The 57671-nt window shown below is 43.9% G+C and carries 56 protein-coding genes and 6 pseudogenes (1 of these 62 running past the window's edge); 26 read left to right on the top strand and 36 right to left on the bottom strand.

Annotation, left to right across the window (positions count from 1 at the left end):
* The 4 genes from MiSe_RS12970 to MiSe_RS12955 all read left to right on the top strand — a co-directional run.
* Positions 1–881: the 3' portion of a hypothetical protein gene (locus tag MiSe_RS12970; protein ID WP_226579786.1), read on the top strand. The gene continues 772 nt to the left of window position 1, outside the view; 881 of the gene's 1653 nt are visible here — the last part of the coding sequence; its start codon lies beyond the left edge, outside the window; its stop codon occupies positions 879–881.
* Positions 882–967: 86 nt separating this feature from the next.
* Complete coding sequence (locus MiSe_RS12965; RefSeq protein ID WP_226579782.1) at positions 968–1297, top strand: XisI protein; 330 nt, start codon at positions 968–970, stop codon at positions 1295–1297.
* A 59-nt stretch (positions 1298–1356) separates the two neighbouring features.
* Positions 1357–1545 (top strand): hypothetical protein, encoded by a 189-nt coding sequence (locus MiSe_RS12960; protein ID WP_226579779.1) that lies wholly within the window; start codon positions 1357–1359, stop codon positions 1543–1545.
* Positions 1546–1608: 63 nt separating this feature from the next.
* Positions 1609–2361 (top strand): DUF4058 family protein, encoded by a 753-nt coding sequence (locus MiSe_RS12955; protein WP_226579776.1) that lies wholly within the window; start codon positions 1609–1611, stop codon positions 2359–2361.
* A gap of 44 nt (positions 2362–2405) precedes the next feature.
* On the opposite strand, the gene MiSe_RS12950 is transcribed toward MiSe_RS12955, so the two are convergent.
* Positions 2406–5675, bottom strand: a complete 3270-nt coding sequence (locus tag MiSe_RS12950; protein WP_226579773.1) for a HEAT repeat domain-containing protein — start codon at positions 5673–5675, stop codon at positions 2406–2408.
* Between the two features lie 248 nt (positions 5676–5923).
* Here MiSe_RS12950 and MiSe_RS12945 point away from each other — a divergent pair, with 248 nt between their 5' ends.
* Positions 5924–6304, top strand: a complete 381-nt coding sequence (locus MiSe_RS12945; RefSeq protein ID WP_226579770.1) for a hypothetical protein — start codon at positions 5924–5926, stop codon at positions 6302–6304.
* On the opposite strand, the gene MiSe_RS12940 is transcribed toward MiSe_RS12945, so the two are convergent.
* From MiSe_RS12940 to MiSe_RS12920, 5 genes and pseudogenes are all read right to left on the bottom strand, one after another.
* Positions 6283–8163, bottom strand: coding sequence for a hypothetical protein (locus MiSe_RS12940; protein ID WP_226579767.1), 1881 nt, complete (start codon positions 8161–8163; stop codon positions 6283–6285). The genes MiSe_RS12945 and MiSe_RS12940 overlap by 22 nt on opposite strands.
* Complete coding sequence (locus MiSe_RS12935) at positions 8160–8855, bottom strand: hypothetical protein (RefSeq protein WP_226579764.1); 696 nt, start codon at positions 8853–8855, stop codon at positions 8160–8162. Before MiSe_RS12935 ends, MiSe_RS12940 begins: the two co-directional genes overlap by 4 nt.
* Before the next feature lie 7 nt (positions 8856–8862).
* Positions 8863–9429, bottom strand: a pseudogene (locus tag MiSe_RS12930) (hypothetical protein); the annotation flags it as partial.
* On the bottom strand, positions 9426–9725 hold the full coding sequence (locus MiSe_RS12925) for a hypothetical protein (RefSeq protein WP_226579758.1): 300 nt from the start codon (positions 9723–9725) through the stop codon (positions 9426–9428). The pseudogene MiSe_RS12930 and the gene MiSe_RS12925, both read right to left, overlap by 4 nt.
* 7 nt (positions 9726–9732) lie before the next feature.
* Positions 9733–10347: a hypothetical protein gene (locus tag MiSe_RS12920; RefSeq protein ID WP_226579756.1), complete on the bottom strand. Its 615-nt coding sequence runs from the start codon at positions 10345–10347 to the stop codon at positions 9733–9735.
* A 322-nt stretch (positions 10348–10669) separates the two neighbouring features.
* On the opposite strand from MiSe_RS12920, the gene MiSe_RS12915 reads away from it, so the two are divergent.
* The 3 genes from MiSe_RS12915 to MiSe_RS12905 all read left to right on the top strand — a co-directional run bounded on the left by MiSe_RS12915 (position 10670) and on the right by MiSe_RS12905 (position 12693).
* Complete coding sequence (locus MiSe_RS12915) at positions 10670–11890, top strand: FliH/SctL family protein (RefSeq protein WP_226579754.1); 1221 nt, start codon at positions 10670–10672, stop codon at positions 11888–11890.
* 237 nt (positions 11891–12127) lie between these two features.
* Positions 12128–12361, top strand: coding sequence for a DUF433 domain-containing protein (locus MiSe_RS12910; protein ID WP_226579751.1), 234 nt, complete (start codon positions 12128–12130; stop codon positions 12359–12361).
* Positions 12358–12693, top strand: coding sequence for a DUF5615 family PIN-like protein (locus MiSe_RS12905; protein ID WP_226579748.1), 336 nt, complete (start codon positions 12358–12360; stop codon positions 12691–12693). The genes MiSe_RS12910 and MiSe_RS12905 overlap by 4 nt, the downstream gene beginning before the upstream one ends.
* A 100-nt stretch (positions 12694–12793) precedes the next feature.
* Here the strand turns inward: MiSe_RS12905 and MiSe_RS12900 are convergent, their stop codons facing one another.
* Positions 12794–14644, bottom strand: coding sequence for a tetratricopeptide repeat protein (locus MiSe_RS12900; protein WP_226579745.1), 1851 nt, complete (start codon positions 14642–14644; stop codon positions 12794–12796).
* A gap of 26 nt (positions 14645–14670) precedes the next feature.
* The gene (locus MiSe_RS12895) at positions 14671–16074 is read right to left on the bottom strand and encodes an ATP-binding protein (RefSeq protein ID WP_226579743.1); all 1404 of its coding nucleotides are present in this window, start codon (positions 16072–16074) and stop codon (positions 14671–14673) included.
* A gap of 180 nt (positions 16075–16254) precedes the next feature.
* Here MiSe_RS12895 and MiSe_RS12890 point away from each other — a divergent pair, with 180 nt between their 5' ends.
* On the top strand, positions 16255–16464 hold the full coding sequence (locus MiSe_RS12890) for a hypothetical protein (RefSeq protein ID WP_226579740.1): 210 nt from the start codon (positions 16255–16257) through the stop codon (positions 16462–16464).
* Here MiSe_RS12890 and MiSe_RS12885 read toward each other — a convergent pair.
* Together MiSe_RS12885 and MiSe_RS12880 are read right to left on the bottom strand one after the other, a co-directional pair.
* The gene (locus MiSe_RS12885) at positions 16454–16603 is read right to left on the bottom strand and encodes a hypothetical protein (RefSeq protein WP_226579737.1); all 150 of its coding nucleotides are present in this window, start codon (positions 16601–16603) and stop codon (positions 16454–16456) included. The two genes, MiSe_RS12890 and MiSe_RS12885, sit on opposite strands and share 11 nt — an antisense overlap.
* A 40-nt stretch (positions 16604–16643) precedes the next feature.
* Entirely contained in the window at positions 16644–18305 is a 1662-nt protein-coding gene (locus MiSe_RS12880; RefSeq protein ID WP_226579734.1) for an ATP-binding protein, read from the bottom strand.
* Positions 18306–18535: 230 nt separating this feature from the next.
* Between MiSe_RS12880 and MiSe_RS12875 the strand changes: the two genes are divergently transcribed.
* From MiSe_RS12875 to MiSe_RS12845, 6 genes and pseudogenes are all read left to right on the top strand, one after another.
* Entirely contained in the window at positions 18536–19129 is a 594-nt protein-coding gene (locus MiSe_RS12875; RefSeq protein WP_226579731.1) for a putative endonuclease domain-containing protein, read from the top strand.
* A gap of 124 nt (positions 19130–19253) precedes the next feature.
* Positions 19254–19508 (top strand): UPF0175 family protein, encoded by a 255-nt coding sequence (locus MiSe_RS12870; RefSeq protein WP_226579728.1) that lies wholly within the window; start codon positions 19254–19256, stop codon positions 19506–19508.
* A pseudogene (locus tag MiSe_RS54455) lies at positions 19498–19984 on the top strand (PIN domain-containing protein). Before MiSe_RS12870 ends, MiSe_RS54455 begins: the two are co-directional and overlap by 11 nt.
* 445 nt (positions 19985–20429) lie before the next feature.
* Positions 20430–27461 (top strand): S8 family serine peptidase, encoded by a 7032-nt coding sequence (locus MiSe_RS12855; RefSeq protein ID WP_226579722.1) that lies wholly within the window; start codon positions 20430–20432, stop codon positions 27459–27461.
* Positions 27462–27738: 277 nt separating this feature from the next.
* Positions 27739–28107, top strand: a complete 369-nt coding sequence (locus MiSe_RS12850) for a GIY-YIG nuclease family protein (protein ID WP_226579720.1) — start codon at positions 27739–27741, stop codon at positions 28105–28107.
* Positions 28104–28331 (top strand): hypothetical protein, encoded by a 228-nt coding sequence (locus tag MiSe_RS12845; protein WP_226579717.1) that lies wholly within the window; start codon positions 28104–28106, stop codon positions 28329–28331. Before MiSe_RS12850 ends, MiSe_RS12845 begins: the two co-directional genes overlap by 4 nt.
* Positions 28332–28489: 158 nt before the next feature.
* Here MiSe_RS12845 and MiSe_RS12840 read toward each other — a convergent pair whose 3' ends face one another.
* On the bottom strand, positions 28490–28786 hold the full coding sequence (locus MiSe_RS12840) for a DUF2442 domain-containing protein (protein ID WP_226579715.1): 297 nt from the start codon (positions 28784–28786) through the stop codon (positions 28490–28492).
* Between the two features lie 13 nt (positions 28787–28799).
* Positions 28800–29048, bottom strand: coding sequence for a DUF4160 domain-containing protein (locus tag MiSe_RS12835; RefSeq protein ID WP_226579713.1), 249 nt, complete (start codon positions 29046–29048; stop codon positions 28800–28802).
* A gap of 78 nt (positions 29049–29126) precedes the next feature.
* On the opposite strand from MiSe_RS12835, the gene MiSe_RS12830 reads away from it, so the two are divergent.
* Both MiSe_RS12830 and MiSe_RS12825 read left to right on the top strand, forming a co-directional pair.
* Positions 29127–29324 (top strand): hypothetical protein, encoded by a 198-nt coding sequence (locus MiSe_RS12830; protein ID WP_226579711.1) that lies wholly within the window; start codon positions 29127–29129, stop codon positions 29322–29324.
* 93 nt (positions 29325–29417) lie between these two features.
* On the top strand, positions 29418–30026 hold the full coding sequence (locus MiSe_RS12825; RefSeq protein WP_226579709.1) for a hypothetical protein: 609 nt from the start codon (positions 29418–29420) through the stop codon (positions 30024–30026).
* Positions 30027–30188: 162 nt separating this feature from the next.
* Here MiSe_RS12825 and MiSe_RS12820 read toward each other — a convergent pair whose 3' ends face one another.
* Positions 30189–32285 carry a hypothetical protein gene (locus MiSe_RS12820; protein WP_226579707.1) on the bottom strand — a complete coding sequence of 699 codons (2097 nt, stop codon included), beginning with the start codon at positions 32283–32285 and terminating at the stop codon, positions 30189–30191.
* A 161-nt stretch (positions 32286–32446) separates the two neighbouring features.
* On the opposite strand from MiSe_RS12820, the gene MiSe_RS12815 reads away from it, so the two are divergent.
* The 4 genes and pseudogenes from MiSe_RS12815 (at position 32447) to MiSe_RS50885 (ending at position 33598) form a co-directional block, all read left to right on the top strand.
* Positions 32447–32626, top strand: a complete 180-nt coding sequence (locus tag MiSe_RS12815; RefSeq protein ID WP_226579705.1) for a hypothetical protein — start codon at positions 32447–32449, stop codon at positions 32624–32626.
* 24 nt (positions 32627–32650) lie between these two features.
* Positions 32651–33202, top strand: a pseudogene (locus MiSe_RS50895) (transposase); the annotation flags it as partial.
* A 46-nt stretch (positions 33203–33248) separates the two neighbouring features.
* A pseudogene (locus tag MiSe_RS50890) lies at positions 33249–33350 on the top strand (hypothetical protein); the annotation flags it as partial.
* 41 nt (positions 33351–33391) lie between these two features.
* The gene (locus MiSe_RS50885) at positions 33392–33598 is read left to right on the top strand and encodes a transposase (protein ID WP_264196472.1); all 207 of its coding nucleotides are present in this window, start codon (positions 33392–33394) and stop codon (positions 33596–33598) included.
* Between the two features lie 184 nt (positions 33599–33782).
* Here MiSe_RS50885 and MiSe_RS12805 read toward each other — a convergent pair whose 3' ends face one another.
* Complete coding sequence (locus MiSe_RS12805) at positions 33783–33941, bottom strand: hypothetical protein (RefSeq protein WP_226579703.1); 159 nt, start codon at positions 33939–33941, stop codon at positions 33783–33785.
* A gap of 36 nt (positions 33942–33977) precedes the next feature.
* On the bottom strand, positions 33978–34298 hold the full coding sequence (locus MiSe_RS12800) for a hypothetical protein (RefSeq protein ID WP_226579701.1): 321 nt from the start codon (positions 34296–34298) through the stop codon (positions 33978–33980).
* 265 nt (positions 34299–34563) lie between these two features.
* Here MiSe_RS12800 and MiSe_RS12795 point away from each other — a divergent pair.
* Positions 34564–35415: pseudogene (locus MiSe_RS12795) on the top strand (FAD-dependent monooxygenase); the annotation flags it as partial.
* A gap of 148 nt (positions 35416–35563) precedes the next feature.
* A complete protein-coding gene (locus MiSe_RS12790) occupies positions 35564–36754 on the top strand; it encodes an RNA-guided endonuclease InsQ/TnpB family protein (protein WP_226579697.1) in 1191 nt (396 codons plus the stop codon).
* A 208-nt stretch (positions 36755–36962) separates the two neighbouring features.
* On the opposite strand, the gene MiSe_RS12785 is transcribed toward MiSe_RS12790, so the two are convergent.
* The 4 genes from MiSe_RS12785 to MiSe_RS12770 all read right to left on the bottom strand — a co-directional run bounded on the left by MiSe_RS12785 (position 36963) and on the right by MiSe_RS12770 (position 39696).
* Positions 36963–37355, bottom strand: coding sequence for an HNH endonuclease (locus tag MiSe_RS12785; RefSeq protein ID WP_226579821.1), 393 nt, complete (start codon positions 37353–37355; stop codon positions 36963–36965).
* 181 nt (positions 37356–37536) lie between these two features.
* Positions 37537–37881 carry a hypothetical protein gene (locus tag MiSe_RS12780; protein WP_226579695.1) on the bottom strand — a complete coding sequence of 115 codons (345 nt, stop codon included), beginning with the start codon at positions 37879–37881 and terminating at the stop codon, positions 37537–37539.
* A 210-nt stretch (positions 37882–38091) separates the two neighbouring features.
* Positions 38092–38898, bottom strand: coding sequence for an aldo/keto reductase (locus tag MiSe_RS12775; RefSeq protein ID WP_226579693.1), 807 nt, complete (start codon positions 38896–38898; stop codon positions 38092–38094).
* 147 nt (positions 38899–39045) lie between these two features.
* Positions 39046–39696 carry an RNA ligase family protein gene (locus MiSe_RS12770; RefSeq protein ID WP_226579690.1) on the bottom strand — a complete coding sequence of 217 codons (651 nt, stop codon included), beginning with the start codon at positions 39694–39696 and terminating at the stop codon, positions 39046–39048.
* A 392-nt stretch (positions 39697–40088) separates the two neighbouring features.
* Between MiSe_RS12770 and MiSe_RS12765 the strand changes: the two genes are divergently transcribed.
* Positions 40089–40913 carry a M90 family metallopeptidase gene (locus tag MiSe_RS12765; RefSeq protein ID WP_226579687.1) on the top strand — a complete coding sequence of 275 codons (825 nt, stop codon included), beginning with the start codon at positions 40089–40091 and terminating at the stop codon, positions 40911–40913.
* A gap of 245 nt (positions 40914–41158) precedes the next feature.
* Positions 41159–42514, top strand: a complete 1356-nt coding sequence (locus MiSe_RS12760; protein WP_226579684.1) for a TrpB-like pyridoxal phosphate-dependent enzyme — start codon at positions 41159–41161, stop codon at positions 42512–42514.
* Here the strand turns inward: MiSe_RS12760 and MiSe_RS12755 are convergent.
* From MiSe_RS12755 to MiSe_RS12680, 16 genes and pseudogenes are all read right to left on the bottom strand, one after another.
* Positions 42511–44712, bottom strand: coding sequence for a DNA methyltransferase (locus MiSe_RS12755; RefSeq protein ID WP_226579681.1), 2202 nt, complete (start codon positions 44710–44712; stop codon positions 42511–42513). The two genes, MiSe_RS12760 and MiSe_RS12755, sit on opposite strands and share 4 nt — an antisense overlap.
* Positions 44713–44728: 16 nt before the next feature.
* The gene (locus tag MiSe_RS12750) at positions 44729–45547 is read right to left on the bottom strand and encodes a hypothetical protein (RefSeq protein WP_226579678.1); all 819 of its coding nucleotides are present in this window, start codon (positions 45545–45547) and stop codon (positions 44729–44731) included.
* 281 nt (positions 45548–45828) lie between these two features.
* Positions 45829–46245: a hypothetical protein gene (locus MiSe_RS12745; RefSeq protein WP_226579675.1), complete on the bottom strand. Its 417-nt coding sequence runs from the start codon at positions 46243–46245 to the stop codon at positions 45829–45831.
* A gap of 6 nt (positions 46246–46251) precedes the next feature.
* Positions 46252–46467 (bottom strand): hypothetical protein, encoded by a 216-nt coding sequence (locus MiSe_RS12740; protein ID WP_226579672.1) that lies wholly within the window; start codon positions 46465–46467, stop codon positions 46252–46254.
* Between the two features lie 94 nt (positions 46468–46561).
* Positions 46562–46891, bottom strand: a complete 330-nt coding sequence (locus MiSe_RS12735) for a helix-turn-helix domain-containing protein (RefSeq protein WP_226579669.1) — start codon at positions 46889–46891, stop codon at positions 46562–46564.
* Positions 46892–47222: 331 nt separating this feature from the next.
* Positions 47223–49178: a DNA polymerase gene (locus MiSe_RS12730; RefSeq protein ID WP_226579667.1), complete on the bottom strand. Its 1956-nt coding sequence runs from the start codon at positions 49176–49178 to the stop codon at positions 47223–47225.
* Positions 49151–49318 (bottom strand): hypothetical protein, encoded by a 168-nt coding sequence (locus tag MiSe_RS12725; RefSeq protein ID WP_226579665.1) that lies wholly within the window; start codon positions 49316–49318, stop codon positions 49151–49153. The genes MiSe_RS12730 and MiSe_RS12725 overlap by 28 nt, the downstream gene beginning before the upstream one ends.
* Positions 49319–49410: 92 nt before the next feature.
* On the bottom strand, positions 49411–49608 hold the full coding sequence (locus MiSe_RS12720) for a DUF2997 domain-containing protein (RefSeq protein ID WP_226579663.1): 198 nt from the start codon (positions 49606–49608) through the stop codon (positions 49411–49413).
* 3 nt (positions 49609–49611) lie between these two features.
* Positions 49612–50094 (bottom strand): DUF1257 domain-containing protein, encoded by a 483-nt coding sequence (locus tag MiSe_RS12715; RefSeq protein ID WP_226579661.1) that lies wholly within the window; start codon positions 50092–50094, stop codon positions 49612–49614.
* A gap of 61 nt (positions 50095–50155) precedes the next feature.
* Positions 50156–51025 carry a ThiF family adenylyltransferase gene (locus MiSe_RS12710; protein WP_226579660.1) on the bottom strand — a complete coding sequence of 290 codons (870 nt, stop codon included), beginning with the start codon at positions 51023–51025 and terminating at the stop codon, positions 50156–50158.
* Entirely contained in the window at positions 51003–51233 is a 231-nt protein-coding gene (locus MiSe_RS12705; RefSeq protein ID WP_226579657.1) for a hypothetical protein, read from the bottom strand. The genes MiSe_RS12710 and MiSe_RS12705 overlap by 23 nt, the downstream gene beginning before the upstream one ends.
* A 123-nt stretch (positions 51234–51356) precedes the next feature.
* Positions 51357–51974 (bottom strand): GIY-YIG nuclease family protein, encoded by a 618-nt coding sequence (locus MiSe_RS12700; protein ID WP_226579654.1) that lies wholly within the window; start codon positions 51972–51974, stop codon positions 51357–51359.
* A gap of 45 nt (positions 51975–52019) precedes the next feature.
* Positions 52020–52715 (bottom strand): hypothetical protein, encoded by a 696-nt coding sequence (locus MiSe_RS12695; RefSeq protein WP_226579652.1) that lies wholly within the window; start codon positions 52713–52715, stop codon positions 52020–52022.
* A gap of 114 nt (positions 52716–52829) precedes the next feature.
* On the bottom strand, positions 52830–53285 hold the full coding sequence (locus MiSe_RS12690) for a hypothetical protein (RefSeq protein WP_226579649.1): 456 nt from the start codon (positions 53283–53285) through the stop codon (positions 52830–52832).
* A gap of 3 nt (positions 53286–53288) precedes the next feature.
* Entirely contained in the window at positions 53289–54197 is a 909-nt protein-coding gene (locus MiSe_RS12685) for a bifunctional DNA primase/polymerase (protein WP_226579646.1), read from the bottom strand.
* A 120-nt stretch (positions 54198–54317) separates the two neighbouring features.
* A pseudogene (locus tag MiSe_RS12680) lies at positions 54318–55611 on the bottom strand (RNA-guided endonuclease InsQ/TnpB family protein).
* 25 nt (positions 55612–55636) lie between these two features.
* Between MiSe_RS12680 and tnpA the strand changes: the two are divergent.
* Positions 55637–56044, top strand: a complete 408-nt coding sequence (gene tnpA / locus MiSe_RS12675) for an IS200/IS605 family transposase (RefSeq protein WP_373872785.1) — start codon at positions 55637–55639, stop codon at positions 56042–56044.
* A 115-nt stretch (positions 56045–56159) separates the two neighbouring features.
* Here the strand turns inward: tnpA and MiSe_RS12670 are convergent, their stop codons facing one another.
* Positions 56160–57512, bottom strand: coding sequence for a molybdopterin dinucleotide binding domain-containing protein (locus MiSe_RS12670; protein WP_226579643.1), 1353 nt, complete (start codon positions 57510–57512; stop codon positions 56160–56162).
* Positions 57513–57671: the final 159 nt, after the last annotated feature.

The raw sequence follows: 57671 nt of genomic DNA, 5'->3' as shown, positions 1-57671 counted from the left end.
CAATTTATGCCTTGTATCAAGGTAACTTAGAGCAAGGGAAACAAGATGTTCATTTTTTAATTGCTAGCGATACAGCAATATCTACGGTAATAGCTAATATTATTCAGGATTTTCTTGTCGGTCGAGGACTTAATGTTCAGATATATCAACCAACAGGATTTTCAACAGCTAGCTCTGAAGCATTTAATCACGGTGCTGACGATCTGTTGTTGTGGTTGGACAATTTAGCTCCTAGCTACAGAGAGTCGGGATACAGAATCTCTTTTAACCTAGTGGCAAGTTCTAGAGCATTACAAGGATATATGGACACAATTGGGATGTTATATGCTGACGAGATGATTTATATTCTTGAAGGAGCAAATCCCACACTTATCAATATTCCTAAAATACCTATGAAATTCGATATTTCAATTATTAATCCTATGAAATTTGCACTAATGGAAGCAGGTTATATTGATTTATCTAACGCTCGAGATATTCCCAAACAATTTATATTTGTCCTAGACAATGAAGTAATACTATCAAATTTAGGTACAATTTGGAAAAGCTGCAAAAATGAGCTTTTGTCAAGGGATTTATTATATTTTCCTGGTTTAGCTTATGAAGAATCTTTTAGGTATGATTACGAGCGAGTTAAAAACTGGCGAGACAGAGTTAGACTACAAGAAACTCTTGCCAAGGTATCTTACTTGCTAACAAAAGCTGATGGCGATCCAAAAGCACTCAAGCAAGATGGAGGTTTAGCGTATGAAAAATTTTCAAATATAGACCTATTTCATTTTCGAGTAAGTCTAGATTTGCGTGTTAGCTGTAGTTTTTCAAATGGAACTTTGCGGTTACGAAGATGTGGTTATCATGAGTATGTTAATAGGAAACCTTAATAGAAACGCCAATTTATTTAGAATAACGTAGAGTAATATCACCTTAAATTACTCGTATTTGATGCTATTAAACAGGAGATTGTTTTATGGAAAAATTAAATTATCCCGAACTGGTGCAAAAAATCATCAAGGCGCACTTTGCCAACCTTAAAGATGACGAGACACAAGTGCAGTTAATTCTAGATCGCGAACGCAATCATTACTTATTAATGCTCGTGGGTTGGCACGACCAACGACGAGAATATGGGAGCCTAATTCACATTGATATCAAGGATGAAAAAATTTGGATTCAGAGTGATGGAACAGAAGTGGGAGTAGCCAATGAATTAGTTGAGGCTGGAGTCCCGCAGAAGGATATAGTTTTAGGATTTAAGTCTCCCTTCAAGCGGCAATTTACCGAATATGCTGTTTGCTAACTGCAATTAACGCACCGAAACGCCTGCTAAAATATAGCATTGCCTTTGGAAGTCCAAGGATGAGCAATCAAATGCGATCGCTTTCACAGTCGTACACAACTGTTGCTTGTCCTGTCTCTGCCTCCCAGATAGCAATGGCTCAATTGGTTGTCTCTTGCGTCAATTTCCAGGATATCTACCTCGTTCACCGCTTGCTCCTCGACTTGGGTTCTGAACGTTTGCGTTCCTATGCTTTGAAAAAAATATAGATATAGTAGGAATGGAGCGCATCTTTTTCCATCGTCCGTTTTCTCATTCGTTCTCTTGCGATTATGACACCGAATTTTCCAGGGATGAATCCTTATCTTGAAAATCCTTCATTGTGGTCAGAGGTTCACTCCTGGCTGATTGTTGAGCTAGCGCGATCGCTAAATCCCTTATTAGTACCTAAATATCGAGCTGCTGTGGAGAAACGGGTTTACTTGGATGCTCTACTGGTTGGTATTCCAGATGCCTCTATTTTCCAACAAAATCCTGAAGTTGAACCGAGTTCTGCTGTAAAAACTGAGGTTTTAAGCAAGCCAATTCGAGTAACATTGCCCCTCGATGAAGAAATCGCGGAACGCTATCTGGAGATTCGGGAAGTCAAGACTGGGAGGGTGGTAACGGTTGTAGAAGTCCTCTCACCTAAGAATAAACGAGTTGGTGAAGGTCGAGATAAGTACCTAACAAAGCGACAAAAGGTTTTGAACAGTGCCACTCACTTGGTTGAAATCGATCTGCTGAGGACGGGAAACTTTATGCCAATGGCAGAAGCGATTTCATCGGACTACCGCATTTTGGTCAGTCGAGCTAATCTCCGGCCCGAAGCTGAACTTTACCCGTTTAATATGCGCGAACCAATTCCCCAATTCTTGCTTCCTTTGCAATCAGGAGATGAAGAACCTGTTGTTAATTTATCTGAGATTTTGGGACAAGTTTACCAGGAGGCGGCTCTAGATTTTGCGATCGATTATTCAGTGCAGCCAGTGCCAGCGCTGAGTGAGAGCGATTTTCAGTGGGTGCGATCGTTGATAGAATTGTAGGATAGAAACTAGGGGGCGATCGGAATTTGCATGATTTATTCTTCTTAGTCAGAGTCAGCGCTCATAGTGTCGAGGTAAGTAATAAGGGCTTTGGAAACGACACTTTCTTCGAGGTAATGTTTAGCGACTTCAGCAATGGTTGCTTTGGTGGCTTTAAAGTGGCTTTTCGGGTTAAGGAGTTGGCGCTTTAAAAGTTGCAGTTGTTTTTGGATTGTTTGCCATCGAGTTGGGTTTGTCTTTTTGATTTCGCGAAATTCAACATCAATGATTTCAGCAGCTTCGACTTCAGTGGTTGGTTGGTGGGTTTGCTGAATTTGATTTACTAATTGGCGAAGTTCTATGGTTTGTTGTTTTAAGGTTTCATCGTTTGCGTAATTGTGGGTATGAGTATGGGTGCCTTGTTCAAAGTAGTTGTGAGTATTAATGACGCGCTTGGGTTCTTCTGACACTTTTTTAACCTCTTGGGTAAGTATGTTTAACTTATTATGTACCAAATCTTCCTGTTTGTCCCCTCCGCGTTCATTTTTCCGAGGGGTTGTCAACTGGGCGATGTCATAGTTGTAGAATTGACAGCGTGATTGGATGGAAGAGATCCCCTCCAAAGGTCTTTCAACAACTGTAATTGTTTCTGCAAGTTGTCTCAAACGAGATAGGACTTCAGCATTACCTAGTGTCTTGACAGCATCCATCGCATTTCTACAAATATCTTCGTTTGGGCTATGAAGAGCAATTTTGAGCTGGTTGACTACCTCTTGACTCTCTTTAAAATTTTCTATAAATTCAACAGCCTTCTTTCGGATAGAGTATTCATCATCTTCTAATGCTGTTGTAATAATACTAGACAAACCGACTTTTCCCTTAAAGTTTTGTAGACCACCAAGCGCTACTTCACGAGCATCTTTATTTCCAGTTTTTAGGGCATCCTCTAAGATAGGTATTCCTTTTCGATTGTTTAGTTGACTTAATGAATAAGCTGCATAGACACGGATAGAAAATTCTTTGTCTTGCCAAGCTTTATACAAGTTTGATAAGTCTTTAGATTCACCTATAAATCCAAGAGTAAATATTACTTCCCGCCGAACCTTAATTGTTTTAGATTGCAACAATTTTCTTAGCGCAGGTAATGATTCCACTGCATTCAGAATGCGTAACGATCTAATAGCTGCTTCAGAAACATAATCCTCATCTTGTAGAGATCGAGTAAGTGCGCTAATAGCTGACCGATCCTGGAGCCGACCCAAAGCATCAGCAACAGAAGAGCGTACAACCAGATCATCCTTAGATAAAGCCTCGATCAGAACTGGTATTGCTCGCGAGTCACCGATGAATCCTAGATGGAGTGCTGCACTAGAGCGAACAGAAGTCTCTGGATCATCTTGCATAATATTGATAAGAGCCGTTACAGCATTTTCTAATACATCGGAATTTAGCCATATTCCTAGTAAACCTATTTGGGAAACTGCTTCTGAGCGAACGATCCAATCACTCTCTGATAAAGCACGGATCAAGAGCGGGATAGCTGCGTCATTCTTTGTGTGACCTAGAAGTTGTAGATCATCTTTTTTGGGATCAGCATTGCCACTATTAAACTCTTCATTTAGTAAGGCAATTACTTCTTGAGGAACACGCTGTCCTAGATATTCAGCGGCCTTAGTTTTAACAGTATAATCCTCATGCTGTAACGCACTCTTCAAACAATCAATCGCTGCTCTGCCTTCCAACTCTCCTAAAACTTCCACAACAATACTGCGAACCAAAAAATTTTCATCATCTAGCTGACAAAGGTGCGGAATTACCTCTGAATTACCTAATTTTCCCAATGACTCCACTGCTTTCTGACGAACAGAAGAATCCTTATCTTTCAATGCCTCAATCAAATACTTTAAAACTTCAACATTTGCAAAGTTACCTAATGATCGAGTAGCACGCCAACGGGTATCAGAACATCCATTTTTCAGAACATCAAGCAAGAATGGCAGCGCATTGTGCGACTGAGTTTGTTCTAAAAGCCAGATTGTGAGAGATGGCTGGAAATTTTTTTGTAGGAGGACGTTTACAGTCTCCTGCTGTAGAGATATCGTAGCTTCTCCGGTCAACCTTGCTCCCAAATACAAATCAACATCTAGCGCCAGTTTCACCATCCGCACTGCCAAGGGATCAGACTCCACAAACGACATCGACATCGCTAGTGGTTCTGTCCACTTTAGATAATTCAAGTAGTGATTCTTTAGTTCCTCATCACTTAACTCTGCCAACTGTGGTGCCAGCCACTCCGCTGCATAGTATTCCTGAAACAGTTGGTGATGAAACTCAATGTGAGTTGGAGTGCTAGCTATTTGGAGCAAGTGCCATTCCAGCAAATCTTCTAACCACTCTTTAGCTTTCGACATAACCGCGACATCGGGTGTGCGATCGCCTGCCAGAAACGTGGCTAATATTTTTTCTGCCTGAGTTTTAGGAATAGTAATCCAAGAGGCACTGGGTTGGCAGGGATCGGTATGAGGTTCGCCTTGAACCATCGTAAAGGCAAGATAGCTCAGTAGATCAAACGCAAAACGACGCGAGTCCTCAGAAATGTTCCGGTATCTTTCAGGTTTAAATTCCTCATATCGTCGCGCAAATTCCTTACGAAATAGATCGCCTCGGCTTTTAGGAATCTGTCCATTCTGTTCAAACACATCACATAACAGCTTTAGCAGCAACGGCGTTTCTGCTAACTCCCGAAGCTTGCCTTGAATTTGCCGCCACAGTTCCTCACCCGTCTCCGGTAACTGCTTGCAGACAAACTCCCGCATCTGAGGCTCAGTCAGCGGTAGCATTTCTAGCTTCTTAACATTTCCCTGAACCAAGCCTGAACCCAGTTCCCGCGTTGTAATGATTAAAGGAACTTTTAACTCAGCACATACCTGTCTAAACTCATCTACTGCTTGCCAAGCTTGTTCATTAGGTAATTCATTCAACCCGTCTAAGAATACGAACAATTGTCTATCACGGAGGAGAGCTTTCAAGGTTTTCTCATCAAGGTCAAGCCACCACCCCAGCTTTTCTTGAATCGCTGCTAACACTAAACCGCTAAGACCGCGCAGTTCAATCAGGATAGGTATTGGGGGAATCTCACTGTTACCCTGTTCGATTGCTTCTAAACAGCGGCCTGCCTCTTCCCACAACAACCGCCGCAGCGAGGTTGATTTCCCGGAACCAGGTTTACCTACCAGCAACACATGCTCTGAGGCATACTTCCGCAGTCCCTCCAGCACCGCGAACTGTTCGGGTCTTTTCTGTTGTTCCTGTGAGTCTGCCTCAGATGATGCCAAAGTTTGTACTCGCAAGGGTAACTCTGCTAGCGTGGGAATATAGCGATCGCTTACCTCCCGCTTGGCGTCCTCCCCTGAAGTATCGATTCTCGATTGTAAGTAGCGCTGAAACTCGCTAAGGGCAATCATGCAAGAGTAAAGTTATATCTATCACCAAAGAGTCTTTTCTATGATAAGCAAATTATTCAGCATAATGCCTGGATGATTTGACTTTGAAGTTGACTGAGCCGCCTCATTGCTCATTTTTTTTGCTAATTGCTTTAACAATTCAAGTCGCAGGGTGTAGCTACCCACAAGTTAGTTTCGCCAGAGTAAGGGGAAAGCAATCGCAACGCTGGACTCGCTCACGCTGCCCTCAACTTCAACAAGAAAGCGCGATCTCATGGGCATTGGCAGTAAGGTGGCGATGGCTTTTGCCTTTGCGATCGCTCCATAATAAACCCACCTTAGTTGCGGCAAAAGCCTTGTGCGGCTACAACCTTTGTCTCAACGGTTTCGGTGAGGGAACTACAAGCGATGAGATTTGCTGTGAGGAGCGATCGCATCCCACAAATGCAATACGCGCCGACGCACATACTGGCGCGATACGCATGACGGCACAAGCAATTTACAAAGCGATTTCCGCTTGAGTATCGGCAGCTTTCTCTCGATTTATCGCCTGGTGTTGAGTAGGAGTATAATGTGCTGATATTGCCTCTTTTCGCCATCGCTCTAAATCCTTCATCACCTCTTGAATTGAGGGTAACTGTATAGGATTAGGAGCGGACATTAGCTCCTGATGATGCAATAAACATTTGTAATAAAGCTCTTGTTGCTCAGCAACCCTTAACCGCCCTTTTGATTGTTCCAAAGTAGCTTTAATCCGGTCGTTTCCTGCTTGAGTGTTAGCAGACCAGCCGTGCTGATTGAGATATTCCCAAGCTTTTTTAAGGTCGGGGTGGAGCGGAACTTTGATTTGAGAAACAAAAGGTAAACTATCTTGATTTCCAACTGAACCGGCTAGGCTTGTATCGAGGGCATTAAGAGATTTTGTATTTCGATAAATAAATTGAATTTGCTGCCAATCCCATTGTGTAAGGTTAATTTTATCAACTTGTTTAATTAATCCTTGTGGAGTTTTTTGTACCGGATATTTAACTAACTCGCGATCGCCTTTTTTTAAACACAGTTGCCCTTTGCCGTTCTCAAGATTCCGCCTGCGACTAATCAAATAATCTCCAACCTGAATTTCATCGGTTTTAGCCTTTTCCAGAATTTGATTGAGCAAGCCCAAAGCTTCTGTTTGGCGAAAGCTTTCTAACGTGGAAATAGCGGCACTTCCAACAAAAATGGGTGGCTTTTCTTTGACAACCATCAAAGGCAAAGGGCCGAGAAAATAGGGGCTGCATCCCAAATCTGGCATCCCCCGCTGACAGATGCGGAAATACATCGCCAGCGTTGCAGTTCCTTTCGCCTCGTCCACGCTTTCAACAACTACTTTGAAACCGTCGCCAAAAGGATGGCGTCCAGCAGGTTCTTTGCCACTATTCAACTGTCCGAGAGGGCCAAATCCTCCTTTGACTAATTGGGTTTTTCCAATCCACAGCGCCCCTTGTAAACCGCCTTGTGCTAATTCAACGTGCATACAGTCTTTGTCGCAAGGGACGTTGAAGCCTTCCTGTTGGCTGCCCGATATGACTCGTTTCTGGCGGTCTTGTTCTATTTGCTGGAGCGGTACATCCATTAGCGCTACCATGTTCCCCACGGGTGCAGGGGCGTTGGGAAACTCGCTCAACGGCACGCGAGACAGTCCTGGCACACCGTTAATTGGGGTTGATTGCCAATTGTTGAAGGCTTCGAGGGGGACTGTTTCAATGCCTGGAATTTGGGTTAATCGGTATTTGCTTAAGTCAATTTGTCCTAATTGGGTAAATTGAACTTGGGGATTTTGTGAAAGAATTTCGCCCAGCGTTCGATCGGGCGACCACCCTGGTGGCAACACTTGTGCCACTATTTCCTGAATCGGTGGCATTTCTCCCAAAGTTTTCGTTAAAAGCTGGGGCATGGCTTTCACGAGATCTTGGATGTTTTGAGTTTCCAATAGTTTGAAATCGGATAACTTTATCACATCAATCCTGATGCCAGCTATCTGACCAATTTGATTGAGGTCAAACTTTTGTAGTTTGAACGCGGCTTCAAAATCTCCCAAAGTAAAGATTTGACTTGGGTTTTGTCCTGCATTCCACGACCGCGTTTGACCGTTGGGAAGTTCTGCCGAACCGCTGGTTTCAAACGGGGGGAGGTTGCCGAGGGTTATTTGTTCAAAATCTGGAATCGGCGCATTGTTGAAGTTTTTCAGCGGGATAGCCTCCGATTCCTCTGCTTGTGCGGGATAGTTGCCTAAAAAACTGAGCCATTGATTGGGATTAAATTGAATCCATCCGTGGATGAAAAGGGCGGATAAAAAGCCAGCAAACATCCAGTATTTCAATTGATTTTTGGGGTTCATTGGAAATCTCCTTGACCTAAAGTAACGAGACGGTTAACCAGTACAATAGAAACCCCCGATTGAGTCGCAGCCACATCCAAAGGCGTGTCGTTGCGAAGCGCTGCGAGTAGGTTTTGCAATCGTTTCCACAACGGGTCTTCGGGGCGAATCCACTGGTTGGTTAAAGCGATTTGCATTCCTCGCGCGATCGCTACTACAATTTCCCCGTTTGGATCGTTTGCAGTTTCGGCATCTGGAACGATCGCAATCGCGCTGTATTGGGGATTTCCCCTCGTTGGAATAACTCGAAAGTGGTAAGTTTGTCGCTGTCCGGCTTTGTTCTGGGTTACGAGAGTCAGGTGAGCGCCATTCGTGGCTCGCAGCGCACCGGGAATTCTGAGGGGTTCGATTTGTCTGAGGTGGATAAGTCCAGCACCGGGATGAGTGCAGTTTCTTGCCGATAAATCTTCCAGACAACCATCAACATCAAATACAATCCGGGAAATGTCATCCAGCCATACTCGTTTAATCAATTCGTCGGTTTCGTAAAACGAGATAGAAACCCCGTGTCCAGGCCACAGATAAAGGGTTTGCAATCGAGCGTTTTTTCCCGTCAATTGAGAGCGGGGAATTTGCTCAATCGAAGGAGTTGCCAGAACAATTTGCGCGGTACTCAGCAACCCTAAAATGGCGAAAAATGCGGCAAATTTCATAGTTTTTTTTTCCAGTGAATTGATGCCAAGTTTTCTGCCCTTGAAGCATGAGCTTTTCTACAAAGTCTGTTGTTTTGGTTTCTTCAGCCCCTTCAACGGTGTAGGTGCAATAGAGTCTTAAAAATTTGGTCTTGCGAATTCCTTGTTTGGTTAGTTCTCGAATTCTCAATCTTTCAGAACGGGCGAGCAGTTTTAACTCATCTTGAGTGCAGTTTTCCTCAATCATTTTGAGAGTTTGTTGTCGGTCAAAGTCGTCGGTGAAGGAACCCATGTGTAGGGTTAACAGTTCGCCTTTGGGGAGTTCTTTAAGTCCGGCTTCAATTCCTACAAAAATTGGGTAAACTTGTTCGTCTGGTAACGAGGGGTGAATCCCTTTACATTCAAAGCAAAATTTAATCTGGAAGCTATCTTTTTTTTTGAGAATGATGGCACCAATATCTTGGCGACCCGCTAAAGAAATGCGACCGATGGCAGCTAGATGAACGAGGTCTTCAAAGGGAGTAAGTCGTTTGGCAACTGCCTTGGTTTCAATCGTTTTAGTGCCGAGTTTGTCTGCGGTAGTTTTCTTGTTCATTTCTGGTTTTTAACGAGGGATTGAAAATGCTGATAACCTCGGACAATTCGCGGAACTCGGACGAATTTTCCCATCCAAGTTTTGTTACTAGATAAAGTCCACCAGCTAGCCCAACTCCAGCCGATGACTAAGCCAGTAACAAGCCAAGAAGCATTGAACAAAACTTTAACAACAAAATAGCTTAATAGAGCGATCGCAGACCAAGGAAATACCTGGTCGGCTGGGAATGGGCCAATTTTGGGTTGTTCGCCCAAAACGCGATTGACGGTTCTAAATTGTTTGCGGGGAGATGACATGATGCAATTAGGGAGTACCGCCACCCGTACCGACGATAAAACCTGTGAGGATATCGCCCATAACGACGGTAATCAAGATAATTAGGGGAGTTCTAGCTAGTTGTTGCCAATCTTCATCTTGTCTAGCGGCGTTAATAATCCGCACTAAAGAGATGGCAAGATACAGCAGAAATAGCGATCTTAAAACGTTGAAAACTAGCTCAACAATGGTTGCATCGATGTTAGGAAATGCACCTTGCATCCATTGTTGGGCGTTGTTGAGAAACTGGGCTTGTGCGGGTGCGGTTGTTAAGTCTAGTAGGAAGATTGTGCCAAGTAGGGTGAACGCTAACCCGTACAGTTTGATTCCCAGTTTTCGCTGTAAGGTGTCAACTTTGGTTAGTCCGGCGTTGGATTGTTTGGGGAATGCGATACTTTGCTTCGCAAAAGGCTTCGCCAACGCAATAGCAGTCAGTAACACTAGGCTGGAAAAAATTAACCGATGAATTGAGATTTCGATCGAGAGGATAACCGTAGCGGCAGCAAGCAGCAATCCGATTGTATGCGTTCGGTTTGATTGCTGCCGTTTGAGGGTCATCACCTCGATTTCTGTTGGGTCGTCAAAGTACCTGATTTTGGTCATAGCTTTGAGCAGAAATTCCTTTGCTTACTGTTAGTTTTAATGGTTTTATGCTGGCTGTTGCGAGTAACAAAAAGTATAATTTAGGTGCTATTTTTATCAAATTGAGTAACTTTTGATATATCAAAATATAACAGATATAATTGCATGTTCCTTCGCTTGAGTAATATTTGATAAATTTAAGGATCGTGCAATTTATTTATATTGTTTGATAAACGACTGGATTGTCAGGTATTTATGTGAATCAAAATATTGAAGTTAAAAATGTTAAAAACCAGGATGAATATGGGATAATTATAAAGAAGTAAATCGCAGATCGGCTCAGATGACGCGATTCATTTACGATCAATTTGCCAAAGATTATTTATCGGAACTGCTATCTCCTTTAGGAGCAGTTATCCCCAGTCGTGACGTAGCTTCAGAAGTACGCGAGATTGATGTTTACTTTACTCCATCTACCCCAGCATCAGATTATGTCGAAAACCTGGGATTGTTGGGAAAAATGGCAACCACGACAGCCCTTTTTGAACCGTTCCGCAATCCTGCTACCGTCAGCGATTTTCGGAGTGGCTTGAGTAAATTGTTGGATGTAACAGCAGAATTCGAGCGCAGAGCAAGACGTGAAAATACTCGGTGTGAGGAAGCAGAATTACCAAAGCTATGGATTCTGACTCCGACAGCATCAGAAACCTTATTAAATGGGTTTAATGCCACCCCAGACGAACAGAACTGGGGTAAAGGAATCTACTTTCTAGGGGAATATTTGCGGACGGCGGTTGTGGTTATCCATCAATTGCCAGAAACAGAAGACACCTTGTGGCTGAGAATCTTGGGTAGGGGGAGGGTGCAGGCACGTGCGAGAGCGCATCCGCGCCGCTTCGCGAACGCACAGTTGAGTGCCTTATCAGTCGATAACCCAGTCCGCGCTATTGCGTTAGAATTATTGTATCGGTTGCAATCTAACTTAGCGACAAATCAAGAACAACAATTAGAAGCAGAAGATCGGGAGTTGGTTATGGCGATTCGCTACGCGACGGCTACGCCGAACGCACCTTTGTTTCAACAGCAACTAGAAGCGGCAGAACAACGAGGAAGACAAGAAGGTATACAAGCAGGAAGGCAAGAAGTTATACAACAAGGAATTGAACGAGGTATACAACAAGGAAGAGAAGAAGGACAGCGCTCGATTTTAGAAAATTTTCTGCGGGTACGGTTTGGTGAATTAGATGCGCTTTTGGCTGCTTTGTTAGTCCCGGTATCGGCTTTACCTGCTACCGAATTTACGCTGTTATTGCTGCAATTATCCGCACTGACTGGTGACTCTCAAGGGATTGAGCAAGCTAGAAGGTTACTAGCAGAAAATGTCTTGAGAATGCGGTTTGGTCAAGTGGGCGATACGGCTGACGCCACGGTGCGAAATCGCATCCCCGATCTGGTGACAAACTTACTGGCATTGTCTCCGGAAGAGTTAGCATTATTGTTGCAACAGTTGCCGCAATTATCGGATGATGAACTGTTGACTAGATTGTCTAATTCTGCTCGCTAAAAATCTCAAAGTAGAAAGTATTTGTGTCACGAGATTACCGCGTAGTTAGAAGGGATGGGGCCAGTGTATTCTATCGAAATTGACTGGATGTGTTTAAATGTGGTGAGATCCCGATCTATTTTCTGTCGCTCCGGTGAGTGAGCTAATATTTTACCTCGGAGCGTGTTCCATTCATCATCTGATTCTGGATCGGCTTACTAGGGTAAAATTGAGAACAGAAGCTAAAAGGAGAGAGCTATGTCAGACCAAGATCTCGCTAATATAATTACCATCGAACCGGGTAAACGAGGTGGCAAACCTTGTATTCGAGGCATGAGAATTACGGTTTATGATGTGCTGGAGTATCTCGCTTCTGGGATGACTTATCAAGAAATCCTAGATGATTTTCCCTATCTGACCCAACAGGATATTTTGGCTTGCTTGAGTTTCGCAGCTAAACGGGAGCAGTTTATGTTAATTGTTCAGTCATGAAACTACTTTTGTTTGACCAAAATCTCTCGCCTCGTCTTGTAGATCGCCTTGCAGATATCTACCCTGGTTCTGTTCATGTTGATGCGATTGGATTACCGACCGCACCCGATCGTGAGGTTTGGGAGTATGCTCGTCAGCATGACTATATTATCGTTACTAAAGATGCGGATTTTAGCGAATTGAGTCTATTGTTGGGATTTCCCCCCAAGGTAATTTGGATACGGCGTGGAAATTGTTCAACAGGGGATATCGAGATGATGCTAAGAGGCAACTATGCTGCGATCGCAGCTTTAAGTGACGCTCCTAATACTGGAATTCTCACTTTGTTTTAATGAAACTGATAGATAAATCTTGAGCGATCGCTCTTAGTCATTTTGAAGAATATCGGTTCTTTACTATCCTGTTAGACATTCGCCATCGATACGTTATAGTTTATGCTGATTCGTTAAGTAATTTTTCCTTCAATTCCTGACATTCCTTGGCTAGCGGGATGCCTAATTCTGTGGCGATGGAGAGAGCGCGATCGCAAGATTCAACAGCTAGAGTGCGCTCTTCTAAATTAAGGTAGACTATTGCCAAGTTATAGAGAGATGAAGCCTCACCTAGGCGATCCCCAATCGATCGTGCAATGGTTAAACCCTGCTGGTAATAGTTGATGGCTTGGGGATAATTTCCTAGCGCATCGTAAGCAACTCCCAGATTTCTCAGCCAGATACCCTCCCGCAGGCGATCGCCAATTGATCGTGCAATGGTTAAACCCTGGTGGAAATAGTCAATAGCTTGGGGATAATTTTCTAGCGAAGCGTAGGAAATTCCCAGACTTCCCAGCCAGCGTCCCTCACTATTGCGATCGCCAATTTCTCTTGCAATGGTTAAACCCTGCTGGTAATAGTCGATAGCTTGGGGATAATTTCCTAGCGCATCGTAAGCATTTCCCAGACTTCCCAGGCAGGTTCCCTCACTGTAGCGATTGCCAATTTCTCTTGCAATGGTTAAACTCTCCTGGAAATAGTCGATAGCTTGGGGATAATTTCCTAGCGCATAGTAAGTACTTCCCAAACCTTCCAGGCAGCTTCCCTCACTGTAGCGATTGCCAATTTCTCTTGCAATGGTTAAACTCTCCTGGAAATAGTCGATAGCTTGGGGATAATTTCCTAGCAAACCGTAAACATTTCCCAGATGTCTCAGCCAGGTTCCCTCACTATTGCGATCGCCAATTTCTCTTGCAATGGTTAAACTTTCCTGAAAATAGTCGATGGCTTGGCGATAATTTCCTAGCGCATTGTAAGCCTTTCCCAGACATCCCAGGTAGCGTCCCTCACTATTGCGATCGCCAATTTCTCTTGCAATGGTTAAACTTTCCTGGTAATAGTCGATAGCTTGGCGATAATTTCCTAACGAACCGTAAGCATTTCCCAGACCTCCCAACCAGCGTCCCTCAAGATAGCGATAGCCAATTTCTTTTGCAATGGTTAAACTCTGCTGAAAATAGTCGATGGCTTGGGGATAATTTCCTAGCGAACCGTAAGCATTTCCCAGATCTCCCAGCCAGGTTCCTTCATTATTGCGATCGCCAATTTCTCTTGCAATGGTTAAACTCTGCTGAAAATAGTCGATAGCTTGGCGGTACTTTCCTAGCGAACCGTAAACATTTCCCAGATCTCCCAGACAGCATCCCTCAAGATTGCGATCGCCAATTTCTCTTGCAATGGTTAAACTCTGCTGGTAATAGTCGATAGCTTGGGAATAATTTCCTAGCTCCTTGTAAACATTTCCCAAACCGTTCAGCCCGCTTCCCTCAAGATTGCGATTGCCAATTTCTCTTGCAATGGTTAAACTCTGCTGAAAATAGTCGATGGCTTGGGGATAATTTCCTAGCGAATAGTAAGCATGTCCCAGATTTCCTACAGAAACCCCGTCTAGATATGGGCTTAATTTCCCCAAAAGTCGATTGTACAAATCGATTTCTTCTCGATAGTAGCCCCAGATGAATAGTTGCTTATGCAATTCTTCATGGTTAGACGTATCTAAGCGAATTGATATAATTTTACCCCCTCTTTCCCAATCTTCCACTTTACAAAAATGGTAAAACGCTTCCAAATACCCCTTCACTTTCTCCAAATTAGCAGCATCTGACTTAGGTTTATAATCCGTAAGCCACTGTACAACTGCTCTGTACTGAAGCCGCTGCTCACGAGTTTGAAAGTCGGCACAGAGTTTATGAGGATTAATTCCTAACTGTTCCAAAACTAACTCACCAGATGTTATCACGTTATTTGTCATTGTGAATTTCTCCAATTTGTTCAGTTTTATGGAAGCATTAATCGGTGAGCGATCGCCACACTGCGAATCAAATTATGTTGTCCCACCAGTCGATTATCTTCATCGTCAATTCCTCCATCTTCAACTAGATACCGTTCCCGCAGAGTTTGCATTGCTGCTTTTTGCTGTTCCTCACTGTACCCTTCATCTTCTAAATTAATCAACCACCAGGTTTCTTTGACTTCCCAGCGATAAATTGAAGCCATACAAAACAAAAGATAAGCATCGTAAACATCATTTTTTAACCGATCGAATGTCTTCTCAATCCGTTCTTTGACTTTCCTACGCAAGACTTTCGTGTATGATGCTAACTGCCACCTATCCTCATCTCCTTTAACTACTCGTTGATCGCGAGCTTCGTCAATAGCTTCTTTTACCTCTTCAATATAACGACTATTATCTTTCCAGTAAGCGCTAACTTTCCCAGCATAAGAACCTTTAATTTCTCCAGCGATCGTCCGCAAAGCTAAAGGATGCCCGTCATAAACTTCTCCAATTATTCGCAACGGACTATGTGGGAATTCCAAATCGCCATCTAGTTCAGCTTTTTGAAATAACGCTACCTGTTCGGGGATTTCTAATCCTTTCAAAAGTTGGCAATGCCAGATATTTTTGTAGCGATCGCAATCTGTCTCAAACTTAGTTGGCAAATCCTGCGATGTAAGAATGAAGCGACTTTGACAAGATGATTCTGCCAATAAACTCACAAAAAACTTACCCCACCACTCATCGGCAAAATCACCCCAACCATCCTCTTCATTCCCTGTCAATAGGTACTCAAGAGAATCCATCAGGATTAAATAGCGATTTTCCCGCAAGCGTTTAACTAACCGCCGTAATAGTTGTTCTGGTTTCCGCTCCTCGTTTGGAACATTTTCTCCCCACTTCTCCAGCCATTGCTGTGCGACACTGGCAAAATATGAAGCTTTATTATTATCTTCAAAATTATCCCTGTGTTCCCTCCAATCTCCTCGCAATTCCTGTACAACACGTTCCGCCAGCGCAGTTTTACCGATACCTGTCATGCCAACCAATAGCAAGACACGACAGGAAGAATTTACGCGATCGCTCAACAGTTGAATCAGAGTTTCTCGCCCAACCCACGCATCGTCATAGACGCTAAACTCCATATATGATACAGTTTGCTGGGTTGGGGTGTGATCGACTATTTCCTCCCAGTCATTGACCCCTACCCTTTTACAAATTTCAACAAAGGCATCTCGGTCAATCGGAATTCTTCTCCAAAACCGCTTCAAACTTGCTATTGGGGTGATGATATCGGTCTTTTCCGGCTGACTCCACTTAGGAGAATGTTTTGTCCATCCTTTCTTTCTTCTTGCAATATCAACAATTTCTAATCCTTCCTTGGATGCTTTCAGAGTAGCTGCCATGCTTATTTTGTAACTGGCTGATTATTAGCTCAATTCTGGCTCACTTGCACTCGCAGTGGCAAGGGTGAGCCAAAACTGTGGTGAAAAAGCCTGTTGAGCTAAGTCATTCTAAAAGTGTGGAAGGCAAAGTTAGCGCTAACAAGCTTCTCCTTAAACCAATCCAGAAACAGGAGAAACATCATGGAAGGTCAAACCAATCCGATTATCTGCAAGGGCGAACCAGCGATCGCTATACCGACCAATATTCCACCAAATATACCGCCACAGTACTGGGGTACCGAAACCGGATTCATTTTAGCGATCGCTATCCTAATCCGCTCAGTTGCCTTACTGATACAGGTGCTAACCCCGCTGATGTTACGACAAAAGTCTGGTTCTTCTAAGAAGTAGTACCCGTCAGCTTGCAAGGAATGCCGCATCTCCTACTTGTGGGGATGCGGCTTTTTGATGGCGAATGATAGCGCGATTCCAACGGATGCACTTCGCGCTTCGCACCCCGATACCAGCGCGATCGCTCTCGCTCAATCATCAGCTAAAAACCTCAAACAATAGTGAAAACTGACACCCATTCAATCCCCATAAATATCTACATTACTAATAGCAAAGACAGATTCATCAGCACTAGAAGACGGAAGTGCTTGCAAATCAGCTTTATTTCGCATCGATTCAACCCGGTCAGCTTCGCGAATAGCCAGAGGCTTAATTTGCTTCCGTTCTTCAAGCAGAGTTTCAGGAGATATTTCCAAAGGGGGAAGCGAAGACCCAATTGGCGCATTCTCATCGGGAAACATCTGATAAAAAGTAGTAGCCGCTGCTCGTTCTACAATCGTTTGAATCTCAGCCCCAACACAGCGTTGGGTTCTTTTAATCACCTCCTTTCTTGACTCGTGAGTATAAGGATCGCCGCCATTTTTAAATCGCTCATCGAATCGAGCTAAGTGGAGATTAAAAATAGTATTGCGTTCGCCCCCATTGGGCAAATCTACTTTGTAGATGTAATCAAAACGTCCGGCGCGGGTGAGTTCCGGTGGCAACCATTCCATGCGGTTAACGCTAGCAATAACAATCGCATCGCTGGTACGTTCTTGCATCCAAGTGAGCAAAGTTCCAGCCAGCCTTTGACCCAAACCACCGTCGTCAAACCCCGCAAAACTCTTATCAAAATCATCAAAATAAATTACAACTCGATTGAGTCTATCAGTGAGTTTCAAAAGTTTTTTCAATCTAGGTTCTGCTTCATTACCATAACCTCTAAAATTACCCCAATCTACCAAAATGAGAGGAACTCCAACAATTTGAGCGCAGACTTTAGCCGCGTGGGATTTCCCAGTACCAGGGGGGCCAACTAGCAATACTCCTTTTGGTAATTTGAGGTTATAGGCTTTCGCCAGGGGACTTAATAATCGTTTGAATTTTTTAAACGCTGCAAGCATTTGATCCAACCCACCTAAAGGGACTTGAGGTGCAGGTAGAAACTCGATATCATAGAGTCGATTGAAAAGTTGGACTTTGTAGTTAAATAACTTTTCTGCCAGTTCTTTGGCATTTTGCGGCGAATGTCGGTGGTGAATGGCAGTGAGGGCATTGATGATATCTGAGATATAAAGACCGATACTGCTGTGCGCGATCGCTTCCAATTCCCCTATACTAAGGTGCGGCGGTAATCCCTCGCCAGCTTCCGATTTGAGAGCCTTTATAATCTCGTGAATTTCCGGCAACTCCTGAGTAACTAAAGGAATTTGTGGTGCAAGTTCTGGCGTAATTTCTGCCCTAGCCCCCAAAAGGATGGCAGTCTTTCTCATTGTTCTGCTGTTTGTATAGAGATTAATTAAATTCGATTTAACCCATTCTGATAAAATTAAAAACTCCGCATCTTGAGTCATGTTAGCTTTAATCCAAGGATAGATATTTTCTAGGATTAATACACCCGATTCTTGATAATTGTTCCAGATAGGCAGGATATCAAAATAGTCTTTAGCGACCTGTAGCTGCGATCTAGTTAGGCTGATTTGTGCTTGAATAAATTCTAATCTCCCAAGGGGGCTGATTTTTAATTCTAAAATCTGATTTGAGCCAAGATTCCAAAGATAGCAGGGGAGAGGGATTGAGGTGCATATTTTCAAAATGTAAGTAAGGATGCGCGATCGCTCTTGGATAGGGGATTCGCAAGCAATCAGCGGTTGCCCTGCTTTGATCGGGGTTGCTATTTCTGAAATGTCACAAGAATTCATGGCAATATTCCTAAGCTAACAATCTGATTTTATTGACTTTTTAAATTGGCTAATAGTAACGAAACTTATAATTTCGTGGTATTTTTCTATCTTTTTGTATATAGGTGGCGAGCAAATTATATCAATTGATATCTTGGCTTTTGGGGATCTGATGAATTACTATCCTTTAAAATATCTTGATTTATTGAATTAAAGCCAGGATTAATCGAGTCAGGCTATTAAAATAATGTATGAGCAATAATCTGGGAATTTACCCAATTCTTTTACTACCCGCTCAAAACACAACCTTGCCCGACCTCTCGCCCAAAATTTCTACTTCTGGGATGGGTGACGTGCGCTGTGGCGTATCAGAAAAAGAATTTTTAGATTACTTAAATCATTACTTTAAAGACTGGGTTTATCCTCAGCAGCAGGTGATAGTACCAGGACAGGAACGACCTTTTGTAGTGGATTATTTGATTCGCGAACCGATAACAAATCTACATATTGATGTCGAACTTGATGAGCCGATGGCTAAGGATGGTACGTTAATTCACTTTGCGGGGAAAGATGACTACCGAAATCGCTTTTTTGTAGAAGCAGGTTGGGTCGTAATTCGATTTTGTGAAGAGCAAGTTGTGAGTCAACCTCACCGCTGTTGTCGATTTATTGGTAATGTTTTGGCTCATCTAACGAAACAATCGGCGATGGCTGACGCCTCGGCTACCGCCTACGCACAACCCTTCGCTGATATTCCACCCCTCACCCCAGTTCAACAGTGGTCGAAAAGCCGTGCCAAGTCCTTAAGGCGTCAAGGCTATCGACAAGGTTACTTATCGCATTGATCGGGGTCATAACCGCACCCTGACCCCATATCGCTTTTGAATATTCACTAGATTTTTTGATTTATGCTATAATACACTGCCATAAATGACGATAATTTGTTAATTGTAAAATAGGAAAAATTAAATGGTATCTATCTCTATTCAACTACCAGAAACCGCATTTTCTGCTCTTCGCAAAAACCCCGATGAATTTGTTCAAGAGATGCGACTGGCAGCCGCAGTAAAATGGTACGAACTTGGACAAATATCTCAAAGCAAAGCAGCAGAAATTGCTGGAATTACTAGGGCTGAATTCATCAACGCTTTGTCTCGTTACCAAGTAGACTTCATGCAATATACCGCTGAAGAGTTGGCAGAGGAAATGGCAAATGTTGATTAAACGAGTTATTATTAACTCCTTACCTTTAATTGTTTTATTTAAAAGTCAACAAGCTGAATTACTACCTCAACTGTTCTCGGAAATTCTAGTACCAGCAGGTGTGTGGGATGAAATTACAGCAGCAGGTCAAAACGATGCAGCTGCAAGAGAATTATCTAGCGTCACTTGGGCGCAACAAGTAGAAATTGTAACCATAGCACCAGAAGTAGCTGCCTGGGATTTAGGTAAAGGAGAATCAGAAGTATTAAGCTTAGCGCTCAAATCCCGATTGTGCTGCAATTATTGACGATAGAGCAGCACGTCGCTGTAGCCAAAGTTTAAGTATTACTACCATTGGAACAGGTCGCTTAATTATCCTAGCTAAACAACGGGGTTTAATTCCTTTAGTATCTCCCAGAATTCAAGCATTGCGAGATGCTGGAAAGTGGTTGTCAGATCATCTGGTCAATCTACTTAAAATACAGGCAGGAGAGTAATTAATAGTAAACTTAAAGTTTCAAAAAATCTTTTTTTACCTCAGTTAAAGCACCGCAAAACCCTTCGCTGATATCCCACCCCTCACCCCAGTGCGGCAGCGATCAAAAAGCCGTGCCAAGTCTTTAAGGCGTCAAGGCTATCGACAAGGTTACTTATCTCATTAATCGATTGCGTAAGTGTAAACACGCAAGTATAAAAATATTGCACGTATATCCTGCTACAATAGATTTTAACATCAGTATATGAAAACTTCATAATTTTGCAACTTGCTTTACATTTTATTCATACAAATAATTCGGTATATTTTCGGTTTTGCTCGCAGCGATAAAAATAATATTAATGACAAGGGAGCGGAATTTTCACAACGGGTTTTTAGCGATATCAACCTGAGTAGAACGCCGATAACCAAATTCAAAGCTTTTTACAGAAATTTTAGAACCGAATATGTCTACCTTTGACCTTGGCAACCTAACGGGGAGCCAAAATTATTTGGGTGCAGTTGATAGTAACAATCCATTTGATCTCTATAAATTCAATCTCAGCGGGACGGGGAGTTTTAAACTTACTCTCGGTGGTCTTACCAATAATGCCGATTTGGAACTCCTCAATAGCAAAGGGGAGGTTTTATCTAGTTCTAATGCCAGTGGCACAAATTCAGAAGAAATAAGTGTTGATAATTTTATAGTAGGAGCAGACTATTTTGATCGCGTTGTTCAAGTTAGTGGGGTTACTAAATATAGTTTAGACCTGAATTTTATAGAAAAAGCTAAGGAATCTAACCCAAATAGCCAGGTCGATTCGCTGACGGGTTTGAAGATTGAATCTGGATATTTTACCGTAGGGTCAACTGGAAAAGTTGAGGTTGATTTTGTATTTGATGGGGGTTGGTATAAAGGCGAATTAGCTGTTTTCAGCTTAGAAGGACTGGATAAATTTGAGCCAGGAACGGCTGAGTTTATTAAAGAAGTGGCAAAGCGATCGCTCTCCAATTCTCCCCAAGGTTATGTGGTCATTTCTGACGCAACTGAAGACGCTAAGGCAAGCGGCGGTTTAGGTGACGGGAATTATAACGATAGTAAATATCTAGGCATCAAGACGTTTGATATGAAGCCAGGGGATAAATTTGGCTTCATGTTAGTGCCGAATGGAACGGTGCAGCAGGTGTTTAACGATCCCAATATTGGGGGTGCTATTCGTCCGCTATTTTCTTTGGTGACTGCGAATCCCAATCAAGCGTTTCATACGGGACAAATTGCCGATTTCAACGGTGCGGGTAGTGTTTTTGTTATGGAAGATTGGCGGGTTGATACCGGATCTGATAAGGATTATAACGACATTATTTTTAAGGTAACGGGTGCGACGGGATTGGCAGTAAAGTTGGATGAAGTGATTAATCCAGCTAAAGATTGGCGGGGTTCTGAACAAGGTAAGCAATTAATTGATTCTGTTACACCTGAGTCACCAATCGATCCAACGCCGCCAGTTGATCCGACACCACCCGTCGATCCAAAACCACCTGTAGATCCGACACCAATCGATCCAAAACCGCCAGTAGATTCAACACCAATCGATCCGACACCAGTTGATCCAACACCAATTGATCCGACTCCAATTGATCCAACACCAATTGATCCAACACCAATTGATCCAACACCAATTGATCCGACTCCAATTGATCCAACACCAGTTGATCCGACTCCAATTGATCCAACACCAATTGATCCGACACCCGTCGATCCGAAACTGCCAGTTGATCCAACACCACCAATAGATCCGACGCCCTTGATTGACCGGAATCAGCCATTAATTGGAATCATTGATACAGGGTTTAGTGGGAATAATCCTGATATTGATTATCAGCGGGTGGTGTTGGGAAGCGATCGCATTTCCAACGACAACAACCCCCTACTCTCTCCCTGTGAAGGAAACGAACACGGCACCCATATTTTAGGCTTGATTGCTGCCATACAAGGCAATGGGATTGGCATCGATGGGATTAACGATAAAGCCCAAATTTGGTTAGGGCGTGCGGTTGGTTTTGGGGGATGGGCAGATTCACTGATAGAATTTGTGGATGCGGCGCGTGCTTCCCGACAGCGCAATGCTGTTGTTAACCTCAGCTTAGACTTAACCCAAGTTAACCCGGATGGTAGCGTCACCACGCGCTATGAGTTTACACCCAAAGAACGGCAAGCGATCGAATATGCGCGTCAGAACCAGGTAATAATTGTTACCGCTGCTGGTAACGATGGCGGTGTCATGTCAGTTTTGGGGCAAGCATCCCAGGAGTTTGACAATATTATTACTGTTGGCGCATCGAATGAGTTCGATCGGGCCAACTATTCCAGTTATGGTGCGGGTTTAGATATTTTAACTGAAGGTGGCACAAGGGATAATCCCGTGCTATCTACCGTAAAAGATGGCGTAGGTATGATGGCGGGGACTTCCGTTGCAGCAGCGAGGGCGACGGGTGTAGCGTCTTTAGTATGGGCGGCAAATTCCGATCTTAGCTACAGGCAAGTTATTGATATTCTCGAATTGACGGCGGTGGATGTGAAAACGCCGGGATGGGATGCAGAAACGGGCGCTGGGTTATTAAATGCAGTAGCGGCGATCGAATTAGCGAAGAAAACAACACCGCAAACTTACACGCCTTTCCCTTGGGTAGCACCATTTACTTGGGATGGAGAAGGGAAAGTAACGCCTAGCGATCGCGCTGCGAGTGGTGGAAATACTCTAGCGACAGCGGCGGTGCAACTAGATCCTAACTTCTCCGATAGCGATACAGTTGATATCAATAATCGCGAGAAATATTATGAAGTTACGATTGAGCAACCGGGTTATTTACGCTACACAGTTACGCGCACAAATGGTACAGAATGGTTGCCGTCTGTAGAGTGGTTGAGAACAGATGGTAAACCAGTATCGCGTCAATTTTCATTCGCACCCACTGGTATATCGGGAGGTGCTGCTGGAGGAGGTGGAGATTCCAACTCAACCTCAATGACTAGAGGTATATTTGTTGACCCTGGAACCTATTATCTCAAAACCAGTCTCGTTGATTCTTATCAAAGTCCTGATTTTTGGCTAGATCCTCCCGTTCAGTACACCACTGTTCAGAACTACAACTTATCGAGTGCATTTATTCCCGATTTGCCTGCTACTTTTTCTGGTGCTGCACAATTTAAAACCCCCGATGGACAGAAGGTTGCTGAATTAAATATTTCCAGTCAAGTTAACTACGATCCAGCTAATCCAGACTCGGCGAAAGTACAGTATTGGTTAGATGTAAGTGAGCCGGGAAATTTAACGCTCAAAATAGGGTCTAGTGCTGATAAAATCGGGCTGCTAGCTAAGAAAATAATCGGGCAAGGAGATGCAAATAGTGATGGTCAGATATTGTTTGCTAGTGGTGCAATTCGACCCGATCAAGCTCAGTCACTCCAATTATTGAATCTGAACAAAGGGCGCTATTTGCTAGAAGTTTACCCGCGTCGTGGGTCGAACAATCAACCTTTTATTCAGCCTTTCACGATTAATGGGTTTTTCTCGCGACAAGCACCAAATCCAGGTGAAGGACAAGTTCCAAGTAATGCCGGAACATTTGCTAAGACTGTTACGAGTAATGGGCTAGATACTCATTACTATGCTAATGGTTACTTGAGCGTGCAGCCAAGTGGTTATGCAACTTGGTATACTTACGGTGCGGGAGTTCCTTTACCAACAATTTCAGGGGCAACACAGCCCGGTGCATCAGTTCCGCCATTTTCTACATTAGGATTGGGAACTGCTACACCAGTGGCAACTGTACCGCCAGATTATGCGGGAAACAGCTTTAATCAAGCACGGAATATTGGCGTACTTAATAGCACTCAAACTTTTCAAGATTTCTTAGGTGATGCCGATCCATCTGATTATTACCGCTTTGAATTAAATAATGATAGCAACCTGAATTGGCGCGTAGATGGATTAAATCCTGGCGTAGATTTTCAACTGTATAAGGCGACTAATAATGGTATTGAATTGCATTGGAGTACAAATACTCCCGCGCCGAATTTTAGTTCGGATATGGCTGGTACATATCCGGGAACTCCAGGTACTTACTACATCCGATTGAAACCTTTTGCGTCTGGTGGTTCTAACTATAACTTTAGTTTGTCTGCTATTCCCAGAAACACAGCACCGGAAAATTTGCAGTTTAACTTAACAAGTAACAGCTACAACGTTGGCGCAACTGTTGAGTTAAATGGTAAAGTTTTCGATCGCAATGGAGCCAATGACATTTCTAGAGTAGATTTCTGGCTTAAACAAAATGGTAATGATTGGCAGTTTTTCAGCCGTAATGAAAGTTTGAACAGGGATGCTCAATGGGCAAATTTCTCTTTGAGTATGGACGATTTAGCAACTGGTAACTATGAGTTGCAGGCTATTGCTTATGACCAGTCTGGTGCTGCAAGCAATACTTTTACTGGTGCATTCCAGGTGACAGCACCATTTGATATTAATGCTAGCCGCTCGTTCTCCAATGGCCTGACGCTGAGTGGTGATATGCTGGCTGAATATAATCGGCTAACAAATCAAGGGATTAATCTGGGTAATCCCAACTATATCGATCCGACCGATCGCTATACTTACTTTGGTACTCCCGTTCGGCGATCTTTCTTCCAGCAACCAGGTCAAACAAGGGGTTATTACTCTATCTATCAGAGCAAATACGGTACTTTCTCTTTGGGAGGCGCAATTGCTGACTACTACACGAATACTTACTTTAACAGCCCTAACGATCTGAATGGACTGTTTGCAGTTGATTCTGGTTTAGGCGTACCAGTTTCATCCGCGATCAGACAGGCTGATGGGACTGAAGTGGCCTATTTTGAAGGAGGAATGCTGACAAATCGAAATGGAGTTGTCACGCCAACTTACTACCTGAAAGATCGGTTTGATTTGGTAGGTCAAGGTGCGCCCAACGGTACGGAGTTGCAGTGGAAGAATGATTATGGGTACTGGAATCCGTCAACTGTAGGACAACCAACTGGTTCAGTTCGTCGCATTAATAATGGATGGATTCAAGAATTCACAGCTAGTCCGAAGGGAGATGGGGATAGTATTTTCTTGCTCAAAGATGGTCAATCAGCTTTGGGAGGTTGGGAGAAATACATCGACAATAACGGACAACAGCAGCAAATTACTACTGGTGGCCCGTACCGAGTTCAAGGGGGTATTCTGAATGCCTACCGCTCTGTGGGTGGGCAAGATGGAGTTTTAGGCTTCCCCACAATGTCACAGGAGCGTTCTAATTTCAATGGCTATAAAGTTTATCAAGCTTTTGAAAATGGCTTTATTGCCGAAACTTATGATGGTCGTAGCATTAAAAGAAATTGGCAAGGTCAAGATATTTGGCCTAATATTTCAGCTAACCATTGGAATGCAAGGTTTATCAACCGCAATCAAGGGAATGTAGCTGATTACAATAGCTATGATTTCACTAATCCTGCGGCGGTTGTGGATCTTGGGGAACAAAAACAGGGCAATGGACTGATCGGCCTCCATAAAGATTTTGGTGAAGGAAGCCCAGCAAACGGAGTGCAAAATGATTACTTTGCGATGTTGGCATGGACTCGCACATATTTAGAGGCTGGCAAAACTTACAAAATCACGACCCAATCCGATGACGGTACGTGGTTCATGCTTAAAAAGGCTGGGACTGATAACTGGATTAATAATCTTGCACCCGGTAATGATGGGGGAGATTGGCGCGATCGCAGTGCTACTGAACCTGCAAAGACAGTTCAATTCAAAGTTAATGAATCAGGCGAATACGATTTTCATGTCCAATATTACGATAGGACTGGCTTTTCGACGATTAATGTCAACCTAGAAGAAATTCAACCATTCCCAACTAATCCTCAACCTCAGCCAACAGGATCTCCTTCTATCCTTAGCCAAACGCCTGAAAGCGGAAGAGGTAGACTAACAGGAGACACTAACTTCCGTACATACCCTTGGGCGAATTCAAGCACGTTAATTCAAGCAATATCTACTGGTACAACTTTCACTTTGTTGGAAAAAGTGACAACAAATGACTCCACAGTTGCCAATCGTAATTGGTATCGAGTGCGGCTTAATGATGGTCGAGAAGGATATTTTTGGGCTGACAATGTTCAGAAAGTAGCAAGTGGAGTTAGCGGAGGCGGAACTTCTAGCGGTTTTTCAATGGGAAGTACATTAATCCGAACTGGTGCTGATCCTTGGGATCGTAAAGATTTGCAAAACTTAATTAGAGATAATACCTATCCTTATCTTATTAAGGCTTTACAGGAGAGTCAAAGTATAGGTATACAATCAGAAGCTTACCTTGATCCTAAAGATTATACTGGCTCAGTATGGACTCAGATTGTACCTGAAAAAGGAAATGAGAATAAATATCACCTAGTTACTATTAACTGGAAAGAGTGGAAATGGGAACAAAGAATTAAGCTACCGCCACAAGGAATCATGCTATGGTATGAAAAATTTACGCAAGATTCCGAGCCAAGGTTTGTAACAGTTAGGACAATTTCTGATGATATTAAAGATGGCGATCAATTAATTACAAGTAATACGAAAATTGAACAAGGGAATCTTTTGACATCGTTATTATCCTTTTCCTTCCCATCAAGTATACAGCAAAGTATTCATAACGATGGCAACTGGAGAAATGACTCATTGATGCCTTCATTCTATACTTGGTCAGATGAAGACTGGCTTTGGGCTGCCAGTGACAACACTCGAATTACTGGCAAGTATTGGGCTGATGAAATGCCAGGTAAAAATTTAGGAGAAGTTATAAAATACCAAGGTCAAGGCGCAATTATGGAAATCTACAATCAATTAACTACAAAGCTTATTGGAAAAGCCTATACACCAGGAGAAATTGGTCAAGGCAAATATGCTTCTTCATCAGGCTATATCGATGAAGGATACTATAACGACTTGAAGTTTTGGCATGAGGGTATAGATATTGATACTCCTAATGGAATAGAAACTTCTGTAAAAATTTTAGTTGGTGGTAAAGTTACTCAAGTTTTCACTGCTTTCAATAATGAAGGTATAGGTGTTGAAATACAAGGGGATGATGGGCGTTTTTATTGGTATGTACACATGAGTGAAGTAGAGACAAATAAAGGACGCTTAAAATATAATGGCAGTAACTATAGTACAATTAAGAATGCAATGCTTGGAAAAGAGTTTAAAGCTGGTGAACAAATTGGCGCTGTTGGTACAGCATCATATTCAACTCATCTTCACTTTCAAGTTAATCAAACAAGCCAAGATAAAAGGAATCAATTTATTCAAAAATTACCAGAATATAATAACTTGCCAGACAAGCAAAAACAAGGAATTAGATACAGAGAAAATGACTTGTATCACGTTACTAACTGGACTCGTAATCCTCTAGAAATATTTTGGCAACTCAAGCAAGAGGGTCGTGTTTAGTAGTCCACTCAATTGATTTTGAGAGATGCTATAGTTTATTCTCAACTGCGAATCTGATTACCAGGCTATCTGGTCAACTTTAAGTAGCATAAATCAACAGTTGGAGTGGAAGGAAAGAGATATGTTGATATAGAGGAGAAAGTGCGATCGCCCTTTTCGCTATGTAAGTGCTAGTGGGGATGAGAGTGCGATCGCGCTTTTTGGGATGTGAGTGCTGGTGGGGATGGGAGTGCGATCGCGCTGTAGGATGGAAAAATTGCGCTCGCTGCCAATTTTCATGACCAACTCGATTCAGGAAGAAGCACGCCAAATCCTCGATACTCTTGCTTTTACCCCGTTCGATCTATGCCATCCTCTCAGCCGAGACTTCGATACAATTCCTGCCAGAGTTGGTTTGTACGCCTTTCGGCATCGCATTGAGGGATTACTCTACATCGGCAAAGCCAAAAACCTCCGCGATAGACTACGCGGTGGACACAAAGCCTTTCTGTGGAGCTGGCTCGATCGCTACGATCCAGATGATGTGCGAATCGCCTACGTTACACTCAACCAATGGCAAAGACCAGGGTTATCATATGAATTAGAAACCCTCATCCTTCAAGCTACAAATCCGCCCTATAACGTCAAAATTCCCAAAGAACAATGACTCAAACCCTCAACATCCAGCACTTGCCACCAGAAGCTATTCATTCGCTAATTCCGCATTTGCCTGACTACGTAAAAGTCGCTCTACTTCAAAAAGCGGCTGAGCTAGAATGTTCCCTTGAAGCTGCAATCGAAATGGCGATCGCTAGCTTTTTAGATGAAGAAGCTTTCAGTTTTGAAGATTGCCTATTATCGCAACGTCTCAAAGACTCAAAACAAGGGTAATCTCTCCAAAAAAGTCGCGTTGCGATCGCGTTCGCGTAGCGTGCGCGTCAGCGCTCAGCGATGCGTAGCATTATCGCATTTGTCAAATCAGAGAGTGCGATCGCGCAGCGGAAGGGAGACATATCGCACGATCTCCCTGAAAAAACCGCGCTTATTTCTTAATGAATAACATGATGTGTAGATTCAAGATGAGGCTGGATTTCCCCATCTGTGAAACTGATTCCATTCTGCCAAAGTTCATATTCGCTGATATCAATGTCCTCATTCCAAACCAGAGCATAACCACCAGGTTCTATTTTAAAGTTTCTGAAAAAACCTGGATTACGTAAGGGCGCGAACATGGGTTTTTCTAATAATTTAGAAATCTCGTACTTTCTGATTTCATTATTGTTAAACTTAACCATCAAAGTACGATCGTCAATAGCTTGAGCAGAAACAATCCGATAAGGTTGCATAAAAAACTCTCAATTACTTTAAAGGTGGAAGTTTAATAAACTCTTGGCTATTCCACATATGCAGCAGTTCTTTTTGGTACAACGTACCCCATTCTAATACCATTTTTTCAGCCCTATTTGGTAAATCTCCTTCAATAATTTCTAGAGAATCAATGCTGACTAAAGCATTATATTCACCATAAATGACATGGAAATGAGGCGGTGGGTGATCTCCAAAGAAAATTTTGATTACTATTCCATAAAATCTTGCAACTTCTGGCATAAATAACATCTAAACAGCAATATTAATAATTATTGTAGCATAAATTGGTTAGATCGATTCCAGCGAGAAACTAACTCTATGCAAAATGTGCCTGCTATCACCGGACATCTCTCCCCTGAAGTGGAGTTGATCAAAAAGCGATCGCGAGTTGTTGTGTTGGAAGAGTGCGATATGCCTCGCTTCCGATCCGCGATCGCACCTACGCATACCTTGCCTATTTATGCTGGCCTGCTGCGTGTTATTACGGGTGCGGGGAGCGCTTTTATCTCCATCTAAAAATACTGAAAAGCCTAAATCTACCGAAATTTACGGTTTTTGATTACTTCTTAGTTGATAGAAAATTGGGATGGTGGAAACGCGGAGAAAGGGATGAAAGAGCGATCGGTAATTGGCTTAATGGTTAGCTTGACAATTTGGGCTACTGGTTCGTCACCAGTTTTGGCACAATCTCAGCGATATCCAACAAATGCAGAACTACGGCAATTACTCAGAACTTTCAATACAGTGCCGTCTAGCGCAAATTTACCCACAGAAGATAGAAGGACTTTATCTGAAAAACGAGCGCTCGAATCTTTTGTGACAAGTTGGTCAAGGGTTGATCCAGCAGTAGCGCCTTTCCTGGGACAATGGGGAGGAATAGAGGAATCAATTAGTATTTTTCCTTCAAATGTAAGAGGGAGAGTATGTATTATTTTCATGGGATCTGGAGAGAGTTCTGCGGACTTCGACATAGGCAATGTATCCAACAGTCAAATTCGCACAAATCGGTCTTTTGGTCGCTCATTAATTATTAGACAAGGAAATCGGCTGGGACTAGCAGGTATTTACAGAAATGGGGCAGGTATTTCGGCTTATGAGTTTCCCAGACCTCTAAGAATTCCAACAAACTCATCATTGCTTAACTTATCAAACGCCTCTAGGATTATTCAACAGTTTAATGCGGCAGGTTGTACGAATTCTCTGCCAAACAGACGCTAGATGTATCGAGTTTTAGTCAATGAGGTAAAAGTTTATGAGAATGCGATCGCTACGAGGCTTGGGAGTAACTGAAGAAACTCATCTTCAGAATATAAGGCGATCGCGCAGCGTGCCGGAGGCATATCGCACAAGCGTTGCGGAGGCATATCCCAAAATTTCGTTTTACAGGTTCAAATACTCTTTTTTTACCTCACTTAAAGCACTATCTATTCGGAAATTAATTTCCTCGAAAGTGCTGATAACTTGGGCATCAACTTGATGAGCTTGCACTTCACCGGATTTAATATCTAGAACAACCATCCCATCTTTTTGAGAAATTAATAAATCCTTCCTCAGAGGATTGACTTGGAGATCGTAAGTTTTGCCTTTAACCTCAGTCGAACCATCAGTAATAGGAGTACCCAAAACATCGGCAATTCTTTGAGTAATTTGGGTCAGACGATTGAGGGAACGAAGCGATTCTAAGTCTTTGTTCATAGCAATAAGCGCTGGCTCTGATAAAGCTTGACCAGATTTAAAACTGTCGGCAACTTCTGTAATTATTGCCAAATATTCCGAAGATTTTCCTAATTTATCGGCGGCGGCATACCAGGTTCTTAGCGTTTCTAAAGTTGTTTGTTCGTAGGTATTGATGGTTTCTGCCATCACCCCAGCTTGGGGAATAGCTGGGTGGGTTGAGGCAGTAGAAACAGATGCAGTGAGTTCGGGTGGATTAGCTTTAGTGTATCCGTTAACTTGCTCTAGAGAATAACCGTTTTCTTTGAGGTAGTTTTGTACTAATTGATCGGTGCCGGAAGCGTTGCCTACTACAAAAGAACTTCGTGACGCTCGCGCTTTCTCTAACAGCGGAACATAATGGTTCTTAAAAGCGGTTTCGATTTGTTCATTTGAAGCACGCCAGGGGCCGTTACCAGAAACCATAATGATATCATTTGCAGAGTAAACTCCTGTATTAGCAAGTTCTCCCCAAGCTTTTTCGTAATTAGCAGTAGAACTGGGTGTATTGGGGTTAGCTGAAGTGCCAATAAATTGGGTAGCAACTTCAGCCATTGCCCTATCTTTAGGAAAATTGCGAGCAACCTTTTCGTTTAGAGGTTGGATGTTGGCGAGAGGGTTACAAGTCTTCGGGGGAAGGGTAGCGTTCTTTCCTGCGGTGGTTAGTGCTGGTGGCGAATGTGCTGCTTCTCCCACAGCAGGAACTTGCGACGTTGCTACATCCGTTTTAGCTGTTTCCAATACCCGCGAATACCCTGCAATCAAGGCACAAATAAAGGGAGAATCTTTCCCTTTTCCTTCCCAATAATTGTCTCTGCTGGAAGTCACGTAATGGGTGCAATTTTCCAACCATTCCACCCCACCCCGGTCTTTTATCGCCTCAAACAAACGAGGGTGCTGCTGGAGTTTGGCTGCAATAATTGCAGTCATTAGTTGCACTCTGGGTTCGCCTTTTGTCACGGTTTCTTTGTAATACTGATATGCTTGTTCTGCCGAAACAAAAGGGACGCCTGCGGGTTTGTCAATAGGCCAAGTTTCGGCACGACAACTTCCAGCAGGTACAAACGGGTTTGTCAGGAAGGAAACCGGATAATTTTGTTTAATTTTACCCAATTCTTTAGCTTTGAGTGTGGGGTTAGTCAGTGCTGCACCCAAAGGATCGCTGCTTCGCGAACCGATATTAATCGGTGCGCTAATAGTTTTAGGATGTGACGGCAAATGCTCCCGGTTGACGACAGGAAATGGTAAGATTTTTCCATCAACATAATTCCCCAGCGGTTCCATGTGCAGTCCCCATACTTGGGGTTTATCTTTAAATAAGTGTGGCAGTGCTTTGGCGTTATGTTTCTCCATTTCTGCCCATTGTTGTTGGTAAGTTGGGTCGGCAATCATTTCTTTTGTAATCGGGTATTGTTTGCCCACCCGGAAGGCAACTTGCACAGAACCTCCGTCTGCGATCGCGCTAGCCGCGCCTGCACTTTGTGCAATCGCTATATCTCCTTCCTTAAATCCATATTGTTTGAATGGTTCGTAATTTCTGGTAGTATGACATCTACCGTACCCGCGCATAGCATCGATGCAAGTAGAAACGGGCAGAGGATTAGGTTCTCCGTACAGCATCAGGGGATAGGTCATCGGGATAGGTTTTCCCGAAATAGTAGGGTTCAATTCTTGCGGTTTTGCACAGATAGTTGCTGTTGGACATTCTTGGGCAATAATCTCTTGAACAATTGCCCAAGTTGCATCTTTGGCTCTCCCGTACATAAGTTGATAAGTTTAGATAATATTTCGTCGCTACAACCATTGATAAAAAAGCTGAAATACTGATATAGTAAGACATTGGGGCTTGCCAAGTCCCAAAAAAATGCCGATGACAGGGATTGATTCGGATTTTACGCTAATTGTAGGTGGAGATCTGTTTAACAATGAACTCTCCTGTTGATGATTTACTCAAGTTGCCGGGGATTACTGTAGAACGATACAGCCAAGTAGAGGGATGTATCTTTTTCGATATCAAAATCGATTCGGCACAAGTTAATTGTTATCGTTGCTCCCAATCAAGTCAAGAGCTACATCGTCAGACAATTTTATTAGTGCGAGATTGAAGAGCCTTTGGTCAACCAGTATATTTGCGAGTACCGAGGCGGCAGTTCTACTGTCGTCGCTGTCAAAGATATTTCACAGAAAAACTGGATTTTATTACTTGGAGGCATAAACAGACAAAAAGATATGAAGCGCAGGTTTACCAACGAGTGCTTTATTCTAACATTGAACAGGTGGGACGTGAGGAACAGTTAAGCCCAGAAATAGTTGAAAGTATCTTTAAGTCGGTCAGCAATCAAATGAAAAAAAAAGATTGGAGTCAAGTTGAGCGGTTGAGTATAGATGAAGTCAGTAAGCGTAAAGGTCGGGGAAATTTTGTCACTGTAGTTAGCGATATTGACTCCTCTTCTCTGATGGAAGTTATTGATAGTCATAAACAGAAGGATATCATTGAAGTCCTAAAGCAGCAACCGATTGAGGTAAGAGAGAAAGTGAGAGAAGTCAGCGTGGATATGTGGGCTGGGTTTCGTAAAGTTGTGAGGGAAGTATACCCTAATGCAGCAGTGGTTATTGATAGATTTCATGTCATGAAGTTAGTTAACGAACGGTTAAATAAAATTCGCATATTAGCTAAAGTTACGGCCAAAGGAAGTAGATATCTACGGCACGAAAAATCACCAAGATTTGACCGAATCAGAGAAATTATCATTAGAGCTGATTTTAAATCAATCAGCTTGCTTGAGAATCGCTTACCAAATGAAAGAAGAATTTCGAGACATCTATGAGAATTGTCAAAGTGTAGAATCTGGTAAGCATCGGATGTCTCAATGGTTAATCCATGCTCAAGTTTTTATGGAAAAGTTACTCGCACTATTCGGTCACATTTATCAGAAATTTTTAATTATTTTATTAGCCACACAACTAGCGCTGTTATGGAAGGAATTAACAATAAAATTAAGTTAATTATGCGACTAGGTTATGGCATCACTAATTTCGACAATTTGCGTTCTCGATTGCTCGGCTGTTTCCCTTAATATTAGTAAATTTTATCAACTTAATTACGGGAGATCCACATGATACTCTCCTTTTGAATGCTATCATTATCTGCGCGACAGCGCCTATCGTGTCGCAATAATTACTGTGCGACAGCACCAATTGCCTATCAAAGCAAAACTAAAGAAATCCCACCAATCCAATGGGTATTGATGGTAAGATTTCTTAGGTAACTTGCATTTTTTCAGCCAGGATAGCAGCTAGCGAGTGATGCTCCATCTTGTTTCTGCCTGAGATGTTGTATTCACCAGCTAACTTTTTGAGCTTGGTTTTACTCAGTTTTAAAAGTTGTTGCTCTCTAACTAAAGTAGAATCTTTTACCAAGTCATCGATTGAACTATCTCCGGGTAACTCAGCATTTTATACTGCTTCTGGAGTTGGCGAGGATATGTTTCTAGTTTCATCCCTCAAATCTTCATCAACGTCTAATGGTAATGGTGATTCAAACACCTGCTCTACCTCTGGGTCAATAGGATGCTCTATATTTTCTAGAGCCTCCCCCATGTCCTGCAAGTTGGTTATATCCTCTAAGATTGTTCTAGCCTTTTCTGGAAGCTCAGAGAAGACGATAGTGGCACAGGATTTGTGGATAGAGGAGCGAAACTTTGCACCAGCCGCTCGTAAATCTGAGCGTATAACTTTCTTAGAAAGGTATTTAAAAATTCCTATTGCGATTTTCAAGTTGCTGCTCCCAATTTTCACGTACTCCATCAGGTGCAATCAATATGGTATGATTAGCTCTGTCCAGAGGCAGCATCCGTAAAGCAATTTCAGTACCTATAACAGTCTTTCCTAGTCCAGTAACAGCGATGATAAGTGCGCCACCATATTCATTCGTCCGGCCCACCTCCGGTACCGCCTGCGTGAGCGGCTACAACATTGTCGCGGTGGTCGAGGAATGTGATGCGCTAGTGGCGAGGTGCGTGACGCGGGCCGGAGCGTGACCATGACCGAACATGGGGTGGCGATCGCCGGAGCAGGTCCGACGGGGCTGATGTTGGCAGCCGAGCTGGCGCTGGCGGGGGTCGATGTCGCCATTGTCGAGCGGCGCGCCAGCCAGGACCTCGCTGGCTTGCGCGCAGGCGGTTTGCACTCACGCACCATCGAAGTACTCGATCAGCGCGGCATCGCCGATCGGTTTCTCTCGCAGGGACAAACACATCCGGTCGTGAGCTTCCACCAGATCCCTTTGGACATCAGCGACTTTCCCACCCGCCACAACTACCTCCTCGCGCTGTGGCAGAATCACATCGAGCGCATCCTGGCTGGCTGGGTCGGCGAGCTGGCGGTACCGATCTATCGCGGACGTGAAGTGACGGGTTTCGCGCAGGACGAAGGCGGCGTCAATGTCGAGCTGTCCGACGGTCAACGCTTAAGGGCGGAATATCTCGTCGGCTGCGACGGAGGACGCAGTCAGATCCGTAAAGCAGCTGGCATCGAGTTCCCCGGGTGGGAGCCGACGACGAGCTGGTTGATTGCCGAGGTCGAGTGGTTCGAGGAGCCGGAATGGGGCTTCCGCAACGACGCTGTCGGTACTCACGCGATTGGCAAGTTGGAGGATGGGCGGCGGGCGCGCGTCGTGCTGACCGAACAGCAGGTAGGAGCCGCCAGCGAACCGACCCTGCGCGATGTCAGTGAAGCGCTGATCGCCGTATACGGGACAGACTACGGAATCCACAGTCCCACCTGGATCTCCAGGTTCACCGATATGACTCGTCAGGCTGCGGCCTACCGCGAAAGACGGGTCTTGCTGGCTGGCGATGCTGCACACGTGCATCCCCCGGTGGGTGGACAGGGCTAACAACAGTGACAAAAAATCTGCCCAAATCTACTTAAATCTTTCTAAACCCACAGGAAGTGTAAACATTTGCGAAGATTGGAGTTTCCCAAACCAAGCCAATTGCATAATTACACTCAAGAGCAGATAGTCAAGACCAACCCACCACGTGCTACTCGGATTTAAAACTCAAATCCAACTGACAAACTCTATTGCTCAACTGCTTGCCAAACATGCAGGAGTAGCACGTCATGCTTGGAACTGGGGATTAGGATTAACTAAGGCCATCTTAAATCACAATCAGACCTACCCAGAGGATAAAATCAAATTCCCCAGTGCCATAGATTTACATAAATGGCTAGTAGCATTAGTCAAATCCAAACATGCTTGGTACTATGAAGTATCAAAAACAGCTCCTCAATATGCATTAATGCACTTAAGAGAAGCGTGGAAAAAATGCTTTCAAAAGAGAGCTGCTGCGCCAAAATTCAAGAAAAAAGGACGAAACGATTCATTTACCTTAGAAGGGACAATCAAAATCATCAGCCCCTTCAAGATACAAGTCCCTGTCATCGGAGTATTAAAAACATACGAACGTTTGCCTATTGGCATCACACTAAAGACAGTAACGATTAGCCGCAAGGCGGATCGATGGTTCATTTCGTTTAAACTAGAGGTGGAACCCAAATGTACCCCAAAAGCAATTGATATTGTTGGGGTAGACTTAGGAATATTAAATTTAGCGACACTTTCAACTGGGGAAGTATTTCCCGGAGCGAAAAAAACACGCCAACTGTTGCTCAAAAAGCTGGCTCACCAGCAATGGAGCCATCGGCAAAAACAACTTGGCTCGAAAAATTGGCTCAAAGCCAAGACAAAAATAGCGCGGTTGCATAGCCAAATTGCTAACATTCGCCGTGACTACTTACACAAGTTAACAACCTACCTCGCCAAGAACCACGGTGTGGTGGTAATTGAAGACTTAAATGTCAGCGGGATGTTAGCCAATGGAAAATTAGCCCTAGCTATTGCTGATGGAAGTTTTTACGAATTTAAGAGACAGTTGGAATATAAATGTCAACTTTATGGTTCCTCACTGCTCGTTGTTTCTCGATGGTTTCCGAGTTCTAAAACTTGCCATTGTTGTGGTGAGGTGAAACAGTCTTTATCACTTGGACAGCGGATTTTTCACTGTGAAAAATGTGGGTGGACATGTGATAGAGACTTGAATGCAGCCTTAAACTTAGAGCGAGTAGGGAGAGCTGCTCCCGAATTTACGCCTGTGGACAAGAAGGAGCCGACTCCCTTGGTGGAAGCAGGAAGCCACGCCTTAACCAGTCTCAATTGTAGATTTGAGTAGGTTTGGCAGAGCGGCTCGCCGACGCGCTAACCACCTGGTTTGGACTGCCGTAGAAGCTATCGACATCAGTGCGCTGAACGACTGTCCTGCGATCGCTCTGCTGTAATCAAACTCTAAAACTGCCTTCAGGTTCAAAGAAACACTCAAGCAATGGTGGGGATCAAGATCAAGATTGCAGCGATTTTGAACCAGAGCGATCGCAGGTTTCTCAATCTAACTCTGGTGAATGCTCACCCAACTTAATCCACATTGCTCTTGCTCGAACCAACGCCGGACGATTCATTTGTAATGCCGCGATTGTAGCCCGACCAACTGCTGTCAGTCCCCTCAACTCTCTCCCACATTCAATCCAGGCAAAATGTTCCGTCCAAACTTGCATTTGGGGATGAAACAACGCAACCGCTTTACCACTTTCTAGATCGATAGAAGTCTGACGATCGCTCTTATGGCGATTGCAAGAAGGACAGGCAAAACAAAGATTCTCAAACACCGTCTCTCCACCCACTGAAAGAGGCACAATATGCTCAATCTCAAATGTCATAGCTGTGAGGAATTCTGCGGTTCGGCAGTAGGCACAGCACTCACCAAAGCGATCTCTAATATCATGTCCGGTCGATTACCCATAATCGGGAGCCGGGACACGGCACGATCAAAGTTATATATTTGTCCGAGATATCTATGATGCCGTGTCCCTACGCAACGACGGCGTGAGATGTTTTATTATGGGCAATTCAACGGACATCATATAACTTGTCGTTATAACGTAACCCGAATATAAACGCTCATGCTGCCGTCATATCTGCTTCCAGGCACTTCAGCGTATATCGGGCACGAGTTTTGAGAATGGTCAATTGATCTGCTTTTGCCAACAAATCATCTAGCTCAGCAATCTCTTGGGCGCATAACAAAGATTCTGAATTTCTCGTCACTAAATCATCCAAACGAGTTTGATCGACTAAAGCCAATTTACAACTTGCCAGCGCTCGTAGCTCATCAAGGCTCATACCAACCAAACAATCTTCATCTAATTCCAATAGCTTGGAGAATCGAGCATAGGTAGTCCAGTCCAACAAAACTCCAACTCGCTCTCCCTGCTCGTTCGTTATGTACTGTACTGGCTCAGCCATAGCAGCAATGTTCAGAAGATAACATGGTTCTATCCTAGCAAGAAGAAATGCGATCGCGCTTTTGGAACATTCAGGAGCGATCGCGCTGTGCTTTTACCCAAAATTTGAGCATAATTCTGAACCATAAACCGAGCAAGAAGTAACGCCAAATCAAGCGTTATAGCCAACAAACCTTTTCTTGAGTAAAAAGTGGAAAAAAACAATGGTTAGTTAAGGCCACTGAGTTTCAAACGCATCTTGACCACTACCGTAAACCAAATCGCCATACCGCCGCCATCGTGCCAGTTCTTGCGGGGATATGGGTGGCGCGTGCAGAACGCTGAGATTGCTTTCCAACTCGGCTTTAGTTGCCGGGGATGTTAACGCTAGGCGAACGCCTGGATACTGTAGTGCAAATCGGTAACAATCTGCGGCGGTGGGAGGTGCCTCTGACCAGTTTGCAGGTTTTTCCAACAAAGTACCCCACCGGGTGCAAGTGAATGCGACAACGGGTATGCCTGCTTGGCGTGCAGCAGGCAGGATATCCACCTCTGCCTTGCGGTGAGCCATATTGTAGCGGTACATCAGCACGTCGCATTGTTGATTTTCAATTAAGTTTAGAGCAATGTAAGGGTTGTGAGTGCTAACTCCGACGTAGCGAATGCGTCCTTTTTCTTTCCAAGCACGGAGTGTATTGAGCATTGCCAAAATATCAGATGGTTCGTCGCGAGGAGAGAGATATTCTGCAAAGAATGCATCCACGACATCTATATTCAGCGTTTGACAAACTTGGTCGAGATCCCGATTCAGTGCTTCCAGGTTTCGATGTTCGCTGCCTGTGGAGATGAACAATGCTTCCCGTCTATTAACTAATAAATGTTTTAGCTCATCTAGAAACTGTTTGGATGACAGGTTGTAGAAGAAAAAGTAATTGATGCTGGCGTTAAATGCAGTGTCAACGCAAGTTGATTCTCGCAGATATTGGCTGGCGAAGCCCAAACGGCTGACAGAGTTTCCGCAGAGAGTTGTCAGTTCCACTGCTTAATTCCAGAAATGCAGTTCTTATCTAAGAGTGACATACATTGAGTTTCCTTACAAGTTAATGACAATGCTCAAAGCTAAAGATTTGAAATAAAGGAGCGCAAGTGCTGCGATTTTCCGGCGAGCATTCCGATTTTAGATAGCCTACTCCCAGTATTTTTCCCAATCCCGCTCAAAAGCTTGTTGCAGTCGTTGCATATAGGCGTAAGTTTTAATCTTCACCATCCACAGATCTTTGCTACTGCTGCCACCCTTGCACACAACTCCTTCCGCCACACCATATTTTCCTTCACGCACATCATCGATAAACTTGCCAGTTAGCTTGCCACGATAAACAACTCGTGCAATGTTCAATCCACTAAAATTTTGGATGAATTGAAAAGGACTAATAATACCCTTGTCAGTTTGTACGTCAAATAGAATCAGTTGTTTAGGGTCATCCTTCTGGTGCATCCCTGCAAACGAATTCAAGCCAAAAAACTCAGTAAATACTGCAATCTCAGGGCAACTGTACTGCGGATTATTGAGGAAAATAGTTTCCAGGGACTTAGCAAAATCTTTCAGGAAAAGCTCAGGGGCTTCCGACAAACCTGGATGGGCAAGATTAAATTCAGCAATCCCTCTATCATCCAAGTCAAACCTATCCCGACGGGTGCCAAAAGCATACCACCCAAGTTCAGGTTCCCAAACCCAATGGAGATTAGTGCCGTCGTATTTCTCAAAGGCTATACATTGCTTGAGAGGACTGTTTTTACTATCGGGAATTTTAGGATAGGCAAGCTTTACTCGTGACATTAGTACATTCGCTACACAAACCTTTTTTATACAACTATAATACTCTTATAGAGGGTCAATTTAACATGATCGGGACTAAAGCTGCGTGTCACAATTGGTGCGTTGCGTGATATCATGTCCGGTCGATTACCCGTAATCAAAAGCCAGGACACGGCACGATCAAAGTTATCTGTTTGTCCGAGATATCTTTGATGCCGTGTCCCTACGCAACGAAGGGGTGAGGTTTTTTTATTATAGGCAATTCAACGGACATTATATGACGCTAGAAGTCTCATGGCTACCTTGAAATATTCTCGCAGCGTCACGCACCCTACAGAAAAAATATGCCTGTTGCGTAAGTCCTAATTATAACATAGTTGGTGTACTTGAAAAACTTTTTGGTTTAAAAATCAATGATTGCCGCAATTATTGTCTGCCTGATTATTGGATTAATTATTACGGGTATTTTCGTCATTCCTATCCTAGTACAACGGCGAAGAAACCGATTGAAAGCTCGTCCTTTCCCACCTCTATGGAACGCCATCATTGAGATTAATCTGCCGATTTACACCCGTCTTTCTCCCAAAGAACGGAAACGACTTCAGGGAGCGATTCAAGTATTTTTAGCAGAAAAACAATTTATTGGCTGTAGAGGATTGCAGGTGACGGAGGAAATGAAAGTTACCATTGCTGCTGTTGCTTGTCTGCTCCTGCTTAACGAGCGAGCAAGCTACTTTCAGAAACTTCGTTCGATTTTGGTTTATCCTAGTGCTTATTTAGTTCATGAAACAACTTATACTCAAGATCGTGTAATTGAAGAAAGATTGGTGGCAAGACTGGGGGAATCCTGGATGAATGACCAGGTGATACTTGCTTGGGAACAGGTTAAACAGGACACTTTTAACTGGAGAGATGGACATAATGTGGTGCTGCATGAATTTTCTCATCAATTGGATCAAGAAGATGGGAAGGCGGACGGAGTTCCCGTTTTGCAGCAAAATTCAGACTATGGGATCTGGGCTGATGTAATGACCCAAGAATATCTCCGCCTTGGTCACGATGTTCAACAAGGAAAAAAGACTGTAATCGATAGTTATGGAGCGACGAATCCAGCAGAATTTTTTGCGGTTGTAACTGAAACTTTCTTTGAAAAACCGCAGCAATTGCTCAGACGGCATCCAGAACTTTATAGGTTACTTCAACATTACTATCAAATTTCTCCGGTGCTATGGGTTTGAATCAATACTCCAGACAGAATTAATCGGCAATTGCCACAGATGGAAACATGAATAGATGAGGCTTTGTGTGATAATTTTCTAGTTAACATACAGGTACTTTTTGGCATAGCAATGGAGAGGTTTTACCCTGGTAGGGATTGGGTAACACTCACAGCAATGCTGCACTCAATTCTATCTACAAGAGCAGCGATCGGCGACAATAGAATCCTCAACCCAAACTGCCGCTACTTTCTCTAGAAACTGGAATGGACATCAAGTACCTGCTGTCAGAAGACAAAATGCCCACTGCCTGGTATAATATTCAGGCAGATTTGTCCGCGCCTCTACCTCCCGTTCTCCATCCGGGTACCGGGCAACCGATTACTCCCGATGATTTGGCTCCCCTTTTTCCCACGAGCCTAATTGAACAGGAAGTGAGCCAAGAGCGTTGGATTGAGATTCCCGATGAGGTGCAGTCCATCTACCGTCAATGGCGACCGACACCGCTTTATCGCGCACGCCGACTGGAGAAAGCCCTCGATACCCCTGCCAAGATTTACTATAAATACGAAGGCGTCAGCCCTGCCGGAAGCCACAAACCGAATACAGCCGTTGCCCAGGCGTACTATAACAAACAAGCAGGTGTAAAGCGACTGACCACGGAAACTGGAGCCGGACAGTGGGGTTCCTCACTTGCGTTTGCCGGGGCGCTGTTTGGGCTGGAAGTGCTGGTGTATATGGTAAAGGTCAGCTATAACCAAAAGCCTTACCGTCGAGCTTTGATGGAAGCTTATGGCGCTAGAGTCGTTGCCAGTCCCAGCGAAGAAACCCAAGCGGGACGCTCAATTCTAGCCGCAAATCCCCACAGTACAGGAAGCCTGGGCATTGCTATCAGTGAAGCGGTAGAAGTTGCCGCCTCTGATGAGGGGAGCAAGTATGCTTTGGGCAGCGTTCTCAACCACGTTTTGCTGCACCAGACGGTAATTGGACAGGAAGCCTTAGCACAGATGGAAATGGCAGGAGATTATCCAGATATTGTCGTTGGCTGTACGGGTGGGGGTAGCAACTTTGCCGGAATTGCCTTTCCGTTTCTGGGTGCAAAGCTACGGGGTGAGCGAGATGTTGAGATTATTGCCGTGGAACCCGCTGCCTGTCCTTCCCTGACTCGTGGTAAGTATGCCTATGATTTCGGCGATACGGCTCACCTGACGCCGCTGGTAAAGATGCACACCTTGGGCAGTACGTTTGTACCGGAAGGCATTCATGCAGGTGGCTTGCGATATCACGGGATGGCTCCCCTCGTTAGTCATGTGGTTAACTTGGGACTGGCACAACCTCGTTCGGAATATCAGTTGGGTTGTTTCGCTGCCGGATTGACTTTTGCTCGCGTCGAAGGGATTATTCCCGCTCCAGAAGCCAACCATGCGGTTAAGGCTGCGATTGATGAGGCATTAAAATGCAAAGAGTCTGGAGAGAGCAAGGTAATTTTGTTTAATCTTTGCGGTCATGGACACTTTGATATGCAGGCGTACATAGACTATCAGGCAGGAAAACTGGTAGATACTGAGTACAGTGCAGAGGAAGTGGCGATGGCTTTGGCAGGGTTACCCGTCGTCGGTTAGAGCGAATGAGTAAAACTTTGTTGATTATATATATCCTCAACATACTGCTCAATTTCGCTGCGTCTCGCCTCAAGCCAGTCTATAGCTATTTCCATCTGCGGATGTACTGACAGCGGTTTTAGAAGTTGTGCCATATAAACAACCAGCACATCATTCCTACTTAAACGTCTCTGATAAAGATTAAACCGTTGAACTTGATTAACGGTATTCCTTCCAGCTGACGACAAAGCAGTTGTAAGATGGTCTTTTAGCTCGACTTTCTCTCTTTTCCGGCAAACAGCGATCGCATCAATATCAATTGGTTCTTTAGCTTGGCTTTTTGGAGTCGCCACAGACATTTCCGACTTAATAGGATGAGTGGCAACAATTGCAAAACCCGCCTGGACTAAAGCAGTTAAAATCGCCTGCCATCCATCTGCTTTTGAATGGTGATATGTAAACACCATCAACCCCTCCGACTTTAAAACCCGGTGACACTCAGAAAACACCCGTTGCAAACGTTCAGTAAAAATTGAGACTTCCTCCGATTGAACTTCGTTAGGATGGCGCGTAGTTTCATTACAGGCAACCTTATCTGAAGCTAGATAACGCTGCCAAACGTAAAAGAAATCTGCTAGTTCCGAATAGCGAACGTTATCGAAAAACGGTGGGTCAGTTATAACCGCATCAATACTTTCTGTCGCTATATCTGTTACCGCTGAATCTCCACAATCAAGATAAATTGGTTTCAATTCACTTAGTGAATCATAACGCTCTGCTATTTGGCAACTAATAGCAGGCGATAAACCATAAACTTTTTGGGTTTCAACTTTTCCTTTTTTCTGGACTGGCTTAATTTCAAACGGTTGAGAGCAGTAATCTATCGCCTTCAAAATTCGGCTTTCAAACAGCGTTGAAAACGAACCAGAACTTTTAGGGGTTCCCCAGAGATTCGCCTCTAATGGCGTGCGTTCTGGTTTTAGAATATGATGAGAAAACATATGACGCACGGCTCCTGTCCCCTCGCCTTTAAACGAAGCGAACGTATTATTAAATTCGAGAGTTCCAGAAAAAAGGCAGATAAATAAGTCTCGAATGATTTCGTCATCAATTTTATTGATTTCTTCTGCTAATATACTCAAACACAATAACTGGCGTGAGTTAAACATTTCATGCCAATAGCGATAACAATAATTCAGTACCTGGTCGGTATTGTAACCCGGTTCTATCGCAACAACTGGGTAAGCATTTGAGCGGAGACTTAATTCCCTTAAAGCCTTTTCATACAAGTTTTGGTCATACTGGTTAATCGGTAAATACTGCTTTGAACCATCTAGATGCAGCACTAACTTAGCGTACATTCGGTGCGCTGGTGGCTTGCCAACCTTCTGTACTGCCTTAACAATTGAAAAGGTATGGTTGCAATGATTACAAGTTGCTTTCTGACCTTTAACAGCAGCCACTTGTGGGTTAAAAACGAACTGACAGCTAGTACAAGTGACGCTACGAGAAGCATAATGAACTGCGTTGATATTTCCGCATTCTGGACAGACAACTTGAGCTTGGGGGAATTTATTGGGGTAGGCGTGCTTTGAGAAGATATACGATGAAAATAAATCAACCTCACGGTTGCACGCAGGACAAGGCAAGTATTTCACCCAGAAATAGTAAAGAACCGTAGCAGGTTCTCCATTGTCTAAAATGGTTGTGTAATAGGATTGAATACGAGTAGATACAGCTTTTTTGATGTTTTCAAAGGTTTCTACAATCTGCTGCCTGTCTTTTTTAATTAAGGCATTTTTTACCAGGAAATAGGCTACAGGGTTAATATCGCGCCCAATTGCTGTTGCGCCAAGTTTGCTCGCTTCCCCAATAGTCGTGCCACTTCCCATAAATGGGTCAAAAACTTTGGCTCCCTTTAAGTTACAGGGTTGATAAAATAAACTGAGGATATCGGCACCTTGAGGAGCAAAAGTAGAAAGGATAATAGCGCGAAATACCGAACCAAGTCGTCTAGCCCACCATTTATGGATATAATAGATGGGTCGGTTGATTTCCTTGCGCCAGCTTTCTAATTCGGCGATTACGCTCAGTTGTTCAAAGGGAAAGCTATCATCTTCTATAGCTTTTCTTTCATCTGATTTATTTCCGGTTATGGAGAGAGCGGAATCGGAAACAATATCAGTTAGAGTTGTTAATTTATTCTGTAAAGATTTCATTGATTTTTTCAGCTACTTATTCCTGTGAATCGTCTTCTTCAGCTTGTTGCATTACTTGTTCTTGCTCAAGATTAGATTTGAGATTAACGGTTGGGCCTAAAGCATTGATACTCTGTAGAATTGCAGGGCGGTAAGCGATGAAATTATGCACGGTATTAGCTGAAGGATTTGTCACAAATTGAGGCACGATGGTGTTGGTTTGCATATCAAAGGAATAACCAACTACCGCTTGCTCAACTTCAATTCTGCTAAATTGACCAACAGGAACTAACCGATTATCCAGTTGATAATCGGCTGGCAGTATCAGCGTTACCTGGGCTTCCACGCCATTCAATAAGCCAAATGGCGTCGGTGCAACATACATTTTCCTGTCTCTAATTAAAATGTCGCCGTAACTGCCAAACCCTCTAAAACTTTTGTTTTTATGAATATAACTGCGGTCGGCATTTAGAAAATCACCGTGGCAGATTACTAAATCGTGTATTGGATACTGGGAATCGGCATTCTTTGGATATCTTCCAAAGACGTAAAATACTGTGATGCCATTGTGAAAGCCTCTGGGAACTTGGCTGTTGCTGTCGTAATCTTTATATCGACCTGGATATTCCAAGCCTTTAATTTCATAACCTTCAGGATTTTGGATAATTCTGAAGTCAGGATAGGTGTTTCTGCCTGGTTGCTCGAAGTTAAAGGAAATGGTGGCTTGCAAGCTGGCGAGTCTGGCACTAAACCAGTCTTGAAAGTGGTATTCTTTGTCTCTTCTACTCTGACGAGTTATTAAGATGCCGTTGAGAATGGCATTGTGGCAGGTTAAGAAGATATCAATGTAAAGCATTGGGCATGTCCTGCATCGCGAAAATTGGCTTAGCCATAATTTTGAGATTTCAATAGTTGATAGTTATTTTACTATTTCAGTCTAAACGAACCTGACTAAATAGTCAAAAAATATTTGGTTATCAATTGTTCAATAGGATGCGAGTAGTTAGGTCGTAAGAGATGCTTCTACCAAGCTTTAAAGGAGTAAATAGTCGATAGTCAATATTAGATCGACTCTCGACTATTTTATTACCAGACTGTATGAACTGGTTCTCAGCTCAATAGTAGATAAATGGTTGACTATTGAGTTCCCAGTTGCAGGTCGGATGGATTGCTAAAGCGTTGTGTTTGTAATAAATTGACAGCAGCCGGATAGTGGCTGGGAGGAGAAGCCATTGTCACTGGCAGTGCCAAGATCGTGATAAAATACCGACTAAAGTTCAGCGCCTGGTCAAGTGCAGGGGCGATCCAGGTAACGTACAGTTTGCGGTGAATCCCGATGATTAAACCTGCTTCAGTTGTGACGGCGGCAACTCCTTCTATGTAGTCACCATTCGCAAGGCTAGTGCCGAATTTTTGGAAGCGAGTAAGAGTTGGGAGTTGCTCACCATCGGTAACAGTTCCTGACAGTTCAGGTTCGATAGCAATTCTAATTCTCAGTCCTTCGTCTGGGCAGGTAACCCAAATAGGTGGTACAAACCAATCAGATAATCTCATTTTTTTTTATGGTTGAGAGGTTTCAAAAGCGGGAGCATCGAAAACAACTTCAAACTTGGCCTCTGGCACGGAACGACGCAAAAATCTGGCAGAATCCTCAGCATCTTGTCGATTACGAAATCGAGCAATAATGCGGTTTTGAGCATTAGGTAAAGCCAGTACAATAGTCCAATTGCGACAATTGAGATGGCTAACAGGTGAATAGGTACTCTGGGAATTCATAAGGAAACAGGTGATTGATTATTTCGTAACTTGACACCCTACTGAACAACAGCTTCTAAAAGACAGAGACGTTGACCCTTGACGCAAATAGGGGTTATATGGTTTGATTTTCTAGATCGCTGTTCTCTCGGCTTGCAGGACAAAGTAAGTCGAGAAGGAAAGTTGGAATTTCCTCGTAGCGATCTAACAGGAAGTCCATTAAAGCTAAATGATGCAAGTCGCAGGTATTAGGAGCGCGATAGCTGCGACCTTTAGCAAACCAACGTCGGACAGTTGTAGGGTCGCGCCAACAGATGTAGCCAATTTGTTCGTAACTGACAGCCCATTTGGCATAAAAATCTTGGGGAGAAAGTTCGGGAAAGCAATTGACATAAAGGTCAATTAAGGCGAGTTCTCGTTCGCCAAGAGGACGAGGATTGGTCATAATTAGATTAAATGCGCGTGTGGTGAGTTGAAATGTTTGTGCGATGTGCAAGCAATAAAAAACCGCCGGGTGCGGGTTAGCATAAAGCTTGAATTTTGGCGGGTTTCTTTGATTAGAAAACTGTCAAATTACTCAGATCGATAACCAGAATTTATCTGCGCCAAATAATAACGTGCAATTGATTTCCGTTGCAACTTCTGACCTTGACGCTACCTGTAGACTGAAACGAACGTATTAACTCATCTTTGTTGAATGGATTTTTCTGTCATTGATAATACTCATCTGCTATTTTTGGGAAAAAATACCTGACGAATGCCAGGTATTTTTTTCCTTACTTCTCTGCCCAAGAGTGACAAATTAAACTTAATTTTGACTCACCCTCATCCACAGGAATACTGCGGATGAATTGCCTCATTGCAATTTGCATCGAACTTTGGATCGCAGCAGCCACATCTAGGGCACGATCGGAATTAGCGATCGCATCCACTTCATCATGCGCCATATTCCCAATGTGCGCTTGCCAACCAGGGTGTTGGTCAAAGACGGAGATAATATTGCCCAAAGCCATCTTAATAATGTCAGCTTCCGCCATTGTCCAGAAAGCCGCCGTCGCGTCTGGACCTTTTACCCCAAGTAACTTACGCTCTCCAACGAGTTGAGGATACTTAGGAAGAAACACACCACGCCCTGTGAGACTACGCACATAGCCTAGTCCAAACTTTGTCCGTTGGGAAATTTCTGATATCCCCAAAACAGGAGGAAGGGTATCGTTAGCCTCTTTAATAATTTGGCGTTGAAATTTGGCTACACCCTTGTAGGTTTGCTTCCATCCTTCTTGGCTAGTTTTGGCTTCTCGATCTGTTAGGTTAATATTGCTCCCAGTTCTAATTGTCTTTTGAAGTGTTTTGAAACCCTGAAGATTTAGACAGCCATAATGGACATTCTTACTAACAGATCGTAGCAAAGCAGCAGTCTTGTGGTTAGGATGAGATTTGTCTAGTATCCAGATGCGGATATTATCTTCAGTCCAGTTTGATCCAAGTTGTTGGATTTGTGCTATAGCGGTTGCAATAGTACAGAATATTTCTTGGCTTTCTGAGTTTAATCGCTTGATTAACTCTGCATCGCCAGATGCTTCACAGGCTATCCTGGTATGAGCTTTGGAGAGGTCAGAAACAATCAACTTAGTACCAGAATGTGCCACAAACACCGTCCTGATAGGTGGCAAATTATAAGCTTCTAGTTCGGGAGGAAAATTGCTCGGATTCGGTGGATTCTGAAGATTTGGATTTTGGCAACTACTCCGTCCAAAAGCGGCGCGATTGATTTGATTATAACTCCCTCGCACATATCCATCTCTCAACGCTTCTAGTAGATTATGCAAGTAATCCAGATAGGTTTTAGTCGTCTTAATCACCGAAATTAACCTGAGTTCTGGCACCTCCCAATACTTACTTAAAGTTTCAGCATTAACTTGTTTGAGTTTTAGCTTGAATTTGGCATTAATTAGCTTTGGCAGTTCCTTGGTTGAATAGAGATAGGAAACTGCAAGCGGAAACGTTGCTCCCAATTTGTTCACCAAATCCTGATGAGCTGCTTCATACTGCTGGATTACATTAATTAACACCATTTCATTCACAGGCATTCCATAATGAGCCATTTGTGCAAAAGCAGGACTGGCGGCACATTCTGCCATGTAGGTGTCCCAAACTTTAATCTCTTTAAGTAAGTATTCAAGGCGTTGGTGTACGGTCAAGACAACTTCAGAGTCATAAGCTGCATAATTAAGCTGATTGTTACTCAATTGTCCAGAACCCAAGTCTCCCCAACCCCAGTCTGATTTTTGTTCGGTTTTGTCTATTTCAATGCCAAGAAGCAAACAAACAGAAGCTAAAGAATGCGGTTTATTGTTGACTTTATCCAGCCAAGGATCTAAACCTGCCCAATATACCTGACTCATCAACTTAGTATCGCGAATACATCGCATTTTGTAGCCATATTTTGCCAGCATCCATTGTTGCTCAAACTCCAAGGAATGTCCAACTATTTCCACAGTGTGATTGGCTAATCTTTCGCTCAAAAGTTCCCAAAAACCCAGGTAAATAAGCTGTTGGTAAATGCGTTCTCGCTCTGGTGGCAAAAATCCTAAATCAATCAGCAGCACCTTAACGCCGCACTTAATTGGAATTGCTATAGAAAGCAATCGAATTTCACCAAATTGCGGGTTGAGAGCGCCTTCTTCTATGTTGGAAAATGTTTCTATAGAAATTGATTGCCACAATCCCATTGGAGTATCGTTCTGTAGCGTTCTTGTAAATCGATGACAATTTTCTCGACTAGCGCGGGTTCGGAAGCCGCTGGGGTGTCGATAGTAATCGTAGCAATTCCGGCTTTGAACAGCAGAGTAAGTTGTGAGGTGTTAAACATTGTTATTTACAAAAATGGCAAAGGGAGTGGTCTGTTTTCAGACCACTCCAAGTAGAGTTTTTGGGTTGATTCTCCTCTACATACAAGGCAAGCTAGAGGTTGATATCAGTTGTCGGTTTAACTGGAATAGGTTCCTCAAAATATTCATCCTTCAACTGAGTTTGCGTTACACCTAGTTGGTGGAGAGGTGCAGTGAGTTCGGTGCAGCTTTCACCGATCATATTGAAGACTTCAACCTTTAGAGGTTGTCCTTTGCTTTGAGTAATTTTGATTTGGATTGGTTGAGACATGATTTAAGCGTAAACGTCAGTTTTTTGGGTCAGCGTAGTGGTAATAGTTCCGTCCTCTGCGGTGACGGTTTCCCGTGACCAAAGATCTTCAGGATACAGGATGTTGATAAAAGCCGTGTTATGTGCAATTTGTAATTCTTCCAGGAAATTTTCGACTGTTTCAAAATGCTTTCCTAGAAGATTTCTGGAGAAATCCCAAGCATCAATGACGGCTGAGTAACAGTTTTGTTCGGCGTTCCAGCGAAAGCCAAGGTCTAATAAGCCCTGTAGATGCTGACGACGGATAATAATTTCGGCTTGTTGTTGATTATTTCGGTCATAAGCGTTGATCAGATCTACAGGGGAATCGTGGCTCTCAATCGAGGGAGTAATCCCTATTGTTTCCAAAATTGTTTGGAGTCCAGCTAGCAGGGATTCTCGATGTGAAAGCGTGGTTTTGACTGAGGAAAAGTGGCTCATTTCTAGTGGCAATAAAATCCGAAACATTACTACAAAGATGGGCGCGTCAGCGCTCTTAATTTTGAATTGTCAGAAAAAAAACCTCAAATCACGAGCGAGCGATACCTGACTGATTTGGTGAAAAAGACAAAAGAGTTTCTTTTGAACAATAGCGAGAGCGAGTACTCCCACTGCCGCAATGAAAATATGTAGCGAAGCGCCGCAAGGTTTTGGTTAATACTAGCTGAGACAGCATCTCAATAGCTTCAGCCGCGACTCGTTGATTAATGAAGAGACTTTGTGCATTTCTTTTTGCTATTTCTGCACAACAAATGTGAGGCGTGGATAATTCTTCTGGTTGCGAAACAAGCAGTTCTGGATGTTGGAGAATAGGGGAAGGAAGATTGATACAGAAGTTGGGATTTGTGGGGTTATTAAAGGCTTTTTGGGGGTCAAACTGGTTGGTGCTGCCAAGTAAGACTTGTCCGGCTGGAATTCCTTCGCCAAAATTGCCACAATCGAGCCACCAAACTTGGGGAAGTTGCGAGGAGTCATAATAGAAGTCAGGCTCCAAAGATTTGGCGAGTTCGCTCCTTGCAGTGGCGTTGTCAACGCACCCAATTACAATGATGAGTTTGGAGTATTGCCGTTTGACTATTGTGGCATTAAAAGGGGACGCGATAGCACCTAGTTTGATTCCGTAAGCTAGATTGTACCGCGTTGCCAAAACATCAGCTTTATTGAAGCTAATATCAGCTTCGCAGAAGTTCTGTCGGGGAACGTTAACTGTTTCCACATTATCAAAATCTACCAAAATCCCAGAAGCATTAATTCCAACTTTTTCTAAGGCAAAAATCAACCGAGCCAGCATAGGTGCTAAAAATCCTCCAGTCCCCCCACACCCAACTTGAATAAATTGGATTTGTTTGTGAGGAGCTAGGAGGATAGGAATAGCGTTATGGTAAGAAGAGTCCATCATCTGATGAAAGTGCATCGAAAATTTGAGGTGGCATCTCAAAAACCCAATCAGCGGGAATTTCCCAAAATAAACGATGGTAAATTCCCACTCTCAATCGCAAAGCTGGTTTGGTAAAAATTCTGCCGATAACTCCATATATTTTGAAGCCAGATTCTTCCAAATTGTCTTGAGAAGAAAAGCGAGCTTCCATAATGTGGCGGCTGGTCATTTTCAGTTTTAGGCAAAATTTGAATATGGATGACGAGAGTATTTCGCTCAAAACTGTATTGGTTTTCTAGGTCAATATCTGGAGATTTCATTAATTTTTGATTTGACTAATTACAGGGAGCTATTAATGGCGACACACCTCTAGCCAATTTAAGATCCGGTTGAGTTGTTTAAAATCGAGACTAAACCATTCACCTTTTGTTCTGAAGTGAGCAAATTTAGCATGAGTGGCTTTTTCGATAGCCACAACGTCATGACAAAAGAAAGTTTTAACAACTTCTAAAGGCAACGCACAGGCGGTCTGTAAAGTAGAGATTCGTTTTTTGAGGTTATTCGTGCGTCCAATTTTGTAGAAATTGCTTTGACCAAAACCTATTACATAAATGTATCCGCTTCGGTCAATTGTTGGAGTTTTATCTGACAGATATGAAATTTCCCTTTCGCTCAGATAAATGTAAATCGCTCCAGCCAGAAGCAGTTCTGGCTCGTGTGGATAGGAAATCGAAATTAAACCCAACTCATGTAAGAGTTCTAACGAATGCTTAATTTCATAGGCAGGAGCTTTGAGAGCAAGAGCTAGCTCGTCAAAGCTGGTTAAGATAGGGGAGCCATTATTTTCTATTTGAGCAGCACAAATTTCGAGAAGAAGACAGACAGCTAGATGGTCGCAATAGAAGCCGTCTGTGTCAGATCTAACGACACTGGAATACCAGGAGCGTAGGCGGTTGGCAGTTAAATTCATAGAGCGCTTCTTGCAATTCACGCATCTGTTAAACGAGCAAAATGCTCAAATTTTGTTCTGTTTGTCTTTCACTTTTGTTAAGTCCCAACTGGCGACAATTTGAAGATGCCGCAACCTGGCTTTCAGGGTTTTCTGTTGCCAATCGGTAGCAATATAGTTGTATTTGCACCCGGTTGGATTCTCGGCTGGTGGTAATTCAACTAATTGGCTGAGGTATCCTAGTTCTCGTTTAATGTGTCGCCACCAAGAACGAGCAACTTTTTTACTGGAGAAACCTACGAAAGCGCGGTAAAATTTTTCATCCGTACTGATTTGGTAGCAAACCTGATTTGAGATTTTGACTTGCTCAATAGGGCAGATGGAAAACAAGTTGATCTCTTCTTGATTAGAGAATGTGGGAGAGTCAACATTATCCCAGTGAACAAGCGCAGGTTTTTCAGCTTTTGGTTCAAGGTCAACGACGAAGCAAAATAAATAATCGTAAGGATATTTTTTTGGTTTGACGTATTGCTTGGGAATTGATTGCACCACCCGCGTGTTTACCTTGAAACCGTATAGTCCTTCAGAGCGTTTTTTCTCTTCAATATGCTGGAAATAAGCTTGCTCCCAGGCAGTTTTCAAGTCAGCTATTAAATAGTCTTCGCCCTCCAGATACTTGCTCTGCTTAAAACCTTCTATCAGATGAGTTTCAGTTGTGGAGAACGTGATGACCTTCATCAAAAGTTCGGGTTGACTATTCAATGCTAACCATAAGTCGGCACGAATTTTGATGTCAGTTGGTGTCAGTCTAACCGACGAGAAGGGTTATTGCACATTGGCAGCGCGTCAGCGCCAATCTTTTCCCAAGTTTTAAAGTCAACGGTCGGCTATTAGTTGGAATTCGGCAAGGCGAGGCAGAAGTCTCTGGTAGCACAGCGGTGGTGGCAGTTGAGGGACAGAAACACCCTGGATCAGAAAATCGCCTTTTTCTCCTGCGAACCAAACAAATACCAGCACTTTGCATTCGGGATCGTATTCTGCTACGCGGCGGCTGGTTTCGGCATCAGGCCATTTTCCGTGCATTAAGGCTTGAAAGTTAGTACTTTTTTCTCCCAGGTAAAAACCTGGAACGGTATCTAAAAGCCTGTAGAACTTTAGATTAAGATTTTCCCGCGTTTCCTGGTTGGAACTGTTGTCGATGACGACGCAACCTCTGCCCTCTTCTAGATAGCCTTTCCAAGCAATAGCAGCAATTAGCTCGTAGTTCAGAATGAGAAATTCGTAGCGAACTTGGTCATCATTTAGATTGTAAGAATTGCGGTCTGTTTCCATGATTTAAGAGTGGTGTGCAAAGTGGTAAAGAGTACGGTCGGTGATACCAAACCCCCGAAAACTTGCCCATTTATACTCGCATTCACCGGGGCAATATTTACTGCTTAGTTGGCTCCAGGTATCCCAGTCAGGCAGCAGAGAATCGCTGATGTATTTGAGCGCCATGCCGATAAAAATCCACGATTCGTAGTTGTCTGCGTAGCGGGGGTGAATGACTTCTAGTAGAAGTCTTGCTTTTTCGATAGTTGTTGCACAAGTTGAAGCTGGTGAGGTACGAGGTAATGGGCGTGGGGTAGGAATACGCTTTGATTTTTGAGGTGGTGAAAGGGGGTGTTCAAGTAAGTTAATTACCCAATTGGGTGCGCGAGCAACATCTGTTTCATCCGGTCTGTTGAGCCAGCGGTAGAACCCGGTGATAGGATGAGGTGAGGGTGGCAGAACGGATTGATGTCCTTCTCCACGAAGTTCGAGAGCTTCACCTGGAGCAGTCACAATTTTGCGGGACTTAAATTGTCTGTTTGGTAGGGAGAATATATACTGCGCTCTGCCCGATCTGCCGGAGGTGAAGGCGACAGTTAGAGGGAGTCCATTGCCGCGAGATAATTCTTCGACAAAAGCCATTGCACTGGTTCCGTCTACATCTATTGCTAGTAAGAATTCTTTCGATGTTTGACCGCACAATAGTCCAATTCCAGTAGGCGTGACATCGTAGGGCGTGTTATCAGCTCCCAATACTGAAACATAATCTCGGTGCGCGAGGCAATCAATCATTTGTTCTGGCGAAAAAGGATGGTTTTGCCAAGAGTATCCCAGTGGTTGTTTGTTGCTATTAACAGGCACAATACGCCAATGTGTGGGGAGGATTTTTAGGGTGTCGATGAGTTGAGCAGGTTCTCGATCGGAGTGGGGCATCCATGTTTTTATTTGCTGTTGGTGAAAAGTTTGTTTGAACTTAGGGAAAACTTGGTAAATAATGGCTGCTCAAGTGGATGGATATGCACTTGCGCGGTTTGCGCGTCAGCGCATCATCTACTAAGGGTGACAACTCCCACCGCTAACCGCTTTGCGCGGTGTAGCGGGGGCTTCCAATCTCGCAATTAGAATTTGCTGCTTCACAGGCTGAGCAACCTCTAAGCCTCCACAGCCAGAGAACGGTAGTCCAACCGTCCTTAATCCTCGACTCAAAATGTTTATCGCCGCATTCCAATCCCGGTCAATTACTAATCCACAGTTCGGACATCTATGAACCCGGTCAGACAGCACTTTTTCAACACGTATCCCACATCCAGAACACTCGATACTGGTTCGCTTGGCATCGACTTCAACGGTTTGCTTGCCGCGTTTGACCGCTACTGCTTGCAGAATGTTGAGGAACGCGCCCCAAGCGACATCCAGAATCGATTTCGCCAGTCGGGTTCTGGCGAGTCCTTTGATGTTCAAGTTTTCAAACGAAATCAGGTCATACGCCGCACAGAGCCAGTGAGCCACTTGGTAATGAAACTCTTGGCGCTGACGAGCAACGTGCAAATGCTGTTTTGCAACTTTATTCGCTTGTTTGGCATAGTTTTTCGAGCCTTTTTGCTGACGGGATAGTTTGCGCTGTTGACGCGCTAATTTTGCTTGTCCATTGCGATAGAACCGAGGAACTGAGATGCACTGTCCATCCGAAGTCGTGAGAAACTTTTCTAGTCCGACATCAATCCCGACCGATGCTTTGATTTCATCGATAGGGATTGGTTCAGGAACCGTTCCATCTTCCAGTGAGAGACTGACATACCAGCCATCTGCCTTATACAGAATCGTGGCTTGTTTGAGCGTGAAACCATCGGGGATTGGGCGATGCAAAATTACCTCAATTTCACCAATCCTGGATAGTTTCAAGCGATTACCAAGTAGATGCGCTCCGGATGAGAGGACAATTCACACGTGGGAAGGTGAATGAGTTCATATCGCCGCGCTTCTTAAATCGGGGTCTACCGCCACGTTTCCCGTTCTTATCAGGCGTTAACCAACGTTTCCAAGCCTTGTCCAGTCGCATCAAATTCTGCTGCTGACAGTCCGCATAAATCTGTTTGTATTCAGGAAACAGTTCTTTTGTTTGACGTAACTCTGATGCTTGCAAGTAGTAATCAACTTTCTCTGGAATCTCCCCGATTGGCTCAGAAACAAGGCTACAACGGTCAATCGGGCATCGAGTTCGGTTCAGCCAATCGAGTCTCTGACCCAGCGCATAGTTCCAATGACGACGCAGCAACTCACCCCAAGTCTCAAGGGTCAAAACCTGGCTGTCGGTCGGGTTGAGTTTGTACTGATAGGTGAGTAGCATAGGGTCTAGTATAGCATTTAGCGCCATGACTCTAAAAAAGGGCTACAGAAACGTTTACGACCTCAATATACACTTAGTGCTTGTGACCAAATATCGTAAAAAGGTCATTGATCGAGCGATGTTAACCCGCCTGCATGAAATCTTTGCTGCAACCTGCCAGAAGTGGCGAAGTACCCTAACCGACTTCAACGGCGAAGACAATCACGTTCATCTGTTGATTAGCTATCCGCCAGATGTCGAAGTGAGCAAGCTGGTGAATAACCTCAAAACGGTTTCAAGTCGATTAATTCGCAAGGAATTTGCTCTGGAAATCAACGCGCTCTACAAAAAGCCTGTGTTCTGGAGTGGAGCTTATTTCGTCGCATCGTGTGGCGGGGTCACGGTTGACCAACTCAAAGCCTACGTGGAGAAGCAAGATTCTCCGGTTGATTGAACGGGCATCGAACCCATTCAATCAACGCTCCTATCCCCCATCACCGCCAAGTACTAACGCACTGTGGCGGGAGTACCCCGGAGGTTGAGATGGCTTGGATTACTGTACCGACCATCTAGGCATTGGAGTGAAAAGGAGCAGGCGTCAAACGCACAGGCACGTACTTATGAAACGGTGTAGCGCTGATCGGATCGCAGTGTTTCGCATCCGTGAGCAGGTTAATTAACGGGCCATAGCTTGTGCTTGAGCCAAATTCATTCGGATAATCAAGACCATAACCATGTGGCAAGCTCACCACACCCGCACGGAGGCTGTCGCAAAACTGAACCCGCACCGTCACGCCACCCCGCGACGAAGAGCAGATGGCGTATTCACCATCATGCAGTCCAAATCGCTGGGCATCAGAGGGGTGAATGTGCAAAGCCCCTTCCGGGTCATCTCTTCTCCAGCGCGGATCGCGATAGATAGTATTGGCATTATAGGCACGCCGTTCCCCAGCTATCAGGATCAGAGGGTAGTCTTTTGAGTCATCGCACAGCTGCTCGCCCAATGCTTGGAGTGCCTCAACCATCTGGGGGACGAACAGATGCACCCGACCATCTTTGTGGCAGATAAACGACCAGGTATCCTCGTAGCGATGAACGCTTAGCAGCGTCCCGCTGGGTTGGTTGATTATCCGCTCAAACAGCACCTCAGCCAGTGCCAATCCGCGTCCCTTCAAGCCCGTGCGCGCTACCGCAGCAGCGTGACGTTTGACGTACAGGTGACTGGCACCCCAGAAGGGTGCAGTGCAAGCAGCCCCATCGGGGAGCGTTTTTCCCAGAGAATCTTGCAAGACAAAGGGTAGTATTAGCTTAAGCTGCGGTTGTAATGCGATCGCCACAAGCAGCGCCCCGTAATAAATCCCCAACCTGGGCCATTTTCGATGCAGGCGGGCAGCTGCTTCCAGCAGGGGAAATCGTTCCGGAATCACCCCCACGGCTAGGGCAAGACGACGATAAATTTCGGGTTCGGGCAACGTGTCCGCAAGGGGAGGTAACAGCGGCGGTCGTAAATGGAAAGCATTCGTGGGAAAGTCCAAGTTGAAGAAACTTGCTTCCCATTTCTCAAACTGGGAGGAAGCTGGAAGCACGTAGTGGGCTGCGCGAGCCGTTTCTGTCATGGCTACGTCGATGACTACCAACAATTCCAGTTTCTCGAACGCTTGGCGATAAGCTTTAGTGTCAGCCGCCGAGACGAGGGGGTTGGCGCTGTCCACAATCAGGGCGCGGATTCTCTTGGGATGGTCGGTGTCAATCTCAGCCGGGAGAACGTTCGGCGGAAACAGTTGGGCAATTTCGGGGAAACCCGTAACGGCAGTTTTGTGCAGCGACCCATCTGGGCCACTAGGCTCGGAGTGACCGACGAACGGTATAAAGAAGCTATGAAAATTGTTGCCCCCTTTCTTGCCAAGATTACCAGTAATCAAGAAGAGTAATTTCTGTGAACTACCCGACGCTCATCGCAAAGCGATAGAGCGCGGGCTTCCCAATTCATCAGCAACAGCCTTGACCGTAGTGGACTTGCGACCATACGGTTTTGGTCTTACATTGCCTCCTTGGGCAGTAGCGCTGGTTCCCAACGCCAA

This window comes from Microseira wollei NIES-4236, from assembly GCF_020521235.1.
GTDB lineage: Bacteria > Cyanobacteriota > Cyanobacteriia > Cyanobacteriales > Aerosakkonemataceae > Microseira > Microseira wollei.
The sequence above is the reverse complement of the archived record's forward strand: the minus strand, read 5'-3'. Positions and strand labels throughout refer to the sequence as shown.

Excerpts from the sequence above, each read along its gene's own strand:
- MiSe_RS12965 (WP_226579782.1), top strand. The coding sequence starts at position 968 with ATGGAAAAATTAAATTATCCCGAACTGGTGCAAAAAATCATCAAGGCG.
- MiSe_RS12960 (WP_226579779.1), top strand. The coding sequence starts at position 1,357 with ATGAGCAATCAAATGCGATCGCTTTCACAGTCGTACACAACTGTTGCT.
- MiSe_RS12955 (WP_226579776.1), top strand. The coding sequence starts at position 1,609 with ATGACACCGAATTTTCCAGGGATGAATCCTTATCTTGAAAATCCTTCA.
- MiSe_RS12940 (WP_226579767.1), bottom strand. The coding sequence starts at position 8,163 with ATGAACCCCAAAAATCAATTGAAATACTGGATGTTTGCTGGCTTTTTA.
- MiSe_RS12935 (WP_226579764.1), bottom strand. The coding sequence starts at position 8,855 with ATGAAATTTGCCGCATTTTTCGCCATTTTAGGGTTGCTGAGTACCGCG.
- MiSe_RS12925 (WP_226579758.1), bottom strand. The coding sequence starts at position 9,725 with ATGTCATCTCCCCGCAAACAATTTAGAACCGTCAATCGCGTTTTGGGC.
- MiSe_RS12920 (WP_226579756.1), bottom strand. The coding sequence starts at position 10,347 with ATGACCAAAATCAGGTACTTTGACGACCCAACAGAAATCGAGGTGATG.
- MiSe_RS12915 (WP_226579754.1), top strand. The coding sequence starts at position 10,670 with ATGACGCGATTCATTTACGATCAATTTGCCAAAGATTATTTATCGGAA.
- MiSe_RS12910 (WP_226579751.1), top strand. The coding sequence starts at position 12,128 with ATGTCAGACCAAGATCTCGCTAATATAATTACCATCGAACCGGGTAAA.
- MiSe_RS12905 (WP_226579748.1), top strand. The coding sequence starts at position 12,358 with ATGAAACTACTTTTGTTTGACCAAAATCTCTCGCCTCGTCTTGTAGAT.
- MiSe_RS12900 (WP_226579745.1), bottom strand. The coding sequence starts at position 14,644 with ATGACAAATAACGTGATAACATCTGGTGAGTTAGTTTTGGAACAGTTA.
- MiSe_RS12895 (WP_226579743.1), bottom strand. The coding sequence starts at position 16,074 with ATGGCAGCTACTCTGAAAGCATCCAAGGAAGGATTAGAAATTGTTGAT.
- MiSe_RS12890 (WP_226579740.1), top strand. The coding sequence starts at position 16,255 with ATGGAAGGTCAAACCAATCCGATTATCTGCAAGGGCGAACCAGCGATC.
- MiSe_RS12885 (WP_226579737.1), bottom strand. The coding sequence starts at position 16,603 with ATGATTGAGCGAGAGCGATCGCGCTGGTATCGGGGTGCGAAGCGCGAA.
- MiSe_RS12880 (WP_226579734.1), bottom strand. The coding sequence starts at position 18,305 with ATGAATTCTTGTGACATTTCAGAAATAGCAACCCCGATCAAAGCAGGG.
- MiSe_RS12875 (WP_226579731.1), top strand. The coding sequence starts at position 18,536 with ATGAGCAATAATCTGGGAATTTACCCAATTCTTTTACTACCCGCTCAA.
- MiSe_RS12870 (WP_226579728.1), top strand. The coding sequence starts at position 19,254 with ATGGTATCTATCTCTATTCAACTACCAGAAACCGCATTTTCTGCTCTT.
- MiSe_RS12855 (WP_226579722.1), top strand. The coding sequence starts at position 20,430 with ATGTCTACCTTTGACCTTGGCAACCTAACGGGGAGCCAAAATTATTTG.
- MiSe_RS12850 (WP_226579720.1), top strand. The coding sequence starts at position 27,739 with ATGACCAACTCGATTCAGGAAGAAGCACGCCAAATCCTCGATACTCTT.
- MiSe_RS12845 (WP_226579717.1), top strand. The coding sequence starts at position 28,104 with ATGACTCAAACCCTCAACATCCAGCACTTGCCACCAGAAGCTATTCAT.
- MiSe_RS12840 (WP_226579715.1), bottom strand. The coding sequence starts at position 28,786 with ATGCAACCTTATCGGATTGTTTCTGCTCAAGCTATTGACGATCGTACT.
- MiSe_RS12835 (WP_226579713.1), bottom strand. The coding sequence starts at position 29,048 with ATGCCAGAAGTTGCAAGATTTTATGGAATAGTAATCAAAATTTTCTTT.
- MiSe_RS12830 (WP_226579711.1), top strand. The coding sequence starts at position 29,127 with ATGCAAAATGTGCCTGCTATCACCGGACATCTCTCCCCTGAAGTGGAG.
- MiSe_RS12825 (WP_226579709.1), top strand. The coding sequence starts at position 29,418 with ATGAAAGAGCGATCGGTAATTGGCTTAATGGTTAGCTTGACAATTTGG.
- MiSe_RS12820 (WP_226579707.1), bottom strand. The coding sequence starts at position 32,285 with ATGTACGGGAGAGCCAAAGATGCAACTTGGGCAATTGTTCAAGAGATT.
- MiSe_RS12815 (WP_226579705.1), top strand. The coding sequence starts at position 32,447 with ATGAACTCTCCTGTTGATGATTTACTCAAGTTGCCGGGGATTACTGTA.
- MiSe_RS50885 (WP_264196472.1), top strand. The coding sequence starts at position 33,392 with ATGGTTAATCCATGCTCAAGTTTTTATGGAAAAGTTACTCGCACTATT.
- MiSe_RS12780 (WP_226579695.1), bottom strand. The coding sequence starts at position 37,881 with ATGGCTGAGCCAGTACAGTACATAACGAACGAGCAGGGAGAGCGAGTT.
- MiSe_RS12770 (WP_226579690.1), bottom strand. The coding sequence starts at position 39,696 with ATGTCACGAGTAAAGCTTGCCTATCCTAAAATTCCCGATAGTAAAAAC.
- MiSe_RS12765 (WP_226579687.1), top strand. The coding sequence starts at position 40,089 with ATGATTGCCGCAATTATTGTCTGCCTGATTATTGGATTAATTATTACG.
- MiSe_RS12760 (WP_226579684.1), top strand. The coding sequence starts at position 41,159 with ATGGACATCAAGTACCTGCTGTCAGAAGACAAAATGCCCACTGCCTGG.
- MiSe_RS12755 (WP_226579681.1), bottom strand. The coding sequence starts at position 44,712 with ATGAAATCTTTACAGAATAAATTAACAACTCTAACTGATATTGTTTCC.
- MiSe_RS12750 (WP_226579678.1), bottom strand. The coding sequence starts at position 45,547 with ATGCTTTACATTGATATCTTCTTAACCTGCCACAATGCCATTCTCAAC.
- MiSe_RS12745 (WP_226579675.1), bottom strand. The coding sequence starts at position 46,245 with ATGAGATTATCTGATTGGTTTGTACCACCTATTTGGGTTACCTGCCCA.
- MiSe_RS12740 (WP_226579672.1), bottom strand. The coding sequence starts at position 46,467 with ATGAATTCCCAGAGTACCTATTCACCTGTTAGCCATCTCAATTGTCGC.
- MiSe_RS12735 (WP_226579669.1), bottom strand. The coding sequence starts at position 46,891 with ATGACCAATCCTCGTCCTCTTGGCGAACGAGAACTCGCCTTAATTGAC.
- MiSe_RS12730 (WP_226579667.1), bottom strand. The coding sequence starts at position 49,178 with ATGGGATTGTGGCAATCAATTTCTATAGAAACATTTTCCAACATAGAA.
- MiSe_RS12725 (WP_226579665.1), bottom strand. The coding sequence starts at position 49,318 with ATGTTTAACACCTCACAACTTACTCTGCTGTTCAAAGCCGGAATTGCT.
- MiSe_RS12720 (WP_226579663.1), bottom strand. The coding sequence starts at position 49,608 with ATGTCTCAACCAATCCAAATCAAAATTACTCAAAGCAAAGGACAACCT.
- MiSe_RS12715 (WP_226579661.1), bottom strand. The coding sequence starts at position 50,094 with ATGTTTCGGATTTTATTGCCACTAGAAATGAGCCACTTTTCCTCAGTC.
- MiSe_RS12710 (WP_226579660.1), bottom strand. The coding sequence starts at position 51,025 with ATGATGGACTCTTCTTACCATAACGCTATTCCTATCCTCCTAGCTCCT.
- MiSe_RS12705 (WP_226579657.1), bottom strand. The coding sequence starts at position 51,233 with ATGACCAGCCGCCACATTATGGAAGCTCGCTTTTCTTCTCAAGACAAT.
- MiSe_RS12700 (WP_226579654.1), bottom strand. The coding sequence starts at position 51,974 with ATGAATTTAACTGCCAACCGCCTACGCTCCTGGTATTCCAGTGTCGTT.
- MiSe_RS12690 (WP_226579649.1), bottom strand. The coding sequence starts at position 53,285 with ATGGAAACAGACCGCAATTCTTACAATCTAAATGATGACCAAGTTCGC.
- MiSe_RS12685 (WP_226579646.1), bottom strand. The coding sequence starts at position 54,197 with ATGCCCCACTCCGATCGAGAACCTGCTCAACTCATCGACACCCTAAAA.
- tnpA (WP_373872785.1), top strand. The coding sequence starts at position 55,637 with ATGACTCTAAAAAAGGGCTACAGAAACGTTTACGACCTCAATATACAC.